The organism is Duganella sp. GW821-FHT01E12, assembly GCF_059422325.1.
This window is the reverse complement of sequence record NZ_JBWKWR010000002.1, coordinates 838904-893338: the sequence shown is the minus strand read 5'-3', so window position 1 is coordinate 893338 and position 54435 is coordinate 838904. Positions and strand designations below refer to the sequence as shown.

At 66.1% G+C, this 54435-nt stretch carries 57 protein-coding genes and 1 tRNA gene (2 of these 58 only partly in view); 30 read left to right on the top strand and 28 right to left on the bottom strand.

Annotated features, from left to right (window positions below; genetic code table 11):
- Together AC07WS_RS09255 and AC07WS_RS09250 are read right to left on the bottom strand one after the other, a co-directional pair.
- Positions 1-1118: the start of a carboxypeptidase-like regulatory domain-containing protein gene (locus AC07WS_RS09255; protein ID WP_494728753.1), read on the bottom strand. Its footprint begins 1999 nt before the window's first position; only the first 1118 of its 3117 coding nucleotides appear in the window; its start codon is at positions 1116-1118; its stop codon lies beyond the left edge, outside the window.
- Positions 1119-1222: 104 nt separating this feature from the next.
- Positions 1223-2659: a cryptochrome/photolyase family protein gene (locus AC07WS_RS09250; protein WP_494728752.1), complete on the bottom strand. Its 1437-nt coding sequence runs from the start codon at positions 2657-2659 to the stop codon at positions 1223-1225.
- 134 nt (positions 2660-2793) lie between these two features.
- On the opposite strand from AC07WS_RS09250, the gene AC07WS_RS09245 reads away from it, so the two are divergent.
- The 6 genes from AC07WS_RS09245 to AC07WS_RS09220 are packed head-to-tail and all read left to right on the top strand — an operon-like array spanning position 2794 to position 7398.
- Positions 2794-3441, top strand: a complete 648-nt coding sequence (locus AC07WS_RS09245; RefSeq protein WP_494728751.1) for a YqgE/AlgH family protein — start codon at positions 2794-2796, stop codon at positions 3439-3441.
- Positions 3442-3447: 6 nt separating this feature from the next.
- Positions 3448-3843, top strand: a complete 396-nt coding sequence (gene ruvX / locus AC07WS_RS09240) for a Holliday junction resolvase RuvX (protein WP_494728750.1) — start codon at positions 3448-3450, stop codon at positions 3841-3843.
- 4 nt (positions 3844-3847) lie between these two features.
- A complete protein-coding gene (gene pyrR, locus AC07WS_RS09235; RefSeq protein WP_161089268.1) occupies positions 3848-4357 on the top strand; it encodes a bifunctional pyr operon transcriptional regulator/uracil phosphoribosyltransferase PyrR in 510 nt (169 codons plus the stop codon).
- A gap of 9 nt (positions 4358-4366) precedes the next feature.
- Positions 4367-5332: an aspartate carbamoyltransferase catalytic subunit gene (locus AC07WS_RS09230; protein ID WP_020701189.1), complete on the top strand. Its 966-nt coding sequence runs from the start codon at positions 4367-4369 to the stop codon at positions 5330-5332.
- Between the two features lie 8 nt (positions 5333-5340).
- Positions 5341-6642: a dihydroorotase gene (locus AC07WS_RS09225; RefSeq protein WP_494728749.1), complete on the top strand. Its 1302-nt coding sequence runs from the start codon at positions 5341-5343 to the stop codon at positions 6640-6642.
- Positions 6643-6651: 9 nt separating this feature from the next.
- Entirely contained in the window at positions 6652-7398 is a 747-nt protein-coding gene (locus tag AC07WS_RS09220; protein WP_494728748.1) for a lysophospholipid acyltransferase family protein, read from the top strand.
- Here AC07WS_RS09220 and AC07WS_RS09215 read toward each other — a convergent pair.
- A complete protein-coding gene (locus AC07WS_RS09215; protein WP_494728747.1) occupies positions 7395-8258 on the bottom strand; it encodes a symmetrical bis(5'-nucleosyl)-tetraphosphatase in 864 nt (287 codons plus the stop codon). The genes AC07WS_RS09220 and AC07WS_RS09215 overlap by 4 nt on opposite strands.
- 138 nt (positions 8259-8396) lie before the next feature.
- On the opposite strand from AC07WS_RS09215, the gene rfbB reads away from it, so the two are divergent.
- From rfbB to waaA, 9 genes are all read left to right on the top strand, one after another.
- Complete coding sequence (gene rfbB / locus AC07WS_RS09210; RefSeq protein ID WP_494728746.1) at positions 8397-9470, top strand: dTDP-glucose 4,6-dehydratase; 1074 nt, start codon at positions 8397-8399, stop codon at positions 9468-9470.
- Complete coding sequence (gene rfbA, locus AC07WS_RS09205; RefSeq protein ID WP_494728745.1) at positions 9467-10363, top strand: glucose-1-phosphate thymidylyltransferase RfbA; 897 nt, start codon at positions 9467-9469, stop codon at positions 10361-10363. Before rfbB ends, rfbA begins: the two co-directional genes overlap by 4 nt.
- Positions 10360-10908: a dTDP-4-dehydrorhamnose 3,5-epimerase gene (rfbC, locus tag AC07WS_RS09200; protein ID WP_494728744.1), complete on the top strand. Its 549-nt coding sequence runs from the start codon at positions 10360-10362 to the stop codon at positions 10906-10908. Before rfbA ends, rfbC begins: the two co-directional genes overlap by 4 nt.
- Positions 10905-11762 (top strand): dTDP-4-dehydrorhamnose reductase, encoded by an 858-nt coding sequence (rfbD, locus tag AC07WS_RS09195; protein WP_494728743.1) that lies wholly within the window; start codon positions 10905-10907, stop codon positions 11760-11762. The genes rfbC and rfbD overlap by 4 nt, the downstream gene beginning before the upstream one ends.
- 243 nt (positions 11763-12005) lie before the next feature.
- Entirely contained in the window at positions 12006-13100 is a 1095-nt protein-coding gene (locus tag AC07WS_RS09190) for an MraY family glycosyltransferase (protein ID WP_494728742.1), read from the top strand.
- A gap of 66 nt (positions 13101-13166) precedes the next feature.
- The gene (locus AC07WS_RS09185; RefSeq protein ID WP_494728741.1) at positions 13167-13481 is read left to right on the top strand and encodes an H-NS histone family protein; all 315 of its coding nucleotides are present in this window, start codon (positions 13167-13169) and stop codon (positions 13479-13481) included.
- Between the two features lie 80 nt (positions 13482-13561).
- Positions 13562-14944, top strand: coding sequence for a phosphomannomutase/phosphoglucomutase (locus tag AC07WS_RS09180; protein ID WP_494728740.1), 1383 nt, complete (start codon positions 13562-13564; stop codon positions 14942-14944).
- A gap of 4 nt (positions 14945-14948) precedes the next feature.
- Positions 14949-15962: a lipopolysaccharide heptosyltransferase I gene (waaC, locus tag AC07WS_RS09175; RefSeq protein WP_494728739.1), complete on the top strand. Its 1014-nt coding sequence runs from the start codon at positions 14949-14951 to the stop codon at positions 15960-15962.
- A gap of 8 nt (positions 15963-15970) precedes the next feature.
- On the top strand, positions 15971-17260 hold the full coding sequence (gene waaA, locus AC07WS_RS09170; RefSeq protein WP_494728738.1) for a lipid IV(A) 3-deoxy-D-manno-octulosonic acid transferase: 1290 nt from the start codon (positions 15971-15973) through the stop codon (positions 17258-17260).
- Here waaA and AC07WS_RS09165 read toward each other — a convergent pair.
- From AC07WS_RS09165 to AC07WS_RS09105, 13 genes are all read right to left on the bottom strand, one after another.
- Complete coding sequence (locus AC07WS_RS09165) at positions 17257-18315, bottom strand: patatin-like phospholipase family protein (RefSeq protein WP_494728737.1); 1059 nt, start codon at positions 18313-18315, stop codon at positions 17257-17259. The genes waaA and AC07WS_RS09165 overlap by 4 nt on opposite strands.
- Positions 18316-18437: 122 nt before the next feature.
- On the bottom strand, positions 18438-18992 hold the full coding sequence (locus AC07WS_RS09160; protein WP_494728736.1) for a cytochrome b: 555 nt from the start codon (positions 18990-18992) through the stop codon (positions 18438-18440).
- A 38-nt stretch (positions 18993-19030) separates the two neighbouring features.
- Positions 19031-20158, bottom strand: coding sequence for a hypothetical protein (locus AC07WS_RS09155; RefSeq protein WP_494728735.1), 1128 nt, complete (start codon positions 20156-20158; stop codon positions 19031-19033).
- A 6-nt stretch (positions 20159-20164) separates the two neighbouring features.
- The gene (locus tag AC07WS_RS09150; RefSeq protein WP_494728734.1) at positions 20165-21703 is read right to left on the bottom strand and encodes a hypothetical protein; all 1539 of its coding nucleotides are present in this window, start codon (positions 21701-21703) and stop codon (positions 20165-20167) included.
- 110 nt (positions 21704-21813) lie between these two features.
- The gene (locus AC07WS_RS09145; protein WP_494728733.1) at positions 21814-22761 is read right to left on the bottom strand and encodes a M48 family metallopeptidase; all 948 of its coding nucleotides are present in this window, start codon (positions 22759-22761) and stop codon (positions 21814-21816) included.
- Positions 22762-22778: 17 nt separating this feature from the next.
- Entirely contained in the window at positions 22779-23471 is a 693-nt protein-coding gene (locus AC07WS_RS09140) for a lysophospholipid acyltransferase family protein (protein WP_494728940.1), read from the bottom strand.
- Between the two features lie 66 nt (positions 23472-23537).
- Positions 23538-24104: a D-glycero-beta-D-manno-heptose 1,7-bisphosphate 7-phosphatase gene (gene gmhB / locus AC07WS_RS09135; protein ID WP_494728732.1), complete on the bottom strand. Its 567-nt coding sequence runs from the start codon at positions 24102-24104 to the stop codon at positions 23538-23540.
- Between the two features lie 15 nt (positions 24105-24119).
- A complete protein-coding gene (gene glyS, locus AC07WS_RS09130) occupies positions 24120-26228 on the bottom strand; it encodes a glycine--tRNA ligase subunit beta (RefSeq protein ID WP_494728731.1) in 2109 nt (702 codons plus the stop codon).
- Positions 26229-26242: 14 nt separating this feature from the next.
- On the bottom strand, positions 26243-27157 hold the full coding sequence (glyQ, locus tag AC07WS_RS09125; RefSeq protein ID WP_494728730.1) for a glycine--tRNA ligase subunit alpha: 915 nt from the start codon (positions 27155-27157) through the stop codon (positions 26243-26245).
- A 90-nt stretch (positions 27158-27247) separates the two neighbouring features.
- On the bottom strand, positions 27248-28819 hold the full coding sequence (gene lnt, locus AC07WS_RS09120) for an apolipoprotein N-acyltransferase (RefSeq protein ID WP_494728729.1): 1572 nt from the start codon (positions 28817-28819) through the stop codon (positions 27248-27250).
- Positions 28819-29703, bottom strand: coding sequence for a CorC family transporter (locus AC07WS_RS09115; RefSeq protein ID WP_494728728.1), 885 nt, complete (start codon positions 29701-29703; stop codon positions 28819-28821). The genes lnt and AC07WS_RS09115 overlap by 1 nt, the downstream gene beginning before the upstream one ends.
- An 89-nt stretch (positions 29704-29792) precedes the next feature.
- A complete protein-coding gene (ybeY, locus tag AC07WS_RS09110; RefSeq protein ID WP_161089245.1) occupies positions 29793-30257 on the bottom strand; it encodes an rRNA maturation RNase YbeY in 465 nt (154 codons plus the stop codon).
- Positions 30241-31314, bottom strand: coding sequence for a PhoH family protein (locus tag AC07WS_RS09105; protein ID WP_494728939.1), 1074 nt, complete (start codon positions 31312-31314; stop codon positions 30241-30243). The genes ybeY and AC07WS_RS09105 overlap by 17 nt, the downstream gene beginning before the upstream one ends.
- Before the next feature lie 149 nt (positions 31315-31463).
- On the opposite strand from AC07WS_RS09105, the gene AC07WS_RS09100 reads away from it, so the two are divergent.
- Entirely contained in the window at positions 31464-31802 is a 339-nt protein-coding gene (locus AC07WS_RS09100; RefSeq protein WP_494728727.1) for a hypothetical protein, read from the top strand.
- 396 nt (positions 31803-32198) lie between these two features.
- On the top strand, positions 32199-32531 hold the full coding sequence (locus AC07WS_RS09095) for a hypothetical protein (protein ID WP_008451968.1): 333 nt from the start codon (positions 32199-32201) through the stop codon (positions 32529-32531).
- A gap of 96 nt (positions 32532-32627) precedes the next feature.
- On the opposite strand, the gene AC07WS_RS09090 is transcribed toward AC07WS_RS09095, so the two are convergent.
- Positions 32628-33473, bottom strand: coding sequence for an HDOD domain-containing protein (locus AC07WS_RS09090; protein WP_494728726.1), 846 nt, complete (start codon positions 33471-33473; stop codon positions 32628-32630).
- Positions 33466-33813 carry a hypothetical protein gene (locus tag AC07WS_RS09085; RefSeq protein WP_494728725.1) on the bottom strand — a complete coding sequence of 116 codons (348 nt, stop codon included), beginning with the start codon at positions 33811-33813 and terminating at the stop codon, positions 33466-33468. The genes AC07WS_RS09090 and AC07WS_RS09085 overlap by 8 nt, the downstream gene beginning before the upstream one ends.
- A gap of 167 nt (positions 33814-33980) precedes the next feature.
- On the opposite strand from AC07WS_RS09085, the gene AC07WS_RS09080 reads away from it, so the two are divergent.
- From AC07WS_RS09080 to AC07WS_RS09070, 3 genes are read left to right on the top strand one after another with little or no spacing between them, the layout of a single operon-like run.
- Positions 33981-35567 carry a sensor histidine kinase gene (locus tag AC07WS_RS09080; RefSeq protein ID WP_494728724.1) on the top strand — a complete coding sequence of 529 codons (1587 nt, stop codon included), beginning with the start codon at positions 33981-33983 and terminating at the stop codon, positions 35565-35567.
- Positions 35568-35577: 10 nt separating this feature from the next.
- Positions 35578-35982 carry a DUF3224 domain-containing protein gene (locus tag AC07WS_RS09075; RefSeq protein WP_494728723.1) on the top strand — a complete coding sequence of 135 codons (405 nt, stop codon included), beginning with the start codon at positions 35578-35580 and terminating at the stop codon, positions 35980-35982.
- A 28-nt stretch (positions 35983-36010) separates the two neighbouring features.
- Complete coding sequence (locus AC07WS_RS09070; protein WP_175001076.1) at positions 36011-36181, top strand: hypothetical protein; 171 nt, start codon at positions 36011-36013, stop codon at positions 36179-36181.
- A gap of 9 nt (positions 36182-36190) precedes the next feature.
- Here the strand turns inward: AC07WS_RS09070 and AC07WS_RS09065 are convergent, their stop codons facing one another.
- The gene (locus tag AC07WS_RS09065; RefSeq protein ID WP_494728722.1) at positions 36191-36547 is read right to left on the bottom strand and encodes a PEP-CTERM sorting domain-containing protein; all 357 of its coding nucleotides are present in this window, start codon (positions 36545-36547) and stop codon (positions 36191-36193) included.
- A gap of 286 nt (positions 36548-36833) precedes the next feature.
- Here AC07WS_RS09065 and AC07WS_RS09060 point away from each other — a divergent pair, with 286 nt between their 5' ends.
- From AC07WS_RS09060 to AC07WS_RS09040, 5 genes are all read left to right on the top strand, one after another.
- Positions 36834-37664, top strand: a complete 831-nt coding sequence (locus AC07WS_RS09060; RefSeq protein WP_494728721.1) for a ChaN family lipoprotein — start codon at positions 36834-36836, stop codon at positions 37662-37664.
- A 4-nt stretch (positions 37665-37668) separates the two neighbouring features.
- Positions 37669-37989: a thioredoxin family protein gene (locus tag AC07WS_RS09055; protein WP_494728720.1), complete on the top strand. Its 321-nt coding sequence runs from the start codon at positions 37669-37671 to the stop codon at positions 37987-37989.
- An 80-nt stretch (positions 37990-38069) separates the two neighbouring features.
- Entirely contained in the window at positions 38070-39362 is a 1293-nt protein-coding gene (locus AC07WS_RS09050) for an MFS transporter (RefSeq protein ID WP_494728719.1), read from the top strand.
- 191 nt (positions 39363-39553) lie between these two features.
- Positions 39554-40939: an MFS transporter gene (locus AC07WS_RS09045; protein WP_494728718.1), complete on the top strand. Its 1386-nt coding sequence runs from the start codon at positions 39554-39556 to the stop codon at positions 40937-40939.
- An 87-nt stretch (positions 40940-41026) separates the two neighbouring features.
- Positions 41027-42019 (top strand): LacI family DNA-binding transcriptional regulator, encoded by a 993-nt coding sequence (locus tag AC07WS_RS09040; protein ID WP_494728717.1) that lies wholly within the window; start codon positions 41027-41029, stop codon positions 42017-42019.
- Position 42020: 1 nt separating this feature from the next.
- On the opposite strand, the gene AC07WS_RS09035 is transcribed toward AC07WS_RS09040, so the two are convergent.
- The 5 genes from AC07WS_RS09035 to AC07WS_RS09015 are packed head-to-tail and all read right to left on the bottom strand — an operon-like array spanning position 42021 to position 46503.
- Positions 42021-42932 carry a dihydrodipicolinate synthase family protein gene (locus tag AC07WS_RS09035; protein WP_494728716.1) on the bottom strand — a complete coding sequence of 304 codons (912 nt, stop codon included), beginning with the start codon at positions 42930-42932 and terminating at the stop codon, positions 42021-42023.
- Positions 42933-42961: 29 nt separating this feature from the next.
- Complete coding sequence (locus AC07WS_RS09030; protein WP_494728715.1) at positions 42962-44224, bottom strand: FAD-dependent oxidoreductase; 1263 nt, start codon at positions 44222-44224, stop codon at positions 42962-42964.
- Positions 44221-44475 (bottom strand): 2Fe-2S iron-sulfur cluster-binding protein, encoded by a 255-nt coding sequence (locus AC07WS_RS09025; protein WP_494728714.1) that lies wholly within the window; start codon positions 44473-44475, stop codon positions 44221-44223. Before AC07WS_RS09025 ends, AC07WS_RS09030 begins: the two co-directional genes overlap by 4 nt.
- Positions 44468-45574 carry an NAD(P)/FAD-dependent oxidoreductase gene (locus AC07WS_RS09020; protein WP_494728713.1) on the bottom strand — a complete coding sequence of 369 codons (1107 nt, stop codon included), beginning with the start codon at positions 45572-45574 and terminating at the stop codon, positions 44468-44470. The genes AC07WS_RS09025 and AC07WS_RS09020 overlap by 8 nt, the downstream gene beginning before the upstream one ends.
- Positions 45571-46503: a 4-hydroxyproline epimerase gene (locus tag AC07WS_RS09015; RefSeq protein ID WP_494728712.1), complete on the bottom strand. Its 933-nt coding sequence runs from the start codon at positions 46501-46503 to the stop codon at positions 45571-45573. Before AC07WS_RS09015 ends, AC07WS_RS09020 begins: the two co-directional genes overlap by 4 nt.
- Before the next feature lie 48 nt (positions 46504-46551).
- On the opposite strand from AC07WS_RS09015, the gene AC07WS_RS09010 reads away from it, so the two are divergent.
- Positions 46552-47388 carry an AraC family transcriptional regulator gene (locus AC07WS_RS09010; protein WP_494728711.1) on the top strand — a complete coding sequence of 279 codons (837 nt, stop codon included), beginning with the start codon at positions 46552-46554 and terminating at the stop codon, positions 47386-47388.
- 12 nt (positions 47389-47400) lie between these two features.
- Here AC07WS_RS09010 and AC07WS_RS09005 read toward each other — a convergent pair whose 3' ends face one another.
- On the bottom strand, positions 47401-48405 hold the full coding sequence (locus AC07WS_RS09005; RefSeq protein ID WP_494728710.1) for a YeiH family protein: 1005 nt from the start codon (positions 48403-48405) through the stop codon (positions 47401-47403).
- A gap of 97 nt (positions 48406-48502) precedes the next feature.
- On the opposite strand from AC07WS_RS09005, the gene AC07WS_RS09000 reads away from it, so the two are divergent.
- Genes AC07WS_RS09000 through sorB form a run of 3 tightly spaced genes read left to right on the top strand, consistent with a single transcriptional unit; the run spans position 48503 to position 51046 of the window.
- Positions 48503-49405 carry a LysR family transcriptional regulator gene (locus AC07WS_RS09000; protein WP_494728709.1) on the top strand — a complete coding sequence of 301 codons (903 nt, stop codon included), beginning with the start codon at positions 48503-48505 and terminating at the stop codon, positions 49403-49405.
- A 34-nt stretch (positions 49406-49439) separates the two neighbouring features.
- Complete coding sequence (gene sorA / locus AC07WS_RS08995; RefSeq protein ID WP_494728708.1) at positions 49440-50693, top strand: SorA family sulfite dehydrogenase catalytic subunit; 1254 nt, start codon at positions 49440-49442, stop codon at positions 50691-50693.
- A gap of 11 nt (positions 50694-50704) precedes the next feature.
- The gene (gene sorB, locus AC07WS_RS08990; RefSeq protein WP_494728707.1) at positions 50705-51046 is read left to right on the top strand and encodes a SorB family sulfite dehydrogenase c-type cytochrome subunit; all 342 of its coding nucleotides are present in this window, start codon (positions 50705-50707) and stop codon (positions 51044-51046) included.
- 57 nt (positions 51047-51103) lie between these two features.
- On the opposite strand, the gene AC07WS_RS08985 is transcribed toward sorB, so the two are convergent.
- A tRNA-Met gene (locus tag AC07WS_RS08985) sits at positions 51104-51180 on the bottom strand.
- 147 nt (positions 51181-51327) lie between these two features.
- Here AC07WS_RS08985 and AC07WS_RS08980 point away from each other — a divergent pair.
- Positions 51328-51732 (top strand): VOC family protein, encoded by a 405-nt coding sequence (locus AC07WS_RS08980; RefSeq protein ID WP_494728706.1) that lies wholly within the window; start codon positions 51328-51330, stop codon positions 51730-51732.
- On the opposite strand, the gene miaA is transcribed toward AC07WS_RS08980, so the two are convergent.
- Together miaA and mutL are read right to left on the bottom strand one after the other, a co-directional pair.
- The gene (gene miaA / locus AC07WS_RS08975) at positions 51729-52685 is read right to left on the bottom strand and encodes a tRNA (adenosine(37)-N6)-dimethylallyltransferase MiaA (RefSeq protein WP_494728705.1); all 957 of its coding nucleotides are present in this window, start codon (positions 52683-52685) and stop codon (positions 51729-51731) included. The genes AC07WS_RS08980 and miaA overlap by 4 nt on opposite strands.
- Before the next feature lies 1 nt (position 52686).
- Positions 52687-54435, bottom strand: the 3' portion of a protein-coding gene (mutL, locus tag AC07WS_RS08970) for a DNA mismatch repair endonuclease MutL (RefSeq protein WP_494728938.1). 210 nt of this gene lie beyond the right edge of the window; 1749 of the gene's 1959 nt are visible here — the last part of the coding sequence; the start codon falls outside the window, past its right edge; its stop codon occupies positions 52687-52689.

Sequence of the window (54435 nt, the reverse complement as noted above, 5' to 3'; positions counted from 1 at the left end):
TTCCTGCTCATGTGCTGCGGCACGTCGAAGTGCGCGCTGACGCGCACCGGCAGGCCGTTCGGCGCCGTGCCGCGATAGTGCACGCTGAAGGCGACGGCCTGCTGCGGCAGCTGCGCCTTGGGGATGGCGACGTCGATGCGGGTCGCGGCCTGCGCCTTCAGCACGATGGCGCTGGCGGTGGCCGGGCGCAGCTCGAATTCGCGCGGGCCGTCGTCGTAGGCCAGCTCCAGCTGCATGCTGCTCAAGGTCAGGTTGCCGGCCTCGGGATTGCGCACGACGAAGCTGGCGCGGTAGCTGCCGTCGATGAACTGCGCGCTGAAGTCGCTGCTCTCGACCGGCGGCTGCAGCACGCCGCGCTGGCGCGCCAGGAAGTAGGGATTGGCCACGCTGACGCTGCGCAGAATGGTGCGCGGCGCCTCGCCCGGCTGCTGCACCGTCACCTGCACGTGGAACACGGTGTGCGGCCGGTTGGGGTTGAGCTGCGCTGAGAAGTCGTGCTGCAGCGTGGGATGCGTGCTGCCCAGCGCGACGGCGCCCAGCTGCCAGTTGTAGACGGCGGCCGTGGCGCCGCCGCCCATGTTGCTGGCGGCGCGCGGCGGCGTGGAGGTCAGGATGGGATGGCTGGCGGCGTCGCGCGCGGGGATGGTCAGCACGCTCATCGCGGTCTTGCGCGGCACGATGGGGCCGATGGGAGCTGCCGGCGTGCGGGGCTTGATCTCGATGCGCGGACGCGGCGTGCCCTGGGTGCGGCGCTCGGGCGCGTTCTGCACCGTCAGTATCATCGTGGTGGGATTGTGCGGTGCGCTGCGCACCGTCAGCGTCGGTGGCTGCTTGCCGTCGGCGGGGGCGTTGATCTGGACTTCGGCCTTGAGCTTCTCGATGGCGCCGCGCTTGCCGGCGACGACGTTGATGGTCTTCTTGCCGGCGCGGTTCCAGACCAGGTACTGCTTCGAGCCGGGCACGCCGTTGATGCTGATGTTGGCGCTTTCGTTGTTGTCGTAGGACTGGCCGTTCGGCGCCTTGACTTCGACGCAGACGCTGTCGCCGATGGCGGCCACGGCGGGCGTGCAGACGACGGAACCAAGCAGCGGGGTTGGGGCGGTTGGTGCTTGCAACATGGGAACTCCTGTGGACATTGGGAATGGTTGTGTCAGGCCTGCTTTCGGCGAGCCCGGTGTTCCCAGTGTCGTGGGGAGCGTCCCACAAATCGCTCACAAATGCGCTAGCCGGCCTTCTTCACCACCGCGTAGCGTTCCAAGGTGCGCCTGCGCGCCTGGTCGTGCATGACCAGCGGGGCGGGATAGTACAGCGGCAGCATGCGCGGCACCAGCCACGGCGCGTGGATTTCCTTGTCGCCCAGGTCCTTCAGCTGCGGCAGGTAGCGGCGGATGAACTTGCCCTTGGCGTCGAACTTCTCCGACTGCGTGACCGGGTTGAAGATGCGGAAGTAGGGCTGCGCGTCGCAGCCCGACGACGAGGCCCACTGCCAGCCGCCGTTGTTGGAGGCCAGGTCGAAGTCGTTGAGGTGCTGCGCGAAGTAGGCCTCGCCGCGGCGCCAGTCTATGCCCAGGTCCTTGATCAGGAAGCAGGCCGTCACCATGCGCAGGCGGTTGTGCATGTAGCCGGTCTGGTTCAGCTGCGCCATGGCCGCGTCCACCAGCGGATAGCCGGTGCGGCCTTCGCACCAGGCGGCGAACCATTCGTCGGCGTGCGGGCCGCTCTCCCACGCGATGGCGTCGTAGGCCGGCTTGTAGGCGCCGCCCACCACGTGCGGATTGTGGAACAGGATCATGGCGTAAAACTCGCGCCAGATCAATTCCGCCAGCCACACCGGCGCGCCTTCGCCGCCGGCGCCGCGCGCCATCAGGTCCAGCACGGTGCGCACCAGGTGCCGCACCGACAGCGTGCCGAAGCGGAAGTGGATCGATAAATAGGACGGTCCCTTCACGGCCGGATAGTCGCGCGCCTCCTGGTAGCCGGCGATGCGGGGCAGGAAGTCTTCCAGCAGCGCGGCGGCGCCGGACATGCCGGTCGGGATCTTCAGCTCGGCCAGGTTGCTGGGCTCGAAGCCGAGCTCGGCCAGTGTCGGCAGGGCCGGCGCGTCGGTTGGCGGCGGCGCCAGGCGGGCGGCCAGCGGTTCGACCGGGCAGGGCGCCAGCACCGACGGGTCCGCTTCCAGCTGCTTCAGCCAGGCGTTTTTGTACGGCGTAAACACCGAGAACACGCCGCCGGTCTGCGACAGCACTTCGCTTTTTTCAAAGACGACCTGGTCCTTGCAGCTGACGAAGCGGCGGCCGTCGGCCTGCAGCGCCCGCTGCACGGCGGCGTCGCGGGCGATCGCTTGCGGCTCGTAGTCGTGGCTGCAGTACACGGCGTCCACGCCCAGCTCGGCGGCCAGGGCCGGGATCGCGGCGGCCGGATCGGCATGGCGCACGATCAGGTGGCCGCCCAGCTGTTGTAGTTCCGCCGCCACTTCGGCGATGCTGGCATGGATGAAGTCGACCCGCCGGTCGCGGCGCGGCAGGCCGGCCAGGATGGTGGTGTCGTAGACGAAAACGCAATACACGCGGGCGCTGTCTTGCAGGGCGCGGTGCAGGGCCGCGTGGTCGAAAACCCGCAAATCGCGGCGCAGCCAGACCAGGGAGGAATTCAGTTTCATTGAGTCTGTGTCAATCTCGTGTGGGAACTCAAACATGGCCGCATCCGCAATTCAGTGTAAACTATCGGTTATACAGAGTTGCTAGCCGCGCGAATACTACAGTAATTGTCAGCAGCACAGAAAGAACCACGCATATGAAGAAAAGCAAAATCGGCAAAACTCTCCCTGTACCCGGCATGCTCCAGGAAGCCGGCGATCCCTTGGAATCCCCCGCCACCGGGGCAGCGACGCTGAACCTGGCGGATCATTTCCTGATTGCAATGCCTTCCATGCAAGATCCGGTGTTCGGCGGGACCGTCGTGTACGTATGCGAGCACAACGAGAACGGCGTGCTGGGCGTGGTCATCAACAAACCCACCGACATGACGATGGAGGTGCTGTTCGAGCGCATCGACCTCAAGCTGGAGTCCAATGTCGACGTCGACGCGCCCATCATGTTCGGCGGCCCGGTGCAGGACGACCGCGGCTTCGTGCTGCACACGCCGGGCACCCGCTATTCGTCGTCGCTGACGGTGACCAAGGACGTGGCCTTCACCACCTCGATCGACGTGCTGGAGGCCGTGGCCGCCGGCGACGGCCCGCCGCGCATGCTGGTGTCGATCGGCTACTCGGGCTGGAGCCCGGGCCAGCTGGAGGACGAGATCAGCCGCAACGGCTGGCTGACCGTGGGCGCCGATCCCGACATCCTGTTCAACCTGCCGATCGAAGAGCGCTACACGGCCGCCATGCGCCTGCTGGGCATCGACCCGCTGATGCTGACCTCGGAGGCGGGGCATGCATAAGGTGATATGCACGCCGTGACCATCGAGACCATCTTTGCATTCGACTTCGGCGTCAAGCGCATCGGCGTCGCCATGGGCAACACCATGATCCGCCAGGCCGAGCCGGTCAAGGTGATCGCCGCCATCGACAACGCCACCCGCTTCGCCGACATCGCCGCGCTGCTCGACGAGTGGAAGCCGGCCCGGCTGGTGGTCGGCCTGCCCATGCATCCCGACGGCGCCGAGCACGAGATGACGGCGCGCGCCCGCAAGTTCGCCAACCAGCTGCACGGCCGCTTCAACCTGCCGGTGGAGCTGGTGGACGAACGCTATTCCTCGGCCGTGATTTCGGCCAGGCGCGGCGAGCTCATCGACGACCGCGCCGCCGCCATCATCCTGCAACAATATTTCGACACCCACTGAACCCATGTCCACACTGAACCCCCACCAACTCGACGCCGAAGCGCTGTACGCGACCCTGCTGGCCGACGTCAAAGCCGGCCTGGCCGGCGTGGCCGATGTCGCCATCGTCGGCATCCACTCCGGCGGCGCCTGGATCGCCGAGCGCCTCGCGGCCGACCTCGGCCTGTCCGCCCGCTGCGGCGTGCTGGACGTGTCCTTCTACCGCGACGACTACGCCAAGAAGGGCCTGCCGGCCGACATCAAGCCTACCCACATCGGCTTCGACGTGGCGGCCGCCAACATCCTGCTGGTGGACGACGTGCTCTACACCGGCCGCACCACCCGCGCCGCGATCAACGAGCTGTTCGACTACGGCCGCCCGGCGCGCATCATGCTGGCCGCGCTGGTCGACCGCGGCGAGCGCCAGCTGCCGGTGGCGGCCGATTTCGTCGCCGGCCACGTGCAGGTGCCGCCGGGGCAGGCGCTGGTGCTCAAGCGCGCCGACGATGGGAAATTTACGCTAACCATAGAATAAGTACAGACCATGCTTAATCCGCAACTGAACAAACACGGCGAGCTCCAGCACTTGCTGTCGATCGAGGGACTGCCCAAGTCCATCGTCAACCACATCCTGGACACCGCCTCGTCGTTCGTCGGCATCTCCGACCGCGACGTCAAGAAGGTGCCGCTGATGCGCGGCAAATCGGTGTTCAACCTGTTCTTCGAGAACTCCACGCGCACCCGCACCACCTTCGAGATCGCCTCGAAGCGCCTGTCGGCCGACGTGATCAACCTGAACATCCAGGCCTCGTCCGCCAGCAAGGGCGAATCGCTGCTCGACACCATCGACAACCTGTCGGCCATGCACGCCGACATGTTCGTGGTGCGCCACGCGCAGTCGGGCGCGCCCTACCTGATCGCCAAGCACCTGCACGACACCAGGCAGTCGCACGTGCACGTGGTCAACGCCGGCGACGGCCGCCACGCGCACCCGACCCAGGGCCTGCTGGACATGTACACCATCCGCCACTACAAGAAGGACTTCACCAACCTGACGGTGGCCATCGTCGGCGACATCCTGCACAGCCGCGTGGCGCGTTCCGACATCCACGCGCTGACCACGCTGGGCGTGCCGGAAGTGCGCGCCATCGGCCCGCACACGCTGCTGCCGGGCGGTCTGGAGCAGATGGGCGTGCGCACCTTCACCAACATGGAGGAGGGCCTGAAGGGCGTGGACGTGATCATCATGCTGCGCCTGCAGAACGAGCGCATGAGCGGCGCGCTGCTGCCGTCGGCGCAGGAATACTTCAAGAGCTACGGCCTGACGCCGGAACGGCTGGCGCTGGCCAAGCCGGACGCCATCGTCATGCACCCGGGCCCGATGAACCGCGGCGTCGAGATCGACTCGGCGGTGGCGGACGGCCCGCAGGCGGTGATCCTGCCGCAGGTGACTTTCGGGATCGCGGTGCGGATGGCGGTGATGAGCATAGTGGCGGGGACGCAGGGATGAAAGCAGGCATGAAACTACATATCAAAAACGGCCATCTGATCGATCCGGCCAACGGCATCGATGGCAAGCACGACCTTTACATCGCCGACGGCAAGGTGCTGGCGGTGGGCGGCGCACCAGGCGGCTTCACGGCCGACCAGACCATCGACGCGAGCGGCCTGATCGTCTCGCCCGGCTTCGTCGACCTGTCGGCGCGCCTGCGCGAACCGGGCTACGAATACAAGGCCACGCTGGAATCGGAAATGCAGGCCGCGATGCAGGGCGGCGTGACCAGCCTGATCTGCCCGCCCGACACCGATCCGGTGCTGGACGAACCCGGCCTGGTCGAGATGCTCAAGCACCGCGCCAAGACGCTGAACCAGGCCAATGTGCACCCGCTGGGCGCGCTGACCGTCGGCCTCAAGGGCCAGGCGCTGACCGAGATGGCCGAGCTGACCGAGGCCGGCTGCATCGGCTTCGCGCAGGCCGAGGAGCCGATCGAGGACACCAACGTGCTGCTGCGCGCCATGCAGTACGCCAAGACCTTCAACTACACCGTGTGGCTGCGTCCGCAGGACGCGCACATCGGGCGCGGCGGCATCGCGGCCAGCGGCCCGCTGGCCTCGCGCCTGGGCCTGTCCGGCGTGCCGGTGATGTCCGAGACCATCGCGCTGCACACGATCTTCGAACTGATGCGTGCCACCGGCGCCCGCGTGCACCTGTGCCGCATGTCGTCGGCGGCCGGGCTGGCGCTGGTGCGCAACGCCAAGCAGGAAGGCTTGCCCGTCACCTGCGACGTCGGCGCCCACCACATCCACCTGACCGACGCCGATATCGGCTTCTTCGATTCGAACGCGCGCGTGACGCCGCCGTTCCGCAGCCAGCGCGACCGCGACGCCATCCGCCTGGGCCTGCTGGACGGCACCATCGACGCGCTGTGCTCGGACCACACGCCGGTCGACGACGACGAGAAGCTGCTGCCGTTCGGCGAAGCCTCGCCCGGCGCCACCGGGCTGGAGCTGCTGCTGTCGCTGGCGCTCAAATGGGCCGACGACTACGCCGCCACCCAGGACACCGGCGCCGTGCGGCCGCTGGCGCGCGCGCTGGCCCGCATCACCTCCGACGCGGCCCGCGTGGCCGGGCTGGACGCCGGCACCCTGTCGGTCGGCGCGGCGGCCGACGTCTGCCTGTTCGATCCCGAGGCACGCTGGACGGTGGAAGCGTCGGCGCTGGCCAGCCAGGGCAAGCACACGCCCTTCCTCGGCTACAACCTGGCCGGGCAGGTCCGCACCACCATCGTGGCGGGGCACGTCGCCTACCAGCGCAGCTGATCGGTTTGCATGAAGCTGACGATGATCTTCCGCCTGGCGCGGGTGTTTCTGCATGTGCTGCGCGGAATGGCGATCTGCGCGACGGTGTTTCCCTGGATAGGCCAGGACCGGCGTAACGGCCACATCCGCCGCTGGTCGACCCGGCTGCTGGCGATGTGCAATGTGACGGTGGAGCAGGGCGGCGGCGTGCCGCTGCTGGAGCGGGCGATGGTGGTGGCCAACCACGTGTCGTGGCTGGACATCTTCGTCATCCACAGCCTGCATCCCAGCCATTTCGTGGCCAAGGCCGAGATCCGCTCGTGGCCGCTGGCCGGCTGGCTGGCGGAAAAGGCCGGCACGGTCTTCATCGCGCGCGGCAACCGGCGCGACCTGCGGCACATCTTCAAGGGACTGGTGCACAGCCTGGAGCGCGGCGAGCGCGTGGCCTTCTTCCCGGAGGGGACCACGGCCGCGCAGGGCAGCCTGCTGCCGTTCCACGCCAACCTGTTCGAGGCGGCCATCGACGCCAAGGTGCCGGTGCAGCCGGTCGCCCTGTCGTACCGCGATGCTTCGGGCGCCTCGCATCCGTCGGTCGATTTCATCGGCGAGACCAGCTTCGCCGAGAGCATCATGCTGATCCTGGACGGCCCGCCGGTGACGGCGCGCTTGACGATACTGCCGGCCATAGCCAGCGTCGGCGCGCACCGGCGCGAACTGGCCGAGACGTCGCACCAGGCCGTCGCCGCCGCGCTGGGCGTGGCGGCAAGCCCGCACTAGCCCTTCTTGCCGCCGTGCTGCTGGAACTCCGGGCACCGCACCTGCAGCAGGCTGCGGTCTTCCAGGCACACGGCGGACAGCTGCCCGCCCCACACGCAGCCGCTGTCGAGGCCGATCAAATGCGGCTTCAGCACCAGCCCCAGCGCCGACCAGTGGCCGAACGCCACCGTGTCCTTGCGGCTGCGCCGGCCCGGCACCTCGAACCACGGCATCAGGCCCGAGCCCGGCTCGGCCGTGCCGCTTTCCTTCAGCTTGAAATCCATCCTGCCGTCGGCGCTGCAGAAGCGCAGCCGCGTCATGGCGTTGATGATGCAGCGCAGCCGGTCCGCGCCCTGCAGCGCGTCGCTCCACTGGTCGGGCAGGTTGCCGTACATCTCGGCCAGGAACTCGGCCAGGCCGGGGCCGCGCAGCATCTGCTGCACCTCGCCGGCCAGCGCCATCGCCTGCGCCGCCGTCCACTGCGGCAGCAGGCCGGCGTGCACCAGCACATGGCCCTGGGTGTGGATGGCCAGCGGCCGGCGCCGCAGCCAATCGATCAGCTCGTCGCGGTCGGGCGCGTGCAGGATCTCGGCCAGCGTGTCGGACTTGTGCTCGGGCCGGATGCCGTAGGCCACCGCCAGCAAATGCAGGTCGTGATTGCCGAGCACGCTGTCGACGCGGCCGCCGCTGGCCATCGCCAGCGCCCGCACGTGGCGCAGCGTGGCCAGCGAGTCGGGGCCGCGATTGATCAGGTCGCCAGCGAAGAAGATGCGGTGCTCGACGCCGGGGTCGCGCAGCTCGGCGTCGGCGTTGACGCTCTCCAGCAGGGAAAGTGTTTGCTCATGGCAACCTTGAAGGTCGCCAATCAGGTAGGTTCTCATTGTTTGACGTGTTTGCCTTAGCCGTACGTGAAATATCGCCAAAAAGGTCCGGCACGCGAACGAATTTTCTCACCAGCGAGCGCAAGATCACATAAAATTGAAGGCATTGCTAAATTAACTTGCTCTACGGGATACTAAATGATTTTTGTGACGGGTGGTGCTGGTTTTATTGGATCAAATTTTGTATTGGACTGGCTGGCACAAAGCGATGAACCGGTACTCAACTACGACAAGCTCACCTATGCGGGCAATCTGAACAATCTGGCCTCGCTCAAGCAGGACGCGCGCCACACCTTTGTGCGCGGCGACATCTGCGACCAGGCCCAGGTGCTGGCGCTGTTCCAGCAGCACAAGCCGCGCGCGGTGGTGCACTTCGCGGCCGAGAGCCATGTGGACCGTTCCATCCTCGGCCCGGGCGAGTTCATCAACACCAACATCAACGGCACCTTCAGCCTGCTGGAAGCGGCGCGCGCCTACTGGTCGTCGCTGCCGGACGACGAGAAGGCCGCCTTCCGCTTCCTGCACGTGTCCACCGACGAGGTGTACGGCACGCTGGGCCCGGACGACGCGCCGTTCAGCGAGACCACCGCGTTCGCGCCGAACAGCCCGTACTCGGCGTCCAAGGCCGCCTCCGACCACCTGGTGCGTTCCTACCACCACACCTACGGCCTGCCGGTGCTGACCACCAACTGCTCCAACAACTACGGGCCGTACCACTTCCCGGAAAAGCTGATCCCGCTGATCATCGCCAACGCGCAGGCCGGCAAGCCGCTGCCGATCTACGGCGACGGCCAGCAGGTGCGCGACTGGCTGTACGTGAGCGACCACTGCGCCGCGATCCGCCGCGTGCTGGAGGCCGGCCGCCTGGGCGAGACCTACAACGTCGGCGGCTGGAACGAGATGGCCAATCTGGACGTGGTGCACACGCTGTGCGACATGCTGGACAAATTGAAACCGAGAGCGGACGGCGCCAGCTACCGCGCGCAGATCACCTACGTCAAGGACCGCCCGGGCCACGACCGCCGCTACGCCATCGACGCCCGCAAGCTGGAGCGCGAACTGGGCTGGAAACCGGCCGAGACCTTCCAGACCGGCATCGCCAAGACCGTGCAGTGGTACCTGGACAACCAGGCCTGGGTGGCCGACGTGCAGTCGGGCAGCTACGCCAAGTGGGTGGAAACCAATTACTTTAATCGCGAAGGCCAGCAATGAGCATCCCTAACCGCAAAGGCATAATCCTGGCCGGTGGCTCCGGCACCCGGCTGTATCCGGTGACGATGAGCGTCTCCAAGCAGCTGCTGCCGATCTACGACAAGCCGATGATCTACCATCCGCTGACGGTGCTGATGTTGGCCGGCATGACCGAGATCCTGCTGATCTCGACGCCACAGGACACGCCGCGCTTCCAGGACCTGCTGGGCGACGGCAGCCAGTGGGGCATCAGCATCAGCTACGCGGTGCAGCCCTCGCCGGACGGCCTGGCGCAGGCCTTCATCATCGGCAAGGAATTCGTCGGCGACTCGCCGTCCGCGCTGATCCTGGGCGACAACATCTACTACGGCAACGACCTCGACGCGCTGCTGCGCCACGCCACCGAGCAGACCAGCGGCGCCACCGTGTTCGCCTACCACGTGCAGGACCCGGAACGCTACGGCGTGGTCGAGTTCGACGCCGACCGCACCGCCGTGTCGATCGAGGAAAAGCCGCTCAAGCCGAAATCGAACTACGCCGTCACCGGCCTGTACTTCTACGACAACCAGGTGTGCGACATCGCCGCCGGCATCAAGCCGTCCGCGCGCGGCGAGCTGGAGATCACCGACGTCAACCGCGTCTACCTGGAGAAGCAGCAGCTCAACGTCGAGGTGATGGGGCGCGGCATGGCCTGGCTCGACACCGGCACCCACGAGTCGCTGCTGGACGCGTCGCAGTTCATCGCCACCATTGAAAAACGCCAGGGCCTGAAAGTGGCTTGCCCGGAAGAGATCGCCTACCGCAAGGGCTATATCGACGCCGCCCAGCTGCGCAAGCTGGCCGAGCCGCTGAAGAAGAACAACTACGGCCAGTACCTGCTGCAGATCCTCGAAGACAAGGTCGTGCCACGATGAAGGTCATCGCTACACCGCTGGAGGGCTTGCTGGTGCTGGAGCCGCGCGTGTTCGGCGACGACCGCGGCTTCTTCTACGAGAGTTTCAACGCCCGCCGTTTCGCCGAGCTGACCGGCGTGACCCTGCCCTTCGTGCAGGACAATCATTCGCGCTCGGCCAAGGGCGTGCTGCGCGGCCTGCACTACCAGATCCAGCAGGCGCAGGGCAAGCTGGTGCGCGCCACCGCCGGCAGCGTGTACGACGTCGCCGTGGATCTGCGCAAGAGTTCGCCGACCTTCGGCCAGTGGTTCGGCATCGAACTGTCGGCCGAGAACAAGAAGCAGATGTGGATACCGCCCGGCTTCGCGCACGGCTTCGTGGTCACCAGCGAGGCCGCAGAATTCCTCTACAAGACCACCGACTACTGGGCGCCCGAGCACGAGCGCGCGGTGCTGTGGAACGACCCGGCCATCGGCATCGAATGGCCGGCGCTGGACGCGGCGCCGCTGCTGTCCGGTAAAGACCAGGCCGCCGTGCTGCTGGCCGACGCCGAGGTGTTTGCATGAAAATCCTGCTGACCGGCAGTACCGGCCAGGTGGGATACGAACTGGCGCGCAGCCTGCAGGGCATAGGCGAAGTGGTGGCGGTGGACCGCAATGTGATGGACTTGTCCGACCTGGACCAGGTGCGCGACGTGATCCGCCGCGAAAAACCGGGGCTGATCGTCAATCCGGCCGCCTACACGGCGGTGGACAAGGCCGAGAGCGAGCCCGAACTGGCGCACCGCGTCAACGCCGAGGCGCCGGGCCTGATGGCGCAGGAGGCCAGGCTGCTGGGCGCGGCCATGGTGCACTACTCCACCGACTACGTGTTCGACGGCAGCGCGCCGTCTGCGCGGGTGGAGGACGACCCGACCGGCCCGCTCAACGTCTACGGCGCCAGCAAGCTGGCCGGCGAACAAGCCATCGCGGCGGCCGGCATTCCGCACCTGATCTTCCGCACCAGCTGGGTGTACGGCATGCGCGGCAAGAACTTCCTGCTGACCATGCTGCGCCTGGCCAGGGAACGCGACGAGCTGCGCGTGGTGGCCGACCAGCACGGCGCGCCGACCTGGAGCCGCACCATCGCCGACACCACCGCGCTGGTGCTGTCGCAGGCCCATGCGGGTGGACGCGAGTGGTGGGTGCAGAACAGCGGCGTCTACCACCTGAGCGCGCAGGGCCAGACCACCTGGTTCGACTTCACCCGGGCCATCGTCGAGGCGGCCGGGCTGGAGTGCCGCGTGCTGCCGATCACCAGCGCCGAGTATCCGGTGCCGGCCAAGCGCCCGCAGTACTCGGTGATGTCGTCCGAGCGGCTGATGGCGCGCTTCTGCCACTTGCCGGACTGGAAACAAGCCCTGCATTTGTGCATGGGCTGAGTTGTATCGGTTGGTAAGCAATTCCACCCTATCCCTACGCTGCTGCTATCATGCCGACGCGCCGCGACAGCGCGCCGGCATGCATGGCCGTGCCCGGCGTTGCAAAACTGTCTAATGTTGCATGCGGATTGCCGATGGCCGGCCATCAATTCAGGTCCGGCAGGTTTAATCCGGTACAATCGCGAGTTAGCGTGCAATCCATCCTTATCGGTTAGCGCACCCGGTAATTTTGTATAGAAAAATATGTTTTCCTTTTTACTGAGCTTTGTCGCTTCCGCGCTGCTAACCCTGCTGGTGATTAAAGAAGCGAGATTGCACGGTCCTGCGCTCGATTCCGATTTCATGGGCGTGCAAAAAGTGCACGCCCACCATGTCGCCCGGATTGGCGGCTTATCGATATTCTTATCGGTGGCGCTGAGTTCTTTCATTTCCATTTGGCGGGTGCCGGCCATGACGCAATGGCTGATGTCGCTATTGGCCTGCTCGGCGGTCGCCTTTGTCGGCGGCATCGTCGAGGATTACACCGGCCGCGTCAGCGCCGCGCGCCGCCTGGTGCTGACCATGGCCGCCGCCGCGCTGGGCTATTTCCTGCTCGACGCCCGCGTCGACCGCATCGACTGGGCGTTTTCCGCCTGGCCGCTGCAATACATGTGGCTGACCCTGCCGCTGACGGTGCTGGCCGTGGCCGGCATCGCCAACGCGGTCAACATCATCGACGGTTTCAACGGCCTGGCCAGCGTGGTGTGCATCTGCATGCTGCTGTCGCTGGGCTACGTGGCGCTGCAGGTCAACGACATGTTCGTGCTGATCGCCGCGCTGATGGTGGCGGGCGCCACCGCCGGCTTCCTGATCTGGAACTACCCGGTCGGCATGATCTTCCTGGGCGACGGCGGCGCGTATTTTATCGGCTTCATGCTGGGCGAACTGGCTTTATTGCTGGTGATGCGCAATCCGCAAGTTTCCACCTGGTACGCGGCGCTGTTATTAATCTATCCGACGTTTGAAACATTATTTTCCGTTTATCGACGAATGTTTGTCCGTGGAAAGTCGCCGGCCATGCCGGACGGCATCCATTTGCATAGCCTGATCTTCCGCCGCATCGTGCAATGGGCGGTCGGCCGCAAAGAGGCGCGCGCGCTGATACGCCGTAATTCGATGACGTCGCCGTATCTATGGCTGTTTTCGCTGATGGCGGTGATACCGGCCACGGTATTGTGGCGCTATACCTGGGCATTAATGGTTTTCTGTATTTTGTTTATCAGCAGTTACATCTGGATTTATGTGCGCATCGTCCGATTTAAAGCGCCGCGCTGGATGATACGCCATAAGAAAACCTGATTTTTTTATGTTGATGTAATATATTCCGGCCGGGCTTTATATCACCTCACTTAAAAGGAATATCCTATGGATCTGTCGAATATGTCCTCCGCGGATTTGCGTAATCTGCAAGAACAAGTTAAACGCGAATTAAAACAGCGCGAAAGCCAGGACCTGGCCAAGGCGCGCGAGCAGATACTGGCCATCGCCCAGAGCGTGGGCGTGCCCTTGAAAGACCTGGTGGGCGCCGGCGGCGGCAGCCGCGGCAAAACCGGCAGCGTGGCGCCGCGCTACCGCAACCCGGCCGACCCCACCCAGTTGTGGACCGGCCGCGGCCGCCAGCCCAAATGGGTCAAGGAGTGGCTGGAAGCCGGTAAAGACATCGCCGGCTTAAAGGTTTAAACTGCTGGCACTTCGATCACCCGGCGGCCGGATAGGCTGGCCGCCGGCTTCAACCTTCCTCGCAACTACATTCCCACACTATGGTTTCCTTATCTAAAACGATCTTCAAGGCTTACGACATCCGCGGCATCATCGATAAAACCCTGGATGCGGGCGTCGCGCGCCAGATCGGCCAGGCCTTCGGCCAGGCGGCGCTGGCCAAGGGCGAAAAGAAAGTCGTGATCGGCCGCGACGGCCGCCTGTCCGGCCCGGTGCTGGCGGCGGCCCTGGCCGAAGGCCTGCAAGCGGCCGGTGTGGATGTGATCGACCTGGGCGTGGTGGCCACGCCGATGGTCTATTTCGGCACCAATGTGCTGGGCGCCGCGTCCGGCATCATGGTCACCGGCAGCCACAATCCGCCGGACTACAACGGCTTCAAGATGGTGCTGGCCGGCGAGGCCATCCACGGCGAAGCCATCACCGCGCTGTACCAGCGCATCGTCGACCATGACGGTTCGTCGGCCGCCAGCAAGGGCGCCTACAGCACCCACGACATCCGCGCCCAGTACCTGGAGCGCATCATCGGCGACGTCAAGCTGGCGCGTCCGATCAAGATCGCGGTGGACTGCGGCAACGGCGTGGCCGGCGCGTTCGCGGGCGACCTGTTCCGTGGCATGGGTTGCGAAGTGGTCGAACTATTCTGCGAAGTGGACGGCAACTTCCCCAACCACCATCCCGATCCCGCGCATCCGGAAAACCTGCAGGACCTGATCCGCTGCCTGCAGGAGACCGACGCCGAGCTGGGCATCGCCTTCGACGGCGACGGCGACCGCCTGGGCGTGGTCACCAAGGATGGCCAGATCATCTACCCCGACCGCCAGATGATGCTGTTCGCGGCGGACGTGCTGAGCCGCCATCCGGGCGAGCAGATTCTGTACGACGTCAAGTGCACCCGCCATCTGGCGCCGTGGATCAGCAAGCACGGCGGCGTGCCGCTGATGTACAAGACCGGCCACTCGCTGGTCAAGGCCAAGCTGCGCGAGACCGGCGCCCCGCTGGGCGGCGAGATGAGCGGCCACATCTTCTTCAAGGACCGCTGGTACGGTTTCGACGACGGCCTGTATTCCGGCGCCCGCCTGCTGGAGATCCTGACCCGCGAAGCCGATCCGTCCAAGCTGCTGAACTCGCTGCCGCAGTCGGACAGCACGCCCGAGCTGCATCTGCACCTGAGCGAAGGCGAGAACGTCGTCGTCATGGACAAGCTGCGCAGCGACGCCAAGTTCCCCGGCAATGTGCAGATCATCACCATCGACGGCCTGCGCGTGGAGTACGAGGACGGCTTCGGCCTGGCGCGTTCGTCCAACACCACGCCGGTGATCGTGATGCGCTTCGAGGCCGAAACGCCGGCCGCGCTGGCGCGCATCCAGGGCCAGTTCAAGAGCGTGATCCTGGCCGCCAAGCCGGACGCGGAACTGCCGTTCTAAGCGCATGACAGCGCAAACGGGCGGCCGCAAGCCGCTGAACATTCTGCTGGTGCGCGTCTCCTCGCTGGGCGACGTGCTGCACAACCTGCCGATGGTGGCCGATATCGCCCGCCATTTCCCGGACGCGAACATCGACTGGGTGGTGGAGGAGGGCTACGTCAGCCTGGTGCGGCTCAACGCGCGCGTGCGCACCATCATTCCGTTTGCGCTGCGGCGCTGGCGCAAGAGCCTCGGCAAGCCCGAGACGCGCGCCGAGATCAAGAGCTTCTTCCGCACCCTGCGCCAGCAGCAGTACGACTACGTGTTCGACACGCAGGGATTGCTCAAGACCGGCATCATCATGGGCGCGGCCCGGGTGGTGAAGGGCGGCCGCAAGGTCGGCCTGGCCAACGGCAGCGAAGGCTCCGGCTACGAAGGTATCTCGCGCATCTTCCACAACCTGAGCATCCCGACCGATCCGCGCACGCACGCGGTGGCGCGCGGCCGCCTGGTGGCCGGCGCGGCGCTGGGCTACGCGGTTGACACGCCGGCCGATTTCGGCCTGCCGGAGGTGTCGGCCGGCGAGCCGCGTCCCGACTGGATGCCGGCCGAGCCTTACGCCGTCTATTTCCACGGCACCGCGCGCGACCCGAAGAAATGGGCGCCGGAGAACTGGATAGTGCTGGGCCGCGAACTGGCGCCCATGCCCATCCTGTTGCCCTGGGGCTCGCCGAAGGAAAAGGCCGAAGCCGAAGTGCTGGCCGCCGGCCTGCCGAACGCGCGCGTGCTGCCGAAACTGTCGATGGCAGATGCCATGCTGCTGGCGCGCCACGCCGGCCTGGTGATCGGCGTCGACACGGGACTGACCCATATCGCCGCTGCCTTCGTGCGGCCGACGGTGGAGATCTACGCCGATTCTCCGCGCTGGAAGACCGAGGGCAACTGGTCGCCGCGCATCATCAACCTGGGCGACCGCGGCACGCCGCCATCGGTGGCCGAAGTGCTGTCCGCGGCCCGCAGCCTGCTGGCGCGGGCGTAAAAAACTTTATGCGTATTTTCTATTCCGTGATGTGGTGGCTGGCCTTGCCGCTGGTGCTGACCCGCCTGTGGCTGCGTGGCCGCAAGGAGCCCGGCTACCGCCAGCACTGGGGCGAGCGCCTGGGCTTCTACAGCGGCGCCGCTTCCTCCGCGCCGACGCTGTGGGTACACGCCGTCTCCGTCGGCGAAACGCGCGCCGCCGAGCCCTTGATCGACGCGCTGCTGGCCGAGTATCCGCACAGCCGCATCGTCCTCACCCACATGACGCCGACCGGCCGCGCCACCGGCAAGACGCTGTTCGCCAAACACGGCGCGCGGCTGGTGCAATCGTATCTGCCGTATGACACGGCGACGATGGTGGGCAGCTTCATCAAACATTTCAAGCCCGCGGTCTGCATCCTGATGGAGACCGAGGTGTGGCCGAACCTGATTGCGGTGTGCGGCAAGCGCGGCGTGCCGGTGGTGCTGGCCAACGCCCGCCTGTCGGAACGCTCGCTGCGCAGGTCGCGCCGCTTCGGCTCCCTGCTGGTGGACGCGGCGCGCGGCATCTCGCTGGTGGCCGCGCAGACGGCGGCCGACGCGGAGCGCGTGCGCTCGCTGGGCGTGCGGCGTGTGGAGATCACCGGCAGCATCAAGTTCGACGTGGTGGTGCCGGATGCGGCGCTGGCCATCGGCGCGGCGCTGCGCGGCGTGACCGGCGGCCGTCCGGTGCTGCTGTGCGCCAGCACGCGCGAGGGCGAGGAGGAGTTGATACTCGACGCCTTCCGCCGCGAGCGCGCCGCGCTGCCGGCCAATGTGCTGCTGCTGATCGTGCCGCGCCATCCGCAGCGTTTCGACGAGGTGGAGAGGATGGTGGGTGCGCACGGCTTGAACGTGCAGCGCCGCAGCAAGCTTGCGCTGGACGGCAACGATGCCGTGCTGCCGGGCTTTGTCGATGTGCTGCTGGGCGATTCGATGGGCGAGATGTTCGCCTACTACGCGGCCTGCGATGTGGCCTTCGTCGGCGGCAGCCTGCTGCCTTTGGGTGGCCAGAATTTGATCGAGCCGGCGGCGCTGGGCAAGCCGGTGCTGATCGGGCCTCACACCTTCAACTTCGCGCTGGTGACGGAAGACGCGCTGGCGGCAGGCGGCGCGCAACGCGTCGCCGACGCGGCGCAGCTGATGTCCGCCGCAGGGCGTTTGCTGAACGACGACGCGGCGCGCGCCGCGATGGGCCGCAACGCGCTGGCCTTCGCCAACCAGCATCGCGGCGCCACGCGCCGCACGCTGGCCCTGCTGCCGCCGCTGGTCAAGCTTTAACCCGCAAGCTCCGCCTCTTCCGCGTAGCGCAGCACCGTCGAGTGCTGGCGGCAGAAGCGCGTCGCTGCCTTGTAGCCGATATCGAACAGGAACTGCATGTTCGACGTCGACCAGTCCATCGTGTTCGGCATGTGATCGTCCGGCACGGCGGCCATCAGCTCCAGCTTGAGCATGCGCCGTTTCGGCAGGCCGGTCTTGCGGTCGGTGTTGTGTTCCAGCTCGAACAGGCGGATCTGGTTCTGCGAAATCTTCACCAGCGGCGTGATCATCGAACCCACCCACGCGTCGTACAGGTTGCGCGGCTTGCGCAGCAGGCGCTCGTCGCCGAGGATGTCGAGCACGATCAGCGTGTCGGTGTCGTGGTGCTCGCCCTTGCCTTCGATGAAGGGATCGAAGTTCAAGGTCTCCAGCGCGGCGCCTTCGATGTATTCCTCGCCGTCGATTTCGGTCGGCGCGTACAGGAAGGGGAAGGACAGCGCGGCGCGCACATGCTCCGCCTTGATTTCATGCTTGTCCCAGATCGTCATGCGATGCTGGTTCAGGTTGTAGGCGTTGATGTAGAACTCCGGCTTCATGCCGGCGATGGCGGAGAAATCGACCGCGCCTTCCAGGAAGGGCGCATGCGCGCACAGGCCCAGGCTCTTGGCCGACAGGTTGGACGGCGACATGGTCGACATCAGCAGCTGGGTCCAGTCGGTCCATGGCACTTGGCCGAAAACATTTTGCATCGCACCAAAGACCGGATGGCTGGTGGCCGGCGCGAAAGCGTTGCGGAAGGCGTCCGCCTCCTGGCCCGGTTTATGGAAGACCTTGTAATTCACCGGCATCATCTTGTAGATGCTGTCGGAGACGCCGGTGTCGGCCCAGCGTTTCAGCGCCTGGCGGGGCGAGCCTTCCAGCGGCGCCGCGTACAGCAAGCCCATCAGAACGCCCGCGCCCGAGGCGGAAATTACGTCGAATTCGACTTCCTGGTCGAGGAAGGCAGCCAGCGCGCCGGCGATCAGAGGCGAGTTCGGCGCGCCTCCACCCAAGACCAGGCCGGTCTTCTTTTTCATGGTTTGTTGCATTTAATTTATCCCTTATGCGGCAGTGCAGCACAAGTTATCACGACAAATTCCGTGGGGCAACTTTTATTATGAAATGAAGGATATTTGCGGAATGGATAACTGTCTTGTCTTTATGTTGATTCCGGGGCGCGGCCCAGCATGCGCTTGAGGGTGGCGTCCTTGTCGAGCAGATGGTGCTTGAGCGCGGCGGCGGCGTGCAGCGCGATCAGCGCCAGCAGCAGATAGCCGAGGAAGCCGTGCATGGTCTGGCCGATGTCGGACCAGCGGGCGCTGAGCGGCACGGCCTGCCCGGCGACTTCGTGGCTGGGGAAAATCTGCCAATCGAAAACGCCGAAGCCGTGGCCGCTGGCGCCGGAGTACAGCATGCCGGTCAGCGGCAGCACGACGGTCAGGACCAGCAGCACCACGTGCGCCGCCACGGCGGTGACATGCTCCAGCCGCGACACCGGGCGCACCGGCTGCGGCAAGCCATTGCGCCAGCGCCAGGCCAGCCGCGCCAGGATCGCCGCGAACGCCAGCAGGCCTATCGATTTGTGGATGTCGTACAGATGCCAGGATTCGGTCTCGACCATGTAGATGCCGAGCGCGATCAGGCCGATGATGCTGGTCGCCACCAGCCAGTGCAGAACGATGGTGGTGCGGCTGAAGTTTGTTTTGGTATCCATGGCGACAAGTTACATTCGCATTGACCAAACGTCAACTGCTAGAAGGCCCAATACATGGCCGTCTCCAGGCTGAATGCATGCGCCTCGCTGAGCGGCAAGCGGTCGGTGCGCACACGCAGGCGGAGCGGGCCTTGTTCGTAGCCCAGCCCCACCATGTTGAAACGCGTGTCATAGCTGGTGCTGAAGGTTCCCCATTGGCTGGCGTAGCTGGCGATGGCTTCCGGGATGGTGGTGCCGGCGATGCGCTGCGCACCGGCCCGCAGCGCCCACTGCTGGTAGCGGTAAGTGAGGTTGAGCGCGGTGCTGGCGCCGATGGTGCCGGTGCGCTCGATCAGGCTGTTCTGGCCGACGGCCTGCGGCTTATAGTTGATGTAGCCGTCGCCATCGACCGTCTGCACGTCGGAGGCGATGCGTTGCACCATCGACGGCAGATTGGTCCAGCGCATGCGGCTCCACAGGTCGTTGACGGCCAGGTTGGCGGTGAGCTGGCTGCTCAGCGGCCATTGCAGCGCGGCCGAGACGCTGGCGCCCGACGATTTTTGCGCCGACTCCGGCATGAACGGATAGCTGTAGTCCGTCTTCGAGTTCGTGTACGCGCCGTCGATCCGGTACGCGGTCTCGGGCTTGTAGCTCACCACTCCGGACGCGCTGCTGTCGTGGTTGCGGGCGTGCCCGTACACGGCGGCCGACACCATCAGCAAGGGCTGGCCCGCGCCCAAGTCGGGCAGGGCGAAGGTGCGGCCCACGCGCGCGCCCGCTGCCGCCCATTGCTTCGATTGGGCATCCACCGTCAAATCGAGAGCCTTGCCGGGCGCCTTGTGGCTTTGATAGAGATGGTACAGCTCCACCGTGTCGCGGCTCGCCTGCAGCGATCCTTCCAGCCGGTACTCCGCGCCGATGCGCCAGCCGTCTTTCTCCACGCCGAATTCCACGCGGTCCCGCTGCAGGAAGACGTTGCGGCCGTTGCGCGGGGCGTAGCCATCACCCCAGTCGCGGCCAAGTTCGCGGATCGGCACGGCGTCGTAGGCCGCCCAGGCCTGTGCCTTGGCGTAGGGTTGCCACGCGGCGCTGGGGGCGCGCAGTGCGATGTCGCTGTCGGCGACGGCTGTCTGCGCCGCCGCCCCGTTTGCCGCAAGCAGGGCGCCCAGTAAGGAAATCAAACGCATGATGGATCAGTTCAGCGTCTCGAAAGTGCCATCGATGTAGGTGATCACCCGGGTGGTGGTATCGATCTGCGCGGTCTTGCTGTTGTTCTTGTAGACGTCGACCAGCTTGGCGCCGCCCACCAGCGTGACCGAGACACCCGTGGCGCTGGCGATATGGGTCGTTCCGGGCGCTGCGGTGTTGCCGTCGAACGTGATGACGTTGGCGCCGTCGTTGTAGCTGCCATTGAATTCGGCGGTCTGGTAGCTGGTGTCACGCTCGGAAAACGCGACGGCCAGCACGGGGCGGCCGACGATCTTCAGGTTGCCTTTGAACGAAGTGGTGGTAGGGGCGAAATTGGTCGCCGACTGCGGCGCCCAGCTGTCGTAGTTCTTGTAGTTCGACACTTCGACCGTGAAGACGCCGCTGAAGTTCTCCGCACGGCTGTTGGTGAAGCTGCCGCTGAACTGTGTGTAGGTTGGCTGGTAGTGACTGCCGTATTTGTCGGTATCGAACTTATTGAGGGACAGGGTGCCGCTGACGGTGTTGTTGGCCGTTGTGACTTCGATGTCCAGCTTGGCTTCGGCGACTTGGTACGTGTTGCCGCTGACGGAAGCGCGGACGAAGGATGTGTCGGCAAGCTTGACGGTGCCAAGCGCCGCCCCGTTTTTGACCGCGCTGATGCTGCCGGAGAGCGCGTAGTTGTTGATGCCGGCTGCCTGCGCCGCGGTGGCGGCTTTGACATGCCACGTTTCATAGTCGCTGAGCACGGCGCCGGCGGCGTCGGTGTGCGCGGGCATGGTGCCGTCGATCTGCGCTGCGGTGACGATATCGCCGTTGATCCGGTAGCCGATGGTGCCGTGCGCTGCGCTGCCGATGGGGGTCTGGTCGCTCAAGGCGCGGAAGTTGGAGGGGCCATACCAATCCCTCTGATATTCCTGCGAGAAGCGCACCGTCTGGGTGGTGTAGGCGAAGTTGCCGCTGGCTGCCGGCACCAGCGTGATGCTTTTGCTGATGAGTGTGCGGGTATAGAGGCCGCCCGATGCCGATTGGCGATCCGAACCTTGGACGGCCATGCCGCTCATCGTGCAGGAGACGCTTTGCGGCGTTACGGACGATACGTCGCGGCTGGTCATGGCGACGGTCGCCGCCGCATCCTTGTACAGCGTGCACCCGCCCATTGACGCCCCTGAGTGGCTGTCCCTGACGGTAATGGCAGTGGATTTCTTCTGGATGAAGTCGCTGTAGAGCTTGATGCCGCTGAGGGAGACGCTGATCCAGTTGGCCAGGTTCTGGTCCAGCGGCGATGTGGCGCTGTCGAAATCGGCCTTCATCGCGTCCGTGCTGTTGCGCAGGCCGCCGCCGTCCTTGTTTGCGTCGGACCAGGCTTGCAGGTTGGTGCGCAGGCTGGTGAACAGGGCTTTCGTGTCGGCCACCGGGCTGGCTGACGGCGGAGTAGGCTGCACGACCACCGAACCGGCGTCGGTGGCGGAGGTGCTGCCGCCACCTCCACCACCACAGGCGGCCAAGGTGGAAGTGAGTGCGCAGGCGAGGGCGAGTTTGGTCAAATTCATTGCAGTAGTTAAATAATAGTTTTCCTACTATCAATTATAACCTATGCAATTAGTTGTCCTTTGTAAATTAAGTTATTGACAGCCTTGCGGAAACGGCAAGCGTGCTAGAGGAACAGCACCGGCAGCTCCTGCGCGCGCTTGCGCAGCAGGTTCTTGGCTTCCTCGTACTCGGGGTAGATCAGGCCCACCGTGTTCCAGAACTGCGCGCTGTGGTTCATCTCCAAAATGTGCGACAGCTCGTGCGCGATCACGTAGTCGATCAGCGGCTGCGAGAAGTGGATCAGCTTCCAGTTCAGGCGGATCTTGCGGTCCACCGTGCACGAACCCCAGCGCGTGCCCGCCGACGACAGGCCGAACGAGTGGTAGCGTACCCCCAGCCGTTCCGCGTACATGTCCAGCCGCTGTTCGAACAGCAGCTTGGCCTCCTGCTGGTACCACGACTTCACGCGCTCCTTCAACAGCGTCTCGGTGGCGCCGGGCACCAGCACCATCGACAGCTCGCGCGTGGCGGGGTTGTAGCTGCTGCGATTGCGTCCGCCCACCAGCAGCCGCAGCGTGATGTCGGCGCCCAGATACGGCAGCTGCGCGCCGTCCACCCACTCCACCGGCGGCTTCTCCAGCCGCGCGGCGCGGCGTTCGCGGCGCTCTTTCAGCTTGCTCAGTATCCAGTGCTGCTTGGTGCGGATGGCGTTGTCGATTTCGGCGATGCTGATGCGCTTGGGCGCCGTCACGCGCAGGCCCTCGTCGTCGATCATGAAGCCGATCGAGCGGCGGGTCGAGCGGCGCAGCGAATATTCGAGCACGAAGTCGCCCACCATCAGCTGGCGCTTGGGCAGCAGGTCCGGCGGCGGCGGCGTCTGCGCGCGCGGCTTGACCGGCACGGCGGTCTGCGGCGGCGCGACGTAGGGCGAAACGGGGGGAGGTTTATTCGAGGTGGGCGAGGTCGGAATCGACCATACCGGCGCGGTGTACACGGCTTTGGGAGACGACTGCGCCTCCCGTCCAAACAGGTCCAGTTGGCTGGCGTCGTCTTGCGGCGACGCCGGCTTCACCAGCGTGGCTAAATCATCTAGCCAGCGTTGTAGGCGTGGGGCGAAATGACGCGCATTTCTGATTCTATCCAATTTTCCACCTGTTGCATCATGCCGTCCGGGGTCAGGCCTTCCGGAGAAATCGGTTTGCCTATCGATACTGTAACAAGCCCTGGGCGCTTGATGAAAGAATTTTTTGGCCAGCACTCGCCGGAGTTGTGGGCAATCGGCACAACCACCGCGCCGGTCTCGATGGCCAGGCGCGTGCCGCCGCTCTTGTACTTGCCGGCCTTGCCGACCGGGATGCGCGTCCCTTCCGGGAACATGATAATCCATTGGCCGTCGGCGAGCCGGCGCTTGCCGTGGCGGACCACGTCCTGGAAGGCGTACTTGCCCTGCTTGCGGTCGATCGGAATCATGCGCAGCAGCGCCATCGCCCAGCCGAAGAAGGGAATGTACAGGATCTCCTTCTTGAACACGAACACCAGCGGACGCGGCATGTTAGGCAGCAGGAAGATGGTCTCCCACGCCGACTGGTGCTTCGACAGCACCACGGCCGGCGCGTCCGGGAAGTTCTCGGCGCCCTTGATTTGGTAGCGGATGCCGCAGATGACCTTGAGGCACCAGATCATGAACACATTCCAGCGTCCGGTGATGTAGAAGCGCTGGTTGTACGGCAGCGGCGCGGCCAGCAGGCACACGCAGGCCCAGACGATGGTCGATACCACCATGACGATGGTGAAAATCAGGGAACGCAGAAACAAGACGGGATGACCCAATGCAGACTCCAAAACTGTTTAGCTAACGACGTGCAGCGCCGGCGGGGCGCTGGTTTTCAGCAGGTGATTGACCATCGAGGCCAGGTCGGGGAACACCATGGTGCCGGGCGGCAGTCCGCCGGTGGCCTGGGTTTTCTCGCCCTTGCCGGTCAGGACCAGGTAAGGCACGCAGCCGCTGACATAGCCGGCCTGCAGGTCGCGCAGCGAATCGCCGACGGTCGGCACGCCTTTCAGGCTGATTTTATAGCGTTGCGAGATTTCCGTGAACATGCCGGGCTTGGGCTTGCGGCAATCGCAGGCGTCGGCCGCGGCGTGCGGGCAGAAGAAGACGGCGTCGATGCTGGCGCCCACTTGCTGCGCCAGGTTGTGCATCTTCTGGTGGATCGCGTTCAGGATCGCCATGTCGAAGAATTCGCGGGCGATGCCCGACTGGTTCGACGCCACCACCACGCGGTAACCCGCCTGGTTCAGGCGGGCGATCGCTTCGAGCGAGCCGGGTACCGGAATCCACTCGGCCGGCGACTTGATGAAGTCCGGCGAATCATGGTTGATGACGCCGTCGCGATCGAGGATGATCAGTTTCATGGACGGCCCACCCATTTAGGCCGCCAGCTTCGAAATGTCGGCCACGCGGTTCATCATGCCGTGCAACGACGACAGCAGGGCCAGGCGGTTGTTGCGCAGCGCGACATCCTCGGCCATGACCATCACGTCGTTGAAGAAGGCGTCGACCTCCTCGCGCAGCTGGGCCAGCGTCTTGAGCGTGCCGGCGAAGTCGCCTTTGTTGAAGGCGGCATCGATTTCCGGCAGCACGCGCACCACGGCGGCGTTGAGGTTCTTCTCGGCGGCGTCCTGCAGCAGCGCGACGTTGACGCCGGTGTTGCCGGCGGCGGCCAGCGCTTCCTCGTTCTTCTTCAGGATGTTGGTGATGCGCTTGTTGGCGGCGGCCAGCGAGGCCGATTCCGGCAGCGCGGCGAAGGCTTGCACGGCCTCCAGGCGCTGCACGATGTCGTCCAGGCGATCGGGATTCTGGGCGACCACCGCTTCGATTTCGTTCGGCGAGAAGCCCCGCTCGCGCAGGATGCCGCGCAGGCGGTCGATCATGAAGGTGTAGACGTCGGCGCTCGGGTCCTTGAAGCCGGCCACGGAGGCGAACAGCTGCGCGGCGTGCGACAGCAGGGCGGAAATCGACAGCGGCAGGCGCTTTTCGATCAGCATGCGCAGCACGCCCAGCGCGTGGCGGCGCAGCGCGAACGGATCCTTGTCGCCGGTCGGCGCCAGGCCGATGGCCCAGATGCCGACCAGGGTTTCGAGCTTGTCGGCCAGCGCCACGGCGGTGCCGGTGACGGTGGACGGCAGGGCGTCGCCGGCGAAGCGCGGCTGGTAGTGCTCGGACGCGGCCAGCGCCACGTCTTCCGGCTCGCCGTCGTTGCGGGCGTAGTAGGTGCCCATGATGCCTTGCAGCTCGGGGAACTCGCCGACCATCTCGGTGACCAGGTCGGCCTTCGACAGCTTGGCCGCGCGGGTGGCCAGCGCGGCGTCGCCGCCGATGGCGCCGGCGATGAAGGCTGCCAGTGCGGCCACGCGCTCGCCGCGTGCGGCCTGCGTGCCCAGCTTGTTGTGATAGACGATTTTTTCCAGCAGCGGCAGGCGCGATTCCAGCGTCTTCTTCTTGTCCTGCTCGAAGAAGAACTTGGCGTCGGACAGGCGCGGACGCACCACGCGCTCGTTGCCGTCGATGATGGCGGCCGGCGTGTCGGTTGCGATGTTGGAGACGATCAGGAAGCGCGAGCGCAGCTTGCCGTTGGCGTCGGTCAGCGCGAAGTATTTCTGGTTGGTCTGCATGGTCAGGATCAGGCATTCCTGCGGCACGGCCAGGTATTCCTCCTCGAACTTGCACTCGTAGACCACCGGCCATTCGACCAGCGCGGCCACTTCGTCCAGCAGGGCTTCAGGCATCAGCACCGTGTCGGCGCCGGCCTTGGCCAGCAGTTCGGCGCGGATTTTCTCCTTGCGGTCCTCGACGCCGGCCAGCACCTTGCCTTCGGTCGCCAAGGTGGCGGCGTAGCTGTCGGCGTTGGCGATGGTGACCATGCGCTGGCCCGGCGCGGTCAGGAAGCGGTGGCCTTCGCTGACGTTCGACGCGGTCAGGCCCAGCAGGGTCAATGGCAGCACGGTGGCGCCGTGCAGCGCGATCAGGCTGTGGGCCGGACGCACGAACTGCACGGTGGCGCCGTCCGGACGCTGATAAGCCATCACCTTGGGAATCGGCAGCTTGGCGACCGACTCCTCCAGCGCGGCCTGCAGGCCTGCCTGCAGCGCGCTGCCGGTGGCGGTGTAGGTGTAGAAGAAGCTTTCGGCCTTGCCGTCCTGCGCGCGTTCCAGGTCGGCCACGGTCAGGTCGGGGAAGCCCAGCGCGGCCAACTTCTTGGCCAGCGGCGGCGTGCCGTTGCCGGCCGCGTCCAGCGCCACCGACACCGGCAGCACTTTTTCGCGGATCGATTTGTCCGGCGAGGTGGCGCGCACCTTGGTGATGGAGACGGCCAGGCGGCGCGGCGAGGCGTACGAGGTGGCGACGCTGTCGGCTTCCAGGAAGTCGCGCGATTTCAGGCCGTTGACGATGCCGTCCGCGAAAGCCTTGCCCAGTTTGGCGAGCGCCTTCGGCGGCAGTTCTTCGGTCAGCAGTTCGATGAGCAGAGTTTGAGTCATATTATTTATATCGTTTATTCAGCGGCGACGGCAGCGGCGGGGGCCATCGGGAAGCCCAGGCGCTCACGCGAATCGTAGTAGGCTTGCGCGACCAGGCGCGACAGGGCGCGCACGCGGCCGATGTAGGCGGCGCGTTCGGTCACGGAGATGGCGCCGCGCGCGTCCAGCAGGTTGAAGCTGTGCGAGGCCTTCATGATCTGCTCGTACGCGGGCAGGGTCAGTTGCAGCTCGATCAGGCGCTTGGCTTCCGATTCGTGGTTGTTGAACTGGGTGAACAGCAGCTCGGTGTTCGAGTGCTCGAAGTTGTAGGCCGACTGCTCCACCTCGTTCTGGTGGAAGACGTCGCCGTACTTCAGCGTTTTCGTTACGCCGTTTTCTTCCCAGGTGGTCCACACCAGGTCGTACATGTTCTCGACGCCCTGCAGGTACATCGCCAGGCGTTCGATGCCGTAGGTGATCTCGCCCAGCACCGGCTTGCAATCGAGGCCGCCGACTTGCTGGAAGTAGGTGAACTGCGTCACCTCCATGCCGTTCAGCCAGACCTCCCAACCCAGGCCCCAGGCGCCCAGGGTCGGCGATTCCCAGTCGTCCTCGACGAAGCGGACGTCGTTCTGCTTCAGGTCCAGGCCCAGCGCTTCCAGCGAACCGAGGTACAGGTCCAGGATGTTTTCCGGCGCCGGCTTCATCACCACCTGGTACTGGTAGTAGTGCTGGCCACGGTTCGGGTTTTCGCCGTAGCGGCCGTCCTTCGGGCGGCGCGATGGCTGCACATAGGCCGCGCGCCAAGGCTCGGGACCGATCGCGCGCAGGAAGGTTCCGGTGTGGAAGGTGCCGGCGCCGACTTCCATGTCGTAGGGCTGGAGCAGGGCGCAGCCTTGCTTGTCCCAGTAGGTTTGCAAGGTCAGGATAATTTGTTGAAATGTCAGCATCTTGTGTAGTCGGTGGCGCGGCCAGAGGCGCGCGGTTGCAGTTTCGCTAAAGGGGCAATTTTAGCGGGTTTTACCGGGAGCCTGTAGAGATTAAGCGGCTTTAGGGCGGTTTTTTGCGCGCCGCCCCCAAAACCACGCGCCGACCAGCGACAGCGCGGCCAGCGCCAGGAACAGCTTGTTCCCCCACAGGATGTAGGGCGTGCTGCCGGCCGTGCCCTGCACCGTGGCCGCCAGCACGCCGTAGGTGTCCACGGGCAGCTGCTGCACCACTTTGCCTTCGCCATTGATGATGGCGGTGGCGCCGGTGTTGGTCGCGCGCAGCATCGGGCGGCCGGTCTCCAGCGTGCGCATTTGCGAGATCTGCAAATGCTGGGGAATGGCGATCGTGTCGCCAAACCAGGCCAGGTTCGAGATGTTGAGCAGCATGGTGGCCGGCTTCTGGCCCTGCGCCGGCTTGTTCAGCTGGGCGGCGATCTCTTCGCCGAACAAGTCCTCGTAGCAGATGTTGGGCAGCACGCGCTGGTCCTTGATCGCGAACGCGGGCTGGATGTCGCGGCCGCTGGTCTGGTCGCCCAGCGGGATCGACATCAGGTTGACGAACCAGCGGAAGCCGAACGGGATGAACTCGCCATACGGCACCAGGTGGTGCTTGTCGTAGCGGTAGTAGCTGCTGCCCAGCCTGGACGGGATGCCGATCGCGCTGTTGAAGTAGGCGGTCTGGCTGTCGGCCACCGGGATGCCCAGGATCAGGTTGCTGTTGGTCTTGTTGAGGAACTGGGCGATGCCGGACAGGTAGTCGGGGGGCAGCTGCTGCGGCAGCATGACGATGGCCGTCTCCGGCGTGGCGATCAGGTCGGCAGGCGCGGCCGTGATGGCGTCCTGGTACAGCTTGAGCGCCGACATCACGCGCGAGCCGTTGAATTTTTCATCCTGCGGGATGTTCCCTTGCAGCAGGCGCACCGAGATCGGCTTGCCTTCCGGGTAGGTCCAGTGCAGCAGGCCCAGCGCGACGCCGGCCACGCAGATGGCGACGATCAGCCCGGCCGCGCGCAGGCGCGTGCGGTGCAGCAGCAACAGCAGCGCGCCGGCGATCACCGCCGCCAGCCAGCCGAGGCCGTACATGCCGATCAGCGGCGCGTAGCCGGCCAGCGGGCTGTGGTTGTGGGCGTAGCCGGCCGACAGCCACGGGAAGCCGGTGAACAGCCATCCTCGTATCCATTCGAACAGCGACCACATGGCGGGCAGCACCAGCAGGTTGGCGGCCGGCAGCGGCAGCGCCCAGCGCTTGCGCAGCCAGGCCGCGCCGCCCATCGCCAGCGCCACGTAGAAGCCCATGCCCCAGGCCAGCAGCAGCACGGCGGCCGCGGCCAGCGGGGCCGGCATGGCGCCGTAGGTGTGCATCGAAACGTAGAGCCAGTGGACGCCGGCGGCGGTCCAGCCGAAGCCGAAGGCCCAGCCGATCAGGCCGGCGGCCTTGACGTCGCTGCTGCGCAGCACCTGGTAGAACAAGGTCGCCAGGCCGAGGATCTCCAGCGGCCACCAGCCGAACGGGGCGAAGGCGAACACGCACAGCGCGCCGGCCACGGCGGTGATGGCCATGCGGCCACGGGTGGAGCGTTGCGGCTTGGGCGGATCGTTCGGGTTGGCGCGGCGAAAACGCATCAGGCGTCGTCGCCGGCTTCAACGGCGGGCGGCAGTTTTTCCACCAGCAGCACGTGGATCTGGCGGGCGTCGGCGCGCAGCACTTCGAAGCGCAGGCCTTCCATGTCGAACACGTCGCCCTTGTGCGGCATGCGCGCCAGGTGCTTGGCGACCAGGCCGCCGATGGTGTCGACGTCGTCGTCCGGCAGCGCGGTGTCGAGCTCGTCGTTGAACTGTTCGATCTCGGTCAGCGCCTTGATGCGCCAGCGCGGGCCGTGCACGCCCTCCTTGATCGACAGGATGTTGTCCTCTTCCTCGTCGAAGTCGTACTCGTCCTCGATGTCGCCGACGATCTGCTCCAGCACGTCCTCGATGGTGATCAGGCCGGCCACGCCGCTGTACTCGTCGACCACGATGGCCATGTGGTTGTGGTTGGCGCGGAAGTCGCGCAGCAGCACGTTCAGGCGTTTCGATTCGGGGATGAAGATGGCGGGGCGCAGCATGTCGCGCACGTCGAACGATTCCTCGGCGTAGTAGCGCAGCAGGTCCTTGGCCAGCAGGATGCCGATCACCTTGTCGCGTTCGCCCTCGATGGCGGGGAAGCGCGAGTGGGCGGTGGCCAGCACCTGCGGCATCCATTCCTCGATGGGCTTGGAGATGTCGATGACATCCATCTGCGAGCGGGGGATCATGATGTCGCGGGCGGACAGGTCCGACACCTGGAACACGCCTTCGATCATCGACAGGGCGTCGGCGTCGATCAGGTTGCGTTCGTGGGCGTCATGCAGAACTTCGAGCAGTTCCGCGCGGTTCTCTGGCTCGGGGGAAATCAGTGCGGTCAAGCGTTCAAACAGCGACCGGTGGGGTTTGGCGTCAGTCTTGACGCCACTAGAGTGCTCTTGCATAGGAGGCGTGAGCCATTGTTTCGAAGGGGTATAGGATACACCAAATGGGGAGGCGGGGCCGATTTTGTCAAAAAGGCAGCGCCCGTCGCTCAGTCGGCGTAGGGATCGGCGTAGCCCAGGCCGGCCAGGATTTCCGTTTCGATGCCTTCCATTTCGGCCGCTTCCTCGTCGTCCATGTGGTCGTAGCCCTGCGCGTGCAGCACGCCGTGGACGATCAGGTGGGCCGCGTGTTCTTCCACGGTTTTCTTTTGCTCGGCCGCCTCCCGCTCCAGCACGTCGGTGCAGAGGATGATGTCGGCCTGGGTCGGCGCGTCGTCGGGCAACTCTTCGCCTTCGTTGTAGGCGAAGGTCAGCACGTTGGTGGCGTAGTCTTTCTCGCGGTAGTCGCGGTTCAGCGTGCGGCCTTCCTCGGCGTCGACGAAGCGTATCGTCAGCTCGGCCGGCGCGAACAGCGCGGCCTGCACCCAGCGGCGGATCTTGGGACGGGTCAGGCTTTCCTGCAGGCGGGCGTCGGGATATTGCACCGACAGCGTCAGTTTATTTTTTGCGGACATTTTTGAGAGCTGTGGCTTTGAGGAGAGGAGCGATTTCCGCTTCGTGGTTGTGCGCGGTTTCGTAGGCGTCGACGATGCGCGCCACCAGCGGATGGCGCACCACGTCCTCGCTGTTGAAGTGGCTGAAGGCGATGCCGCGCACTTCCTTCAGCACCTGGATGGCATCCACCAGGCCGCTCTTCTGGCTCTTGTGCAGGTCGACCTGGGTGACGTCGCCCGTGACCACGGCCTTGCTGCCGAAGCCGATGCGGGTCAGGAACATCTTCATCTGCTCGACCGTGGTGTTCTGCGCCTCGTCGAGGATGACGAAGGCGTGGTTGAGCGTGCGCCCGCGCATATAGGCCAGCGGCGCGATCTCGATCACCTGCTTCTCGAACATCTTCTGCGTGCGGTCGAAGCCGAGCAGGTCGTACAGCGCGTCGTACAGCGGGCGCAGATAGGGATCGACCTTCTGCGCCAGGTCGCCCGGCAGGAAGCCCAAGCGCTCGCCCGCTTCGACGGCGGGGCGGGTCAGGATGATGCGCTTGACGGCGTCGCGTTCGAGCGCGTCGACCGCGCAGGCTACCGCCAGATAGGTCTTGCCGGTGCCGGCCGGGCCGACGCCGAAGCTGATGTCGTGCTCGAGGATGTTGCGCAGGTAGCGGATCTGGTGCGGCGTGCGGCCGCGCAAGTCGGCGCGGCGGGTCTTCAGGATCGGACTGTTGATGTCGGGCTCGACGAACGGCGCCTCGACCGCGCGCGGCTGGTCCGGCGCGGACGGCGAGGCGACGGCGGCCGCGGCCAGGCCGGCGCGCTGTTCGACCAGGGCCAGCTGCACTTCCTCGATCGGCACGATCTTGTTGGCGACCGCGTAGAACTGTTCCAGGATCTGCACCGCCCGTTCGGCGTTGTGGCCGCTGACGATGAACTTTTCGCCGCGGCGGAAAATGGTGACGTCCAGCGCGGCGGAAATCTGGCGCAGGTTTTCGTCGAGGGGGCCGCACAAATGGGCCAGGCGCGCGTTATCGAGCGGCTCCGGGACGAAGTAGTACGGTTGGACTGGCGTTTTGGTTTTCAATGGCATGCTTTATGAGAGAGGCCGGCAGTGCCGGCACAGGCGATAGTTTAACGTAATTTGCCGCCGCCAGACGCGATAAGGCTTGATTTTGGGCGCGCTGCCTTCTACATTGAAAGCGTAGCCTGCGGGCAATTTTCAGCGAGGGAGACATGGCAGCCAATACGATTTCGTCGTCGCGCATCAGCACCCCGCTCGACAGCGTGCAGGCGGCCAACCAGCGCGAGACCCGCGTCAACCGCGAGCGCCAGCGCGGCGAGCAGGCCGGCGCGGCCGAGCGCGCCGACCGGGCGCAACGCAGCACCGAGTCCGAGCGCGCGGTGCAGAACCGGGTGGAGCAGAACGCCGACGCCCAGCGCACCCGCGCCCAGGCCAACGACGACGCCGCCGCGCTGCAACGGCGCCAGGCGCAGGCCGCCGACAAGCATACCCAGCAGGATCGCCGCCAGAGCGATAAGACCGTCGGCCGCCACATCGACACCACCGCCTGATCTGGCTTTACCCCGCACAGCCAAGCGGGGTCAGCCCCGTGCGGGGTCTGACCCCTAAGTGCGCCGGCATGCGTTATGGCTCCGGCCGGCGGGGTTGCCTGTCCGTGTAAAGCTGAACTTGCTTTGTGTAACAGTTTCCTACAAGTTCTTGCGTGCGACACACTCCAGCCCCATGTGATGAAATAGCATTGTTGCTAAGGTTTCTAGCTCGTGATTGATGTCGAACAATCTTCGCTCGGCGTACAGCGGCGGAAACAGGCCCTTTTGAGCATAGAATTATCTTGCACGAAAGGCAACCGGCAGAGGCTAGCTGAAACAAAAACTTAGTCCAAGGAATCTAAGTTGCGCTTAAGTTCAGGCCTGCACACTTCATTCACCCAACCAACGAGGAAAATCATGGCACACCACGCTCTCGCTTCCCAGGAAAGCTACAACCCCAACCATCTCCTGGACATCTTGCTCGGCAAGATGCAACTGAAAAACGACGCAGCGCTGTCGCGCCTGCTGGAAGTCGCGCCGCCGGTCATCAGCAAGATCCGCCACCACCGCTTGCCGGTCGGCGCCTCGCTGCTGATCCGTATGCACGAAGTGACCGGCATGAGCATCCGCGACCTGCGCGACTTGATGGGCGACCGCCGCACCAAGTACCGCCTGTCCGACGCCCAGGGCCGACCAAAGCCGGAAGAGCGCACCGAAAAGGCCGAGGCCGGAAACTACGCGCGTCACTAATGCGCCCGCACGCCTGCTCCTGCCGTTGCCGTGGCTGATTTCAGCCCGGCCGGCAGGCAGCCCGCTGCTTCAGGATCTTTTGTTTCAGAATAATAATCAGCTCAGCAGCACCATCGAGATTTCTTCGTATTGCAGTTCCGTCTCGCGGAACAATTGCAGATAGATTTCCTCATCGAGGCCCAGCGCAGTCCAGGCCACGGTGGATACCGGCGGGACCAGATCGTCCTGCGCCTGCGCCAGATCGAGCGCATGCACGATGGCGTCGGCCACATGGATGATGGCCGCCAGGAAACCTGCGCCCGGCGCTTCCGGGTCGTGGTGGCCGCCGATGGCCAGCCGCATCGTGTCGGAAAAATTCCAGTGCTCCGCCAGCGCCATGCCGGCGTCGACGTGATCGACGCCCAGCACCTTACGCTCCGCGTCCAGCAGATAGCAATCGTGCTCGTCGCGGTAGGCGATGGTTTCCGAGTATTGATTCGGGAAGCACGACACCAGCACCAGCCGGCCGATATCGTGCAGCAGGCCGGCCGTGAAGGCGTAGTCCTGGTTGAAGCGCATCTGCCGCGCCAGCACCTTGGCGCAGGCGGCGGTGGCGATCGAGTGGCGCCAGAAGGCCTTGTGGTCGAAGCCGGGGCAGTGGCCCTCGGCGAAGCAGCCGGTGACGGCGGCCGCCGTGATCAGGTTGCGCGTGGTCTGGAAGCCCAGGTAGGTGATCGCCTGCTGGATGGTGGTCACCTTGACCTGCAGGCCGTACAGCGAGGAGTTGGCCAGCCGCAGCGTCTTGGCCGTCAGCGCCTGGTCGTAGGACACCTTCCTGGCCAGCACGGAGATGTCGACATCGTCCTGGTCTATGCTGTTGAGCAGCTCCATCACCACCGCCGGCAGCGAGGGCAGGTCGTCCAGCGTGCGGACGACGTCGTCGTAACTCAGCGTATTACTCATGCTCTGCGGCCTCCTGCGGACCCAGCCGGAAGTCCGACACGAAGCGGCGCAGCAGCGCGGTGGCCCAGTCGCTGTCGCTGTCGGCGTCGTTCTTGCGGAACAGGCGGGCGATGCGCGCCGCGTGGTGCTCCAGCGTGGCCTGCGCCGCCTCCGGCGACACTTCTTCCTTCAGGATGGGCAGCACCGCGATGCCGTGGCGCGGCATCAGCGCCAGCATGGCTTCGGTCAACACCGTGCCTTGCGGCAGCAGCACATGGCCTTGCACGTCCAGCAGCACGTCCGACAGGACCATGCCCGGCCGCACCTCCGCCAGCGTCAGTTGATGGTAATTGCTTGTCATGTTGCCCTCCCGGTTTGCTACCTGATCTACATTGTATGATCTTACCATTGCGTGCAAGCAAAGTCTGCCGCGGCGGCGTGACGGCAGGGGCCATAACTTGCCAAGTCGCATGTCATACCGTACATTGGGACGTTGCCGTCATTTCCATCTTGCAGGGAGGTTGGTCGATGTTTGGTATCCAAGGCCGCTTGACGCTGCTGTTCGTGGTCATCGTCACGCTGGTGCTGGGCATTTCCGGCACCTACGCCCAGTACAGCCTGGGGCACGAGCTGGAGGTGAGCAGCCAGCGGCTGCGCCAGGGCGTGCTGACCCGACTGCAGACCAGCCTGCCGTCGGCGCTGTGGGACCTGGACAAGGCCAAGGTCGACAACATCGTCGCCGCCGAGATGCTGCCGCCCGAGCTGGTGTCGATCCGCGTCTACGACACCTCGGTCGGCCTGTTTTCCGGCAAGCTGCGCAACGAGAACGGCAGCGTCAGTTCGATCGAGAACGACGCCGCGGTCGGCGGTTCGCCGGTGGTGGCCGACCTGGCCTACCGCGATTCCGGCGCGGCCGGCGCCTCGCTCAAGCCGGTCATCGTCGGCCGCGTGGTGGTCAACTTCAGCCGCGCGCAGATCGACGCCACGCTGGCGGCCGAGGTGCGGCGCAAGGTGATCGAGGTGCTGCTGCTGGACCTGATCCTGGTGGCGGCGCTGGCGCTGTCGCTGCGCATCGTGTTCGACCCGCTCAAGCGCCTGCGCGACGGCTTGTTCGACCTGGCCACGCGCGGCAGCGACGAGGTGGAGGAGTTGCCCGACAGCCGGCACGACGAGCTCGGCGAGGTGATCCGCGGCTTCAACGCCATCCAGCGCAAGATCAAATCCAACATCCAGCGCATCCGCGAGGCCGAGGACGAGGCCCGCAAGTCGGCCCAGACCACGGCCAAGGCGCTCGACGACCTGCGCCGCACGCAGGAATCGCTGCTGCAGGCCGAGCGGCTGGCCTCGCTGGGCGGGCTGGTGGCCGGCGTCGCGCACGAGATCAACACGCCGGTCGGCATCGCGCTGACCAGCGCCTCGGTGCTGATGGAGGCGACCGAGAAGGTGCACCTGGCGGTGGAGCACGGCAACGTCAAGAAGTCCGACATCACGCGCTACCTGGAGACGGCCGCCGAAAGCACGCGCCTGATCATGAACAACGCCTACCGCGCCGCCCACCTGATCCACAGCTTCAAGCAGATCGCGGTCGACCAGGTCAGCGAGGCGCGCCGCCGCTTCGAGCTGCGCGACTACATCAACGAGGTGGTGTCGAGCCTGCAGCCCAAGCTGAAGAAGACCCACATCACGGTCAGCATCTCCTGCCCGCCGGACATCATCCTCGACAGCTATCCGGGCGCGCTGGCCCAGGTCATCACCAACCTGACGCTCAACTGCGTCGAGCACGCCTTCGACCCGGGCGACGAGGGCCGCATCACCATCGGCGTGGCGCAGCAGGGCGACTGGATCGAGATGCAGGTGACCGACGACGGCAAGGGCATCCCGCCGGACATGCTCGACAAGGTGTTCGACCCCTTCGTCACCACCCGCCGCGGGCAGGGCGGCACCGGGCTCGGACTCAATATCGTGTTCAACCTGATGGCCAAGCAGTTCGGCGGCACCATCACCGTCTCCAGCGTGCTGGGCCAGGGCGCCAGCTTCGTGCTGCGCATGCCGTGCGTGACGCCGGTCGACGATCCGGCCGCCGCCCAGGCCGCCGATGCCCGTCTCCATAACTGAAAGGATAGCGATGCCAACAATCAGCGGTGAATTCAGCGTCAAGATGGCGCCGGAAGCCATGTCGGCCGTGGCGGCCGGCAGCGGCATCGGCCGCATGTCGCTCGACAAGCAGTACCACGGCGCGCTGGACGCCTTCGGCACCGGTGAAATGCTGGCGTATATGGACCGCGAACTGGGTTCCGGCGCCTATGTGGCGATGGAGAAGGTGCAGGGCGCGCTGGAGGGCCGGCGCGGCAGCTTCCTGCTGTGCCACACCGGCACCATGGCGCGCGGCGCGGCGGGATTGACGGTGGTGGTGGTGGCCGATTCCGGCCGCGAGGAATTGTCCGGCCTCAGCGGCACGTTGCAGATCCGCATCGAGGGCGGCAAGCACTACTACGATTTCGATTACACGCTGGGCGCGGCCGTTGCTTAGGCCAACTGCGCCACGCTAGAATGCTGCCATGGACAAAGACACACTCAAAGGCTTGGCGATACTGATAGGCGTGGCGCTGGCGGTGGCGATCTTTGCGGTGCTGGGCACCGAGGACGGCGTCCAGAAACTCTCCTGCGTCGGGCGCGCCATCCTGCATGGCGTCGCCATCACCAACATCCACTCGGTGTGCGGCCTGTAGCGGCCGGGTTCAGTCGGTAAAGGTATCCGACGCTTCGCTGCCGCGCGAGGCGAAGCCCAGAATGACCAGGCCCAGCATCAACATGACGAAGGTTTGCGGTTCCGGCACTTCGGCCACCGGATCGACGGCTTGCTGGTTGTTAGGGTCGTTCGTCGCCAACGCCTCCGGATCGCGATCCGGGGCGGTCTTCTCCGCAGGGGCCGAACTGTCGATGCCGCAGGGCGCGGGGCTGTGGGCGTCGCAATGGGCCAGTACAATTGCTGCGGCTGCAACTTTGCTTTTTTCCGGGCTGTTCGCCTGAGCCTGCGCGGCTCCGGCCATTCCCAGGGCCAGCAATAATATTGTTATAAAAGTCAACTTCTTCACGACACTCTCCTGACTTTGCTGCATAAGCAGGACGTTAAGGCTACATTAAAGCATAAACATTAAACTCACATCGGACGTTGATCCAACCGTACTCGACAGGTTCATATTAAACCATATTTAGTAACATATTGCCATCTCTATTTTTCTTTAGGCAATCAATTCGTGCGGCGCAACAACGGTTGTTGCTTGCTAGCCAGTGGCGTACACGATTCCCGCTTCACAACCAATAATTCAATTAGTTATGGCCCAGACACAGACGATTTCCGCATATAGCCGCACATTGGGATTGACTTTCGCGGTAGCCGTATTCGGCTTGCTGGCCGGCTGCGCCAGCGGCGGCAAACCGGCCGGCAGCGCCGCCGTGCCGGCGCCGGCGGGACCCAATCCGCAGGTGCTGCTGCTGGGCGAAGTGCACGACAACGCCGCCGGCCACAAGCTGCGCTACGAGCTGCTGCGCCAGCGGGTGGAGGCGGGCTGGCGTCCGGCCATCGTCATGGAGCAGTTCGACCGCGAAAACCAGGATGTGCTGAACAAGGCGCAGAAAGGCTGCCTGGACGCCCAGTGCGTGATCCGCGTGGTGGGTGGCGTCCGCTGGGACTGGCAGCTCTACTATCCGGTGATCCAGCTGGCGCTGACCTACCAGCTGCCGCTGGTAGCCGGCAACCTGTCGCGCGCCGACGCCTCGCGCGTGGTGCGCGACGGCATCGCCGCCACCTTCGATCCGCAAAGCGTGCGCGACTACCACCTGGACCAGCCGCTGCCGGCCGACGTGCGCGGCGGCCAGTACAAGGAAATTCTCGCCGGCCACTGCAACATGCTGCCGGAGATGATGGTCGACGGCATGATCAACGCCCAGGTCTCGCGCGACATCTGGATGGCCAAGATCGTGCGCGACCAGCAGCCGCGCGACGTGGTGCTGATCGCCGGCAACGGCCACGTGCGCAAGGACATCGGCGTGGCGCGCTGGATCAATGTGCTGGCGCCGGCGCTGACGGTGCGCAGCGAAGGCTATCTGGAAGGCGCCGGCGGCGCCGGCCGCTACGACGCGGTCTACACGGTGGCGCCGCAATCCCGGCCCGACCCGTGCGGCGCCCTCAAATCCCAACCCAGGTCCTGACGCCATGGAAAAAATCTACGTCCCGGCCGCGCCGGATCGCGCCACCCTCGACGCCCTGGCCGGCGCCACCGTGCTGGAATTCGGCGCCAACTGGTGCGGCCACTGCATGGCCGCGCAGGCGCCGCTGGCGCAGGCCTTTGCCGGCCACGACGGCGTGCGCCACTACAAGATCGAGGACGGCCCCGGCCGGGCGCTGGGCCGCTCCTACCGCGTCAAACTGTGGCCGACCCTGATCTTCCTGCGCGACGGCCAGGAAGTGGCGCGCCTGGTGCGGCCGTTGCAGGCCGACGAGATCAGCGTTGCCTTTGCGCAAATCGATACCTAGGTAACAAGCTTAACTGCTTGGCAGCGGGCAAGGCGGGTGTGTATGATGGGCCGCACCATCCACCCGCAGGAGCGTCAAGCATGAGTCAGTCTCACCCCGGATCGTCCAAGGCCAATTCCCCGGCCACCGTGCTGTTTGCCAGCCTGATCGGCACCACGATTGAATTCTTCGATTTCTACATCTACGCCACCGCGGCCGTGCTGGTGTTCCCCAAGCTGTTCTTCCCGGCCAGCGACCCGGCCGCCGCCACGCTGCAATCGCTGGCCACCTTCGCCATCGCCTTCTTCGCGCGCCCGGTCGGCTCGGCCGTGTTCGGCCACTTCGGCGACCGCATCGGCCGCAAGGCCACGCTGGTGGCGGCGCTGCTGACCATGGGTATCTCGACGGTGGTGATCGGCGCGCTGCCGACCTACGCCTCGATCGGCACGCTGGCGCCGGCGCTGCTGGCGCTGTGCCGCTTCGGCCAGGGCCTGGGCCTGGGCGGCGAGTGGGGCGGCGCGGTGCTGCTGGCCACCGAGAACGCGCCGCCGGGCAAGCGCGCCTGGTACGGCATGTTCCCGCAGCTGGGCGCGCCGATCGGCTTCTTCCTGTCGGGCGGCATCTTCCTGCTGCTGAGCCAGACCCTGAGCGACGCCGAGTTCTTCAGCTACGGCTGGCGCATCCCGTTCCTGTCGAGCTCGCTGCTGGTGATCGTCGGCCTGTACATCCGCCTGAAGATCCACGAGACGCCGGACTTCCAGAAGGTGCTCGACAAGAATGAGCGCGTGAAAGTGCCGGTAGTGACGGTGTGGCGCGACCACCGCCGCGTGCTGGTGCTGGGCACGCTGATCGCGCTGGCCACCTTCGTGCTGTTCTACCTGATGACGGTGTTCGCGCTGAGCTGGGGCACCACCGCGCTCAAGTTCAGCCGCAAGGACTTCCTGATCCAGCAGCTGTTCGCCGTGATCTTCTTCGGCCTGACGATACCCGTGGCCGCGCTGTGGGCCGACCGCTATGGCCGCCGCGCCACGCTGATCTGGGTCTCGGCAGCGATCGCCGTGTTCGGACTGGCGATGGCGCCGATGTTCGGTTCCGGCAGCAGCGTGCAGGTGACCGTGTTCCTGTCGCTGGGCCTGGGCCTGATGGGCATGACCTACGGCCCGCTGGGCACCATGCTGTCCGAGCTGTTCCCGGCCGAGGTGCGCTACACCGGCGCCTCGCTGACGTTCAACCTGGCCGGCATCCTGGGCGCCTCGCTGGCGCCGTACGCGGCCACCTGGCTGGCCACCAACTACGGCCTGCAATACGTCGGCTACTACCTGTCCACCGCCGCGGTGATCAGCCTGGTGGCGCTGCTGCTGGCCAAGAGCGGCGGCAGCGCCAAGGCCGCGTAATTGCCATAAATGTCATCATACAACGCCGCCATGGCAGCCTTCGCAACGGGCTGGCATGGCGGCGTAATCCCTTGAATATCCGCATCTTTCCGCTTGCCTATCGTGTTTTATAGTTGTACGATGACTTACGACTAGAATGATCTCGTGGAGACCGAGAGATCATCACCCAAAAACCAGAATAGAGTGATGCCATGAACCTGAGCGAGCCTGTGACCGCGCCAGCGGTGGGAGCAACCGTCGGTAGATACCGCTGGACCATCTGCGCGTTGTTGTTTTTTGCCACCACCGTCAACTACCTGGACCGGCAGGTCCTGAGCCTGCTGGCGCCCGACCTGTCCCGGGAATTCGGCTGGAGCAATACCGACTACGCCAACATCGCCGCCGCCTTCCAGTTCGTGTACGCCATCTCGATGCTGTTCGCCGGCCGCGTGGTCGACAGGATCGGCACCAAGGCCGCCTATGTGGTGGCCATCACGGTGTGGTCGCTGGGCGCGCTGATGCACGCCTTCTCGGTGCCGATGGGCGAGGGCGCCGGCGTGCTGCTGGGCGCGTTCGGCATCGTGGCCGCGCCGTCCATCCTCGGCTTCATGCTCGCGCGCGCCGTGCTGGCCGTCGGCGAGGCCGGCAACTTCCCGGCCGCGATCAAGGCCACCGCCGAATACTTCCCGAAGAAGGAGCGCTCCTTCGCCACCGGCATCTTCAACTCCGGCGCCAACGTGGGCGCCATCCTGGCGCCGATCTGCGTGCCGCTGATCGCCGGCATATGGGGCTGGCAGGCCGCCTTCATCATGATCGGCATGCTGGGCTTCATCTGGATGAGCGTGTGGATCGCGCTGTACGACAAGCCTGAGCGGCAGCCGCGCCTGACGGCGCAGGAACTGGCCTATATCCGCAGCGACCAGCCGGCGCAGCCGCCGCAGGCGGCCGGCGGCAAGGTCTCGTGGCTGCAGCTGCTGAAGTACCGCCAGACCTGGGCCTTCGCCTTCGGCAAGTTCATGACCGACGGCGTGTGGTGGTTCTTCCTGTTCTGGCTGCCGACCTATCTGTCGGCGCAGTACGGCATGAAGGGCGACGCCATCGTGCTGCCGCTGGCGGTGTTGTACAGCATGACGATGGTGGGCTCGATCGGCGGCGGCTGGTTCCCCAGCTACTTCATGGCGCGCGGCCACGCGCCCTACGACGGCCGCATGAAGGCCATGCTGGTGATCGCCTTCTTCCCGCTGGTGGTGCTGCTGGCCCAGCCGCTGGGCGCGGTCAGCTTCTGGGTGCCGGTGTTGCTGATCGGCGTGGGCGCCTCGGCCCACCAGGCGTGGTCGGCCAACATCTTCACCACCGTCTCCGACATGTTCCCGCAAAAATCGGTGGCCTCGGTGATCGGCATCGGCGGCATGGCAGGCGGCATCGGCGGCGTGCTGCTGACCAAGCTGGGCGGCTGGGTGTTCGACTACTACAAGGCGCTCAACGACATCCGCACCGGCTACATGATCATGTTCGGCATCTGCGCGCTGGCCTACCTGGTCGCCTGGAGCGTGATGAAGGCGTTGGTCCCGCGCCACAAGGAAATCACCGACCTCTGATCGGGCGGAACAGTGATGCCGACATGCTAAGATTGTCCTTTGGCGCTGCCGCGGTACGGGCAGCCAGGCATCTCCGATAGTCAGAACATGAAAAAAAACGTAGCAACCATCCGCGATGTGGCGGCAGCGGCCGGCGTGTCCACCGCCACCGTCTCGAAGTTCGTCAACGGCGCGCAGCGCTTCTCGCCGGCGGTGGAGGCGACCATCAAGGAAGTCATCGCCAAGCTGGGCTACCGCTCCAACCCGCTGGCGGCGTCGATGATCACCGGCCGCACCAAGAGCATCGGCCTGTCGGTGCTGGACGTCGCCAACCCCCACTTCACCAGCATCGTCAAGGGCGCCAACCGGGTCGCGCTGGCGCACGGCTTTACGCTGCTGCTGGTCGACACCGAGGAAAACCCCGACCGCGAACGCCCGCTGCTGGAAGCCTTGAGCCGCCGGGTGGACGGCATCATCATGTTCTCGCGCATGCTGGAATCGGAGATGGACTGGGTGATGGAGCTGGGCAAGCCGCTGGTGTATTTCGGCCGGCTGTCGCGGCTGCAGATTCCGTGGGTGACCAGCGACGACCACCGCGGCGCCTACATGCTGACGCGGCATCTGATCTCGCAGGGGCACAAGCGCATCGGCTACCTGCGCTTCCCGCGCTCGCGGCGCGACGAGGAGCGGCTGGCCGGCGTGCGCGCCTGCCTGGCCGCGCACGACATGGAGCTGGCCGTGTACGAGGGCGGCGCGCCGACGGCGGCCGAGGGCGAGCGCGTATGCTCGTCCATCATGCTGGGCGGCGAGCACCCGGACGCGCTGATCTGCTACAACGACCTGATGGCGCTGGGCTTCATGAAGGCGGCGCAGGCGCTGGGCTTCAAGCTGCCGGAGCAGATTTCGGTGGCGGCCTTCGACAACATCGAGTACGGCCAATACACCTCGCCGGCGCTGACCACGGTGGACCTGCAGAGTGAGCGCATGGGCGTGGCCGCGATGGAAAAGCTGATCGCCGCCATCGACGGCAAACCCGCCCCCGCCGCCACGATGATCGAGCCGCAGCTGATCCTGCGCGCCTCGACCATCAAACGCAACTAGCTTAGAACAGGGTGCTGACGTCCGGACGGGTGGCCAGCGCCTGCTGGACCACGGCGGTGACGCGGGCGCGGTCGGCGCCTTGCAGCGGCTGGCGCGGACGGCGCACGTACTCGTTGCCGACGCCGGCCAGCGTTTCCACCAGCTTCAGGTTCTGTACCAGCTTGGTCGACACGTCCAGGTGCATCAGCGGCATGAACCACTGGTACAGCTTGAGCGCCTCATCCCAGCGCTTGGCCTTCATCAGCTTGTACAGCGCCACGGTCTCTTTCGGGAAGGCCACCACCAGGCCGGCCAGCAGGCCGTCCGCGCCCACCGCCAGGCCTTCGAACGACAGGTCGTCCACGCCCATGAACAGCTGGTAGCGGTGGCCGACGGCGTTGCGCAGGTCGGTGATGCGGCGCACGTTGTCGGTCGATTCCTTGATCGCGACGATCCATTCGCAATCGGCCAGCTCCTTGAAGTCCTCCGGCGTCAGGTCCACCTTGTACGAGACAGGATTGTTGTAGACCATGATCGGCAGCTGCGCCGCCTTGGCGATCACGCGCAGGTTGTCCATCGCCTCGCGCGAGTCGGCCGCGTACAGCACCGACGGCATCACCATCAGGCCCTGCACGCCCAGCTCGTGCGCCTTCTCGACGAAGCGGCAGGCGGTGGCGGTGCGTGTCTCGCTGACGTTGACCAGCACCGGCACGCGGCCGGCGGCGACGTTCAGCGCGGTCTTGGTCACGGCCAGCTTCTCGTCGAACGACAGCGTGCTGGCTTCACCCAGCGAGCCGCAGGTCAGCAGCGCGTGCACGCCGCTGTCGATCTGGAAGTTGAAGTGCTTCTCCATTTCGGCGTGGTCGAGATCCTCGTTCTCTTTGAACTTGGTGGTTACTGCGGGGAAGACCCCTTCCCATTTTGCTGCTGCCATGCTGTTCTCCTTGTGATGAATCGTTGTGGTTAATCGATGATGCTGGCGATGCTGGCCGGCGAGATCGGCATGCGCACCGCGTCCGGCCGCCAGCCATACAGCAGTTCGGTGGCGCCGCCGCAGATGCGTCCCTGGCACGGCCCCATGCCGCAGCGGGTTTGCAGCTTGGCGCTGCGCCAGCTGGTGTGCGTGCGCAGCTCGTTGTGGCAGACGTCTTCGCAGCGGCAGACGATGGTGTCGTCGCCGGCCAGCGTCAATAATTCCGGCCGCAGCGCGAAGGCGCGCTCCAGCCTTGCCGCGAATTTTTTCCAGCGTGCGCGCTCGGCCTGCAGTTCCTGCGCGGCGGTCTGCTTGCCGCTGGCCGCCAGGCCGGCGATGCGGCCCTCCGCCAGCGCCAGGTCGACCCCGCCGACGCCCGTGCCTTCGCCGGCGCAGTAGACGCCGGGCACGGAGGTCAGCTGCGCCTCGTCCACCCGCACCGCCGTCTGGCCGTTGTTCGATGCGGTGGCGCAGCCCAGCGCCTGCGCCAGTTCGACGTTGGGCAGCAGGCCGTAGCCGCAGGCCAGGTAGTCGCATTGCAGCGCCTCCAGCTCGCGCGCGCCGCCGCGCTGTATCAGGATCGACTGCAGCGTGCCGTCGCCGTGCGCCGAATGCACATAGCTGTCGCGCAGGTAGGGGATGCCGTTCAGCTGCGCCGCCAGTTGCAGCGCCTGCGTGATCCTGGACGGCGTGGCCAGCAGGCCGAATCCGAAGCGCGCCAATGCCGGCAAGGACGCCTGCTCGATGATGGCGGCGATCTCCGCGCCCTTGCCGCGCAGCGTCGCGGCCACCGCCAGCAGCAGCGGGCCGCTGCCCGCCACCACCACGCGCTTGCCCTGCACCGGATAGCCGCCCTTGGCCAGCGCCTGCAGGCCGCCGGCGCCGGTCACGCCGGGCAGCGTCCAGCCGGGGAAGGGCAGCAGCCGCTCGCGCGCGCCGGTGGCCAGTATCAGTCTTTCGTATTGCAGCGTGGCCGACGAGGACGGCGTCTGCACCTGCAGCTGTCCCGGCGCCGGCGCGTACAGCACCCGCGTCTGCGGCAGGTAGGCCACGTTCGACGCGGCGCGCAGGTCGCTCCACATTCTTTGCGCGCGCTGGTCCTGCTGCTGATCCGGGCCTCCGCGCCATATCTGGCCGCCGGCCAGCGGATTGTCGTCGACCAGGCCGACCTGCGCGCCGTGCGCGGCGGCGGCATGCGCGGCCGCCAGTCCGGCCGGCCCAGCGCCGATCACCAGGATGTCGTAGCGGCTCATGGTCGCGACTCGCCGGTGATCACGCGCATGCCGTCGGCGCACGGCGTCTGGCACGACAGCTGGTGCATGCGGCCGTCGATGGTGACGCGGCATTCCTGGCAGACGCCCATGCCGCACAAGGGCGCGCGCGCCGCGCCGCGCACCGAGCGGCGGGTGACGGCGCTGCCGGCCATGGCGACCGCCGCGGCCACGCTGACGCCTTGCGCCACGCGGATCTCGCGGCCGTTGATGTTGAGGACCACGTCAGTCATTGAAGCGCCCCGGCAGGTAAGGAGTGTAGGGGATGCGCGTGCTGTCGCCGCTCATCTGCGCGGCCAGCAGCTGCGCCGTCGCCAGCGAGGTGGTGATGCCCAGGCCTTCGTGTCCGGTCGCCAGCCACAATCCGCGCCGCGCGGCGTGGGGGCCGATCAGCGGCAGGCCGTCCGGCGTGGCGGCGCGCAGGCCGGTCCAGCAGCGCAGCACGTTCAGTTGCGCCAGGGCTGGCGTGAACGCGGCGGCATGGCGCAGCATGCGTTGCAGCATGGCCGGCTCCACCGCCAGGTCGATCGTGTCGAACTGGCGGGAGGAGCCGATCAATACTTGTCCGGTAGGACGGGGCTGCAAATTGAACGCGACCGAGTCGCCGCTGGCGGCGTGGGCGCTTTTGATGTATCCCAGTTCCACCAGCTGGTGGTGGACAAAGCCGGGATAGCGGTCGGTGATGGCGATGTGTCCCTTCTTCGGCTGCACCGGCAGTTCCGGCAGCAGCGCGGACGAACGCGAGCCGGCGGCCAGCACCACGTGCTGCGCCTGAAGGCGCGCGCCGTCGGCCAGCAGCACGCCGTTGTCTTCGATGGCGGCCACGCTGCCGCGCAGCGTGGTGGCGCCGCGCCGGATCGCCCGGTCCAGCAGGATGCGCGCGCTCTTGGGCGGATACACCAGGCCATCGCCGGGCACCAGCAGGCCGCCGGCCAGGCCGGTGCGCAGCTGCGGTTCGCGCGCATACAGCGCGGCGGGCGCCAGCAGTTCGCAGGCCAGCCCGTAGGCAGTCAAGGTGTCTGCCTTGTCGCGCGCCGCATCCATTTCCTCTTCGTCGGCGGCGACCCAGATGGTGCCGCAGCGGCTGTACTCGTGGCGCTGCGGCAGGTCGCCCACCAGCGAATTCCACAGCGAGACCGAATACGCCGACAACGCCAGCTCCGCCGGGTTGTCGTCCATGACCACCAGGTGGCCCATGCCGGCCGCGGTGGCGCCGCCGCCGGGCAGGTCCTGTTCGATCACCATCACCCGCAGGCCGCGCTGGCTGAGCGCATCCGCACAGGCGGCGCCGACGATGCCGGCGCCGATGACGATCACATCTTGCTGGTTCACCGTATGCCCCAGACGAAAGGATCGGTCGGATCGAGGATCAGCTGCGCCTGCGAATTGACCCATGCGCGGCCGCGGATGCTGGGGATCAGCTGCTCGCCGCGATAGCGGTACAAGGCCTCGAACACGCTGCCGATCACGCTCTCCTGCTTCCACAGCGCGCCCTCGGCCAGCTTGCCGTCGGCCGCCAGGCAGGCCAGCTTGGCGCTGGTGCCGGTGCCGCAGGGCGAACGGTCGTAGGCCTTGCCGGGGCAGAGCACGAAGCTCTGGCTGTCGGCGCCGGTGCGCGATGGCGCGAACAATTCGATATGGTCGATCAGCGCGCCGCCGTCGCCGGTGATGCCGGCCCGCTCCAGCGCAGCGCCCACGGCCACGCTGTAGGCGGTCAGCGCCTCGACGTTACCAACGCCCAGTTCCAATCCATGACCGGAAACCAGGAAGAACCAGTTGCCGCCCCAGGCGACGTCGCCGGTGACCGGGCCGTGGCCCGGCACCTCGACCGTGACCTGGGCCTGGCTGCGGTAGGAGGCCACGTTGTCCACCGTGACGCTGCCGTCCGCGTGCAGCTCCGCCTCCACCACGCCCACCGGCGTATCGATGCGGTGGCGGCCGGCGCCGATGCGGCCCATGAAGGCCAGCGACGCGACCAGGCCGATGGTGCCGTGGCCGCACATGCCGAGGTAGCCGACGTTGTTGAAGAAGATGACGCCTGCCGCACAATCGGGGGCGTGCGGCTGGCACAGCAGCGCGCCGACCAGCACGTCCGAGCCGCGCGGCTCGCAGACCACGGCGGAGCGGAACGTGTCGTGCTCGCGTTTCAGCAGCGCGAGCCGCTCGCTAAGCGGGCCTTGGCCCAGTTCCGGGCCGCCGTCGGTGACCAGGCGGGTCGGTTCGCCGCCGGTGTGGGAGTCGATGATGGAGATCGTTTTCATGCTCAAATCTTAGGCTTCCTGCGGCCCGCTGTCTTGCATCTCCTGCGCATGATCGATGACGAAATCTGCACAACGGCGATAAAACAGGAGACGCCGCCCCGCGCCGCTGGCACAATCGCCTTCATGCACAAAGAACCCCCTCACGACGAAGCCCGCCGCGCCCTGGGCGCGGGCATCGCCGATCCCTTCTTTTCCGAAGCGCTGTTCGACGCGCTGCCGGACGTGGTTTTCTTCGTCAAGGACGTGGAGTGCCGCTACGTGGTGGTCAACCAGACCCTGGTCCAGCGTTGCGGCCAGCGGCACAAGGCGGCGCTGATCGGGCGCACGCCGGCCGAGGTGTTCGCCCGTCCGTTCGGCCAGACCTACCTGGCGCAGGACATGGCGGTCCTCGCCGGCGGCAGCGACATCGAAGACCAGCTGGAACTGCACCTGTATCCCAACCGCGATCCCGGCTGGTGCCTGACGCGCAAGACCGCGCTGCGCGACGCCGATGGCCGCATCGTCGGCCTGACCGGCATCTCGCGCGACCTGGCGATGGCCGACAAGAAGAATCCCGCCTACCGCAAGGTGGCGGCGGCGGTGAACCTGATCCACCAGGAATACGGCCAGACCTTGCAACTGGCGGAGCTGGCGCGCACGGCCCACATGTCGGTGGCGCAGATCGAGCGCTACTTCCTGCGCATCTTCCATCTGACGCCGCGCCAGATGATCATCCAGACCAGGGTGGAGGCGGCTTCGCGCTTGTTGAAGGGGACGGCCAGCGTGGCCGAAATCGCGCAGGCCTGCGGCTACGGCGACCACTCCGCCTTCACGCGCCAGTTCAAGGCCACCACCGGCGTCACGCCGACGCAGTACCGGCAGGCGGTGGCGGGCAAGGGCGGCTAGGCGGCGCGGGGCTCAGGCGACGCCCAGCAGTTTGATCAGCGCAAAACTGACGGCGGCAAGGCCCAGCAAGGACAGCACCACCACCGCCGCGACCCGTCCGCCGGCGCGCAGCACGGCGCGCGCGTCCACGCCCAGTCCCAGCGCGGCCATCGACATGATGGTGCAGAAGTTGGCCGCCGCATGCGCCGGCGACAGCGCGGCCGCCGGTATCGCGCCGAACGAGCGCAAGGCCAGCAACAGCAGGAATCCGGCGATAAACCACGGCACCAGATGCGACAGCGCGGGCCGCGATCCACCGTCGCGCGGCGCGAACAGCGACAGGATCAGCACCACCGGCCCAAGCATCAGCACCCGCACCAGCTTGACCAGCGTGCCGACATGCACGCTGCTGACGGCGACCGAACCGGTGGCGGCCAGCACCTGCGGCACCGCGTACACGGTCAGCCCGGCGAACACGCCGAACTGCACCGGCGAGAACGACAGCAGCGACACCATCAACGGCAGCACCAGTACCACGGCCACGCCCAGCACCGCAGTGAAGGCGATGGCGGCGGCGACGTCCTGGCCGTCGGCGTCGATCACCGGCGCCACGGCGGCGATGGCCGAATTGCCGCAGATCGAATTGCCGCAGGCGATCAGGATCGCCATCTTGCGCGGCAGCCCGAAGGCGCGGCCGATGGCGAAACTGAGCGCGATCGCGATCGCCACCACGGCCGCGATCCCGGCTATCAAGCCGACGCCGTTCTCCAGCAGCGAGCGCGCGCTGACCGAGGCGCCCAGCAGCACCACGGCGATTTCCAGCAGCAGCTTGGCGCCGACCTGGATGCCGGCCTCGAAGCGCTGCTCGATGCCCAGCAAGGTGCGGATGGCGGTGCCCAGCAGGATGGCCAGCACCAGGCTTTCCAGCCAGGCGCGCCCCAGCACGGCGCTCTCCACGGCCTCCAGCGCGTAAGCGGAGGCGGTGACCACGCAGCACAGCGCCAGTCCGGGCAGGGCGTCAGTCATGTTCTTGTTCATTGCGTCATCCTTGATGGTTCGATGGCGCGATTATCAAGTCGACAGATCGTTGCGTCCATCTTACAATTTATGACAATTCATTCAATCAAATCGAACAATGACACTGGAACAGTTACGCATCTTCGTGGAAGTCGCAGAGCGGCAGCACCTGACGCAGGCGGCCAGCGCACTGGCGCTGACGCCGTCGGCCGTCAGCGCCTCCATCAAGGTGCTGGAGGAACGCTACGGCACGCCGCTGTTCAACCGCGTCGGGCGCCGCATCGAAACCAGCGAGGCTGGCCGCATCTTCCTGGTGGAGGCGCGCCGCACGCTGGCCAGCGCCCGCGCCGCCGAACTGACGCTGGCCGAATTGGGCGGCATGAAGCGCGGCACGCTGACCATACAGGCCAGCCAGACCATCGCCAGCTACTGGCTGCCGCAGTTCCTGGTGCGCTTCCGCCAGGCCTGGCCGTCGATAGAACTCGACGTCGCGGTCGATAACACCCACAACGTGGCGCAGGCCGTGCTGCAGGGCGTCGCCGACCTGGGCTTCGTGGAAGGCGCGATCGACGAGCCGGCGCTGCTGGCCGAGCCGGTGGCGCAGGACCGGATGGTGGCGGTGGTCGCGCCGGGCCATCCGTGGGCGGCCGGCAAGGCGCTGCGGCCGGCGCAGCTGCTGGCGGCCCAGTGGATACTGCGCGAGGAAGGCTCGGGCACGCGCTCCGCGTTCGAGGCGGCGCTGGCGGAGCGCGGCATCCCGGCGGACGCGCTGCGGATCGCGCTGTCGCTGCCGTCGAACGAGGCGGTGCGCTCGGCCGTGATGGCGGGGCCGTTCGCCACCGTCGTGTCGGAGCTGGTGGTGGCCTCGCATTTGAAGGCGGGCTTGCTGGCCAAGGCGAACTTCAAGATGGCGGGGCGCGATTTCCTGATGTTGCGGCACCGCGAGCGCTACAAGAGCAAGGCGTCGGTGGCGCTGGAACAGTTGATTCGGGAGGTGCGCGCCGATTTGTGGCAATATTGACGCGCTTAACTTCTCAATAAGATCGGAGACCGGCATGGAGACTAAAACGTTGGTATTGACGGCAGAGGCGTTGCGGCGCCGTTCCTTTTTGCGGCAGGCCGGCACGCTGGGCGCGGCCGCCGCTTTCGGCAACCCTGCGCTGAGCGCTCTGGCGGCGGAGGCGCGCCGCGTCACGCTGCCTTTCGAGAACGGCGAGCGCGAGCTGGTCGCCTATCCGCAGAAACGGCCCCTGATCCTGCTCACCGCGCGCCCGCCGCAGCTGGAAACGCCGTTCAGCGTGTTCAACGAATCGGCGATCACGCCCAACGACGCCTTCTTCGTGCGCTACCACTGGAGCGGCATCCCGACCTCCATCGATCCGCAGGCATACCGCCTGCGCGTGGGCGGCAACGTCAACACGCCGCTGGAGTTGTCGCTGTCCGATCTGCGGCAGATGGCCGATGCGACCGAGTTGGTGGCCGTGGTCCAATGCTCGGGCAACAGCCGTGGCCATTTCGAGCCGCGCGCTAACGGCGGCCAGCTGTCCAACGGCGCCATGGGCAACGCCCGCTGGACCGGCATCCCGCTGCGCAAGGTGCTGGAGAAGGCCGGCGTGAAAGCCGGTTCGGTGCAGGTGGCCTTCAATGGCCTGGACACGCCGCCGCTCGGCGACGGCCCGGACTTCGTCAAGGCCCTCAACCTCGATCACGCGCTGGATGGCGAAGTGATGCTGGCCTGGCAGATGAACGGCGCCGACCTGCCGATGCTGAACGGCTATCCGCTGCGCCTGATCGTACCCGGCTACTACGGCACTTATTGGGTCAAGCACCTGTCCGACATCACCGTGACCGACAAGGTGTTCGACGGCTTCTGGATGAGCACCGCGTACCGCATCCCGGACAACCAGTGCGCCTGCACGGAGCCGGGCAAGGCGCCGGTCAAGACGGTGCCGATCAACCGCATGAACGTGCGCTCCTTCATCACCAGCCTGGCCAACGGCGCCCACGTCAAGACCGGACAGCAGACGGTGGTGCGCGGCATTGCCTTCGACGGCGGCTACGGCGTGAACGAGGTGGCCTTCTCGGCCGACGGCGGCAGGAACTGGCAGGCCGCGCAGCTGGGCAAGGACCTCGGAAAATATTCGTTCCGCGAATGGAGCGCCGCGTTCACGCCCAAACAGAAGGGCGCCCACGAGCTGCTGGTGCGTGCGGTCAACCGCATCGGCCAGGGACAGCCCACCAGCGCCCTGTGGAACCCGCCCGGCTACATGCGCAATGTGGTCGAATCGACGCGCATCGTCGCCGTTTAAGGAGAGCCACCATGATGATCCGATCCCTGCTTGCCGCCAGCCTGATGGCCGCCGCCCCCGCGTTCGCGCTCGACATCGACCTGCCGTCCGAAACCGCGCTGTTCAAACCCAGCACGCTGCCGGGTTATGCGCTGGTGCAGAACAACTGCATGCTGTGCCACTCGGTGCACTACATCCAGTCGCAGCCACCAACCTCGCCGCGCGCGTACTGGGAAGCGACGGTGAAGAAGATGAAGAAGCCGTTCGGCGCGCCCTTTGCGGACGCCGACATTCCCGACATGGTGGACTATCTGGTCAAGACCTACGGCGCCGAACGCCCGGCCGCGGCGCGGCCGGCCGCCTCGACGAAATAAGGCGGCGCACAAGCAAAAAGGGCGATAACTCATCGAGTTATCGCCCTTCGAAATTCTTGGTGGTGATAGATGGACTTGAACCATCGACCCCAGCATTATGAATGCTGTGCTCTAACCAACTGAGCTATATCACCTGCAACGCCCAGCATTATGGGGGTTGGAGCCTAAGCTGTCAATGATGGTCCCGAAAATTTTTCAAAAATTTTGAATCGCGCCGCCAAAAGATAGTCAAATTGGTATGCTGTTTCGGCTGGTGTGAGCATTTTTCTAACGGAGACGATATGGCGACCAATATCTTTGTGAACCTGCCCGTGCGCGACCTGGCCGCGTCGGTCAGGTTCTTCACGCATCTGGGCTACACCTTCAACCCGCAGTACACGGACGAGAGCGCCACGTGCATGATCGTGGCGGAGAATATCTTCGTCATGCTGCTGGTGGAGGAGCGCTTCAAGAGCTTCACGCCCAAGCCGATCTGCGACGCCCGCGCGGCCACCGAGGTGCTGATCTGCCTGCAGGCCGAATCGCGCGAGCAGGTGGCGTTCATCGTCGCCAAGGCCATCGAGGCCGGCGGCAGCGCCTACAAGGAGCCGCAGGACCACGGCTTCATGTACGGCCACGGCTACCAGGACCTGGACGGCCATTTGTGGGAAATTATTTATATGGATTCGGCGCCGCCGAAAACTTAGCCCAGCTTCCCGGCGATCTGCGCCAGCATGGCGCTGGCCGGATCGGGGGCCAGGCAGTCGAGCACCACGCGCTCCGGCATGGAGCGCAGCCACGTCAACTGGCGCTTGGCCAGCTGGCGCGTGGCGATGATGCCGGTTTCCCGCATGGTCTTGTAGTCGATGCTGCCGTCCAGGTATTCCCACGCCTGCCGGTAACCCACGCAGCGCATCGACGGCAGGCCGGGATGCAGGTCGCCGCGGCGGCGCAGCACTTCCACTTCGGTGAGCAGGTTACCGTCCGGGCCTTCTTCGAGCATGATGTCGAAGCGGCGCGCGATGCGCTCGTGCAGCACGGCGCGATCCGACGGCTCCAGCGCGAACGACAGCAGCTCGAACGGCAACTCGGTCTTCTCCTTCAACGCCAACAGCTCGGACATCGGCTTGCCGCTCAGGGTGCAGATCTCCAGCGCGCGCTGGATGCGCTGCGCGTCCGCCGGCGCCAGGCGGGCGGCGGTTTCGGGATCGAGCAAGGCCAGCCTGGCGTGCATGGCCGGCCAGCCGACGCGGGCCGCTTCGTCTTCCAGCTCGGCGCGCAGCGCGGGATCGGCGCCGGGCAGGTCGTCCAGGCCGTCGGCCAGTCCCTTGAAGTACAACATGGTGCCGCCCACCAGCAGCGGCAGTTTGCCGCGCGCGACGATGTCGTCGACCAGGCGCAGCGTATCGTTGCGGAACTGCGCCACCGAGTACGAGTCCAGCGGGTCGATGATGTCGATCAGGTGGTGCGGCGCGGCGGCGCGCTCCTCGCGTGTGGGCTTGGCGGTGCCGATGTCCATGCCGCGGTACACCAGCGCGGAATCGACCGAGATGATCTCCGACGGAATGCGCTGCGCGATCGCCAGCGCGGACGCGGTCTTGCCCGACGCGGTCGGGCCCATGATGGCAACCGCCAGCGGTTTTGAAACGATATCGCCCATCTTATTGGCCGCGCAGGAACAGCTTGTCGAGCGCGCCGATTTCCACCTGCACCCAGGTCGGGCGGCCGTGGTTGCACTGGTCGGCGCGTTCGGTGGTTTCCATCTGACGCAGCAGGGCGTTCATCTCCTGCGTCGACAGGATGCGGTTGGCGCGCACCGCCGTGTGGCAGGCCAGTGTGCCCAGCAGCTCGTTCTGGCGCTCGATCAGCACCCGCGAGCCGCCGAACTCGCGCACGTCGCGCAGCACGTCGCGCGCCAGCGTCTGCGCGTCGGCGTTCTTCAGCAGCACCGGCACCGAGCGCACCGCCAGCGTGGTCGGCGACAGCGTGGCGATGTCGAAGCCCAATGCCTGCAAGGTCTCCTGGTGTTCGGAGGCGGTCCCCACTTCCACCGCGTCGGCGTAGAAGGTCACTGGAATCAGCAAGGGCTGCACCTGCATTTCCTCGCCGGCGACGCGGCTGTCCAGGGCGTTTTTCAGTTGTTCGTACAGGATGCGTTCATGCGCGGCGTGCATGTCGACCAGCACCAGACCCTTGGCGTTCTGCGCCAGGATGTAGATGCCGTGCAGCTGCGCCAGCGCGAAGCCGAGCGGGAATTCTTCCTGCGCCATCGCCGCCGCCGAGACGGTGAACGGGCTGGCCTGCGGCAGCGCCATGTCCGATTCGGCGCGGTAGCCGGTGACGGGGCCGGAGCCGCCGAACAGGGCGCCGTATTTTTCCGTGCTCTGGGCGACGCCGCCTTCGCTGCCGCCGAAACGCGGCGCGCCGAAGCCTGCGCCGTTTGAACCGCCTGCGCCGCCATCACGCGAGCCGAATGGCGACGGCGAGAATGTTGGCGCGTAGTCCGGCGCCAGCAGAGGTCCGAACGAAGTCTGCTCGCCGCGCCAGGTGGAGCTGCCCAGGCTTTCGGCCGCCGGCAGCGGCGACGGCACGCTGCCGTGCGACGTGGCCGAGGTCTGCGCCAGCGCGCGCTGCACCGCGTGGAACACGAACTGGTGCACCGCGCGGCTGTCGCGGAAGCGCACTTCGATCTTGGACGGATGGACGTTGACGTCCACCAGCGACGGATCGAGATCGAGCGCCAGCACGTAGGAGGGGAAGCGGTCGCCGTGCAGCACGTCCTGGTAGGCCGCCTTGACGGCGTGGACCAGCACCTTGTCGCGCACGAAGCGGCCGTTCACGTAGAAGAACTGGCCGTCGGCGCGCGCCTTGGAGGCGGTGGGCAGGCCGGTGTAGCCGTGCAGGCGCAGCGGGCCGGCGCTTTCGTCGATCGGCAGGCGCGCCTCGGCGAAGCCTTCGCCGAGGATGTGGGCGCTGCGCTTGGCCATCTCGCTGACGTTCCAGTGGTCGATGGTGCGGCCGTTGTGGCTCAGCGAGAACGACACGTCCGGCCGCGCCAGCGCGATGCGGCGCACGACTTCGGCGCAGTGGCCGAATTCGGTCTGCTCGGATTTGAGGAACTTGCGGCGCGCCGGCGTGTTGAAGTACAGGTCCTGCACGTCGACCGTGGTGCCCTGGGCGCCGGACGACGGCGCCACCGCGCCGTTGTGCGAGCCGACGATTTCCCATGCGTGGGCGGCGTCGGCGGTGCGCGAGGTCAGGGTGACGGCGGCCACCGAGGCGATCGAGGCCAGCGCCTCGCCGCGGAAGCCCAGCGTGCCGACGTTTTCCAGGTCGTCCAGCGAGGCGATCTTGGAGGTGGCGTGGCGCGCTAGCGCGAGCGGCATCTGCTCGGGCGGGATGCCGCGGCC

What these genes read in the sequence shown, in the direction of transcription:
- AC07WS_RS09070 (WP_175001076.1), top strand. Translation starts at nt 36,011, where the DNA reads ATGGACAAAGACACACTCAAAGGCTTGGCGATACTGATAGGCGTGGCG.
- AC07WS_RS09185 (WP_494728741.1), top strand. Translation starts at nt 13,167, where the DNA reads ATGGATCTGTCGAATATGTCCTCCGCGGATTTGCGTAATCTGCAAGAA.
- rfbD (WP_494728743.1), top strand. Translation starts at nt 10,905, where the DNA reads ATGAAAATCCTGCTGACCGGCAGTACCGGCCAGGTGGGATACGAACTG.
- lnt (WP_494728729.1), bottom strand. Translation starts at nt 28,819, where the DNA reads ATGCGTTTTCGCCGCGCCAACCCGAACGATCCGCCCAAGCCGCAACGC.
- rfbB (WP_494728746.1), top strand. Translation starts at nt 8,397, where the DNA reads ATGATTTTTGTGACGGGTGGTGCTGGTTTTATTGGATCAAATTTTGTA.
- AC07WS_RS09040 (WP_494728717.1), top strand. Translation starts at nt 41,027, where the DNA reads ATGAAAAAAAACGTAGCAACCATCCGCGATGTGGCGGCAGCGGCCGGC.
- AC07WS_RS09245 (WP_494728751.1), top strand. Translation starts at nt 2,794, where the DNA reads ATGAAGAAAAGCAAAATCGGCAAAACTCTCCCTGTACCCGGCATGCTC.
- AC07WS_RS09025 (WP_494728714.1), bottom strand. Translation starts at nt 44,475, where the DNA reads ATGACTGACGTGGTCCTCAACATCAACGGCCGCGAGATCCGCGTGGCG.
- AC07WS_RS09085 (WP_494728725.1), bottom strand. Translation starts at nt 33,813, where the DNA reads ATGACAAGCAATTACCATCAACTGACGCTGGCGGAGGTGCGGCCGGGC.
- AC07WS_RS09180 (WP_494728740.1), top strand. Translation starts at nt 13,562, where the DNA reads ATGGTTTCCTTATCTAAAACGATCTTCAAGGCTTACGACATCCGCGGC.
- pyrR (WP_161089268.1), top strand. Translation starts at nt 3,848, where the DNA reads ATGTCCACACTGAACCCCCACCAACTCGACGCCGAAGCGCTGTACGCG.
- AC07WS_RS09190 (WP_494728742.1), top strand. Translation starts at nt 12,006, where the DNA reads ATGTTTTCCTTTTTACTGAGCTTTGTCGCTTCCGCGCTGCTAACCCTG.
- AC07WS_RS09140 (WP_494728940.1), bottom strand. Translation starts at nt 23,471, where the DNA reads ATGGTGGTATCGACCATCGTCTGGGCCTGCGTGTGCCTGCTGGCCGCG.
- AC07WS_RS09165 (WP_494728737.1), bottom strand. Translation starts at nt 18,315, where the DNA reads ATGAAAAAGAAGACCGGCCTGGTCTTGGGTGGAGGCGCGCCGAACTCG.
- AC07WS_RS09030 (WP_494728715.1), bottom strand. Translation starts at nt 44,224, where the DNA reads ATGAGCCGCTACGACATCCTGGTGATCGGCGCTGGGCCGGCCGGACTG.
- AC07WS_RS09080 (WP_494728724.1), top strand. Translation starts at nt 33,981, where the DNA reads ATGTTTGGTATCCAAGGCCGCTTGACGCTGCTGTTCGTGGTCATCGTC.
- AC07WS_RS09075 (WP_494728723.1), top strand. Translation starts at nt 35,578, where the DNA reads ATGCCAACAATCAGCGGTGAATTCAGCGTCAAGATGGCGCCGGAAGCC.
- miaA (WP_494728705.1), bottom strand. Translation starts at nt 52,685, where the DNA reads ATGGGCGATATCGTTTCAAAACCGCTGGCGGTTGCCATCATGGGCCCG.
- AC07WS_RS09095 (WP_008451968.1), top strand. Translation starts at nt 32,199, where the DNA reads ATGGCACACCACGCTCTCGCTTCCCAGGAAAGCTACAACCCCAACCAT.
- AC07WS_RS09000 (WP_494728709.1), top strand. Translation starts at nt 48,503, where the DNA reads ATGACACTGGAACAGTTACGCATCTTCGTGGAAGTCGCAGAGCGGCAG.
- AC07WS_RS09230 (WP_020701189.1), top strand. Translation starts at nt 4,367, where the DNA reads ATGCTTAATCCGCAACTGAACAAACACGGCGAGCTCCAGCACTTGCTG.
- AC07WS_RS09010 (WP_494728711.1), top strand. Translation starts at nt 46,552, where the DNA reads ATGATCGATGACGAAATCTGCACAACGGCGATAAAACAGGAGACGCCG.
- AC07WS_RS09155 (WP_494728735.1), bottom strand. Translation starts at nt 20,158, where the DNA reads ATGCGTTTGATTTCCTTACTGGGCGCCCTGCTTGCGGCAAACGGGGCG.
- AC07WS_RS09215 (WP_494728747.1), bottom strand. Translation starts at nt 8,258, where the DNA reads ATGAGAACCTACCTGATTGGCGACCTTCAAGGTTGCCATGAGCAAACA.
- AC07WS_RS08980 (WP_494728706.1), top strand. Translation starts at nt 51,328, where the DNA reads ATGGCGACCAATATCTTTGTGAACCTGCCCGTGCGCGACCTGGCCGCG.
- AC07WS_RS09005 (WP_494728710.1), bottom strand. Translation starts at nt 48,405, where the DNA reads ATGAACAAGAACATGACTGACGCCCTGCCCGGACTGGCGCTGTGCTGC.
- ruvX (WP_494728750.1), top strand. Translation starts at nt 3,448, where the DNA reads ATGCACGCCGTGACCATCGAGACCATCTTTGCATTCGACTTCGGCGTC.
- glyS (WP_494728731.1), bottom strand. Translation starts at nt 26,228, where the DNA reads ATGACTCAAACTCTGCTCATCGAACTGCTGACCGAAGAACTGCCGCCG.
- AC07WS_RS09250 (WP_494728752.1), bottom strand. Translation starts at nt 2,659, where the DNA reads ATGAAACTGAATTCCTCCCTGGTCTGGCTGCGCCGCGATTTGCGGGTT.
- rfbC (WP_494728744.1), top strand. Translation starts at nt 10,360, where the DNA reads ATGAAGGTCATCGCTACACCGCTGGAGGGCTTGCTGGTGCTGGAGCCG.
- rfbA (WP_494728745.1), top strand. Translation starts at nt 9,467, where the DNA reads ATGAGCATCCCTAACCGCAAAGGCATAATCCTGGCCGGTGGCTCCGGC.
- AC07WS_RS09100 (WP_494728727.1), top strand. Translation starts at nt 31,464, where the DNA reads ATGGCAGCCAATACGATTTCGTCGTCGCGCATCAGCACCCCGCTCGAC.
- sorB (WP_494728707.1), top strand. Translation starts at nt 50,705, where the DNA reads ATGATGATCCGATCCCTGCTTGCCGCCAGCCTGATGGCCGCCGCCCCC.
- ybeY (WP_161089245.1), bottom strand. Translation starts at nt 30,257, where the DNA reads ATGTCCGCAAAAAATAAACTGACGCTGTCGGTGCAATATCCCGACGCC.
- sorA (WP_494728708.1), top strand. Translation starts at nt 49,440, where the DNA reads ATGGAGACTAAAACGTTGGTATTGACGGCAGAGGCGTTGCGGCGCCGT.
- waaC (WP_494728739.1), top strand. Translation starts at nt 14,949, where the DNA reads ATGACAGCGCAAACGGGCGGCCGCAAGCCGCTGAACATTCTGCTGGTG.
- AC07WS_RS09050 (WP_494728719.1), top strand. Translation starts at nt 38,070, where the DNA reads ATGAGTCAGTCTCACCCCGGATCGTCCAAGGCCAATTCCCCGGCCACC.
- AC07WS_RS09045 (WP_494728718.1), top strand. Translation starts at nt 39,554, where the DNA reads ATGAACCTGAGCGAGCCTGTGACCGCGCCAGCGGTGGGAGCAACCGTC.
- AC07WS_RS09115 (WP_494728728.1), bottom strand. Translation starts at nt 29,703, where the DNA reads ATGCAAGAGCACTCTAGTGGCGTCAAGACTGACGCCAAACCCCACCGG.
- AC07WS_RS09015 (WP_494728712.1), bottom strand. Translation starts at nt 46,503, where the DNA reads ATGAAAACGATCTCCATCATCGACTCCCACACCGGCGGCGAACCGACC.
- AC07WS_RS09035 (WP_494728716.1), bottom strand. Translation starts at nt 42,932, where the DNA reads ATGGCAGCAGCAAAATGGGAAGGGGTCTTCCCCGCAGTAACCACCAAG.
- waaA (WP_494728738.1), top strand. Translation starts at nt 15,971, where the DNA reads ATGCGTATTTTCTATTCCGTGATGTGGTGGCTGGCCTTGCCGCTGGTG.
- AC07WS_RS09160 (WP_494728736.1), bottom strand. Translation starts at nt 18,992, where the DNA reads ATGGATACCAAAACAAACTTCAGCCGCACCACCATCGTTCTGCACTGG.
- gmhB (WP_494728732.1), bottom strand. Translation starts at nt 24,104, where the DNA reads ATGAAACTGATCATCCTCGATCGCGACGGCGTCATCAACCATGATTCG.
- AC07WS_RS09055 (WP_494728720.1), top strand. Translation starts at nt 37,669, where the DNA reads ATGGAAAAAATCTACGTCCCGGCCGCGCCGGATCGCGCCACCCTCGAC.
- AC07WS_RS09225 (WP_494728749.1), top strand. Translation starts at nt 5,341, where the DNA reads ATGAAACTACATATCAAAAACGGCCATCTGATCGATCCGGCCAACGGC.
- glyQ (WP_494728730.1), bottom strand. Translation starts at nt 27,157, where the DNA reads ATGCTGACATTTCAACAAATTATCCTGACCTTGCAAACCTACTGGGAC.
- AC07WS_RS09090 (WP_494728726.1), bottom strand. Translation starts at nt 33,473, where the DNA reads ATGAGTAATACGCTGAGTTACGACGACGTCGTCCGCACGCTGGACGAC.
- AC07WS_RS09220 (WP_494728748.1), top strand. Translation starts at nt 6,652, where the DNA reads ATGAAGCTGACGATGATCTTCCGCCTGGCGCGGGTGTTTCTGCATGTG.